This window comes from Streptomyces sp. NPDC059850 (genome assembly GCF_042731515.1).
GTDB lineage: Bacteria > Actinomycetota > Actinomycetes > Streptomycetales > Streptomycetaceae > Streptomyces.
The window spans coordinates 169,101-224,286 of record NZ_JBHWJI010000005.1 but is presented as its reverse complement, the minus strand read 5'-3'; the positions used below and the strand labels follow the sequence as shown (position 1 = coordinate 224,286).

Annotated in this window: 55 protein-coding genes and 1 pseudogene (1 of these 56 running past the window's edge); 32 read left to right on the top strand and 24 right to left on the bottom strand. The window is 69.9% G+C overall.

Features of this window, described 5'->3' with window-relative positions; genetic code table 11:
* Positions 1-59: 59 nt before the first annotated feature.
* Positions 60-653, bottom strand: a complete 594-nt coding sequence (locus tag ACFV9T_RS06470; RefSeq protein WP_385437082.1) for a choice-of-anchor C family protein — start codon at positions 651-653, stop codon at positions 60-62.
* Between the two features lie 315 nt (positions 654-968).
* Between ACFV9T_RS06470 and ACFV9T_RS06465 the strand changes: the two genes are divergently transcribed.
* From ACFV9T_RS06465 to ACFV9T_RS06435, 7 genes are all read left to right on the top strand, one after another.
* The gene (locus ACFV9T_RS06465; RefSeq protein WP_385437081.1) at positions 969-1,613 is read left to right on the top strand and encodes a hypothetical protein; all 645 of its coding nucleotides are present in this window, start codon (positions 969-971) and stop codon (positions 1,611-1,613) included.
* Between the two features lie 62 nt (positions 1,614-1,675).
* Complete coding sequence (locus tag ACFV9T_RS06460; RefSeq protein WP_385437080.1) at positions 1,676-2,404, top strand: hypothetical protein; 729 nt, start codon at positions 1,676-1,678, stop codon at positions 2,402-2,404.
* A 137-nt stretch (positions 2,405-2,541) separates the two neighbouring features.
* Positions 2,542-3,138 carry a DUF1326 domain-containing protein gene (locus ACFV9T_RS06455; RefSeq protein WP_385437079.1) on the top strand — a complete coding sequence of 199 codons (597 nt, stop codon included), beginning with the start codon at positions 2,542-2,544 and terminating at the stop codon, positions 3,136-3,138.
* Complete coding sequence (locus tag ACFV9T_RS06450) at positions 3,135-3,998, top strand: DUF2182 domain-containing protein (RefSeq protein WP_385437077.1); 864 nt, start codon at positions 3,135-3,137, stop codon at positions 3,996-3,998. The genes ACFV9T_RS06455 and ACFV9T_RS06450 overlap by 4 nt, the downstream gene beginning before the upstream one ends.
* 162 nt (positions 3,999-4,160) lie before the next feature.
* Positions 4,161-5,627 (top strand): PLP-dependent aminotransferase family protein, encoded by a 1,467-nt coding sequence (locus tag ACFV9T_RS06445; protein ID WP_385437075.1) that lies wholly within the window; start codon positions 4,161-4,163, stop codon positions 5,625-5,627.
* A 37-nt stretch (positions 5,628-5,664) separates the two neighbouring features.
* Positions 5,665-6,945 carry an aminotransferase class V-fold PLP-dependent enzyme gene (locus ACFV9T_RS06440; protein ID WP_385437140.1) on the top strand — a complete coding sequence of 427 codons (1,281 nt, stop codon included), beginning with the start codon at positions 5,665-5,667 and terminating at the stop codon, positions 6,943-6,945.
* A 178-nt stretch (positions 6,946-7,123) separates the two neighbouring features.
* Positions 7,124-7,687 carry a nitroreductase gene (locus ACFV9T_RS06435; protein ID WP_385437074.1) on the top strand — a complete coding sequence of 188 codons (564 nt, stop codon included), beginning with the start codon at positions 7,124-7,126 and terminating at the stop codon, positions 7,685-7,687.
* Between the two features lie 63 nt (positions 7,688-7,750).
* On the opposite strand, the gene ACFV9T_RS06430 is transcribed toward ACFV9T_RS06435, so the two are convergent.
* The 5 genes from ACFV9T_RS06430 to ACFV9T_RS06410 all read right to left on the bottom strand — a co-directional run bounded on the left by ACFV9T_RS06430 (position 7,751) and on the right by ACFV9T_RS06410 (position 14,239).
* Entirely contained in the window at positions 7,751-9,040 is a 1,290-nt protein-coding gene (locus ACFV9T_RS06430; protein ID WP_385437073.1) for an amidohydrolase, read from the bottom strand.
* 9 nt (positions 9,041-9,049) lie between these two features.
* A complete protein-coding gene (locus ACFV9T_RS06425) occupies positions 9,050-10,252 on the bottom strand; it encodes an aminotransferase class I/II-fold pyridoxal phosphate-dependent enzyme (protein WP_385437072.1) in 1,203 nt (400 codons plus the stop codon).
* 71 nt (positions 10,253-10,323) lie between these two features.
* Positions 10,324-11,241, bottom strand: coding sequence for a DMT family transporter (locus tag ACFV9T_RS06420; protein ID WP_385437070.1), 918 nt, complete (start codon positions 11,239-11,241; stop codon positions 10,324-10,326).
* A gap of 173 nt (positions 11,242-11,414) precedes the next feature.
* The gene (locus ACFV9T_RS06415; protein WP_385437068.1) at positions 11,415-12,707 is read right to left on the bottom strand and encodes a pyridoxal phosphate-dependent aminotransferase; all 1,293 of its coding nucleotides are present in this window, start codon (positions 12,705-12,707) and stop codon (positions 11,415-11,417) included.
* Between the two features lie 110 nt (positions 12,708-12,817).
* Positions 12,818-14,239 (bottom strand): FAD-dependent oxidoreductase, encoded by a 1,422-nt coding sequence (locus ACFV9T_RS06410; RefSeq protein WP_385437067.1) that lies wholly within the window; start codon positions 14,237-14,239, stop codon positions 12,818-12,820.
* 440 nt (positions 14,240-14,679) lie between these two features.
* Between ACFV9T_RS06410 and ACFV9T_RS06405 the strand changes: the two genes are divergently transcribed.
* Positions 14,680-15,822 carry a LuxR C-terminal-related transcriptional regulator gene (locus tag ACFV9T_RS06405; RefSeq protein ID WP_385437066.1) on the top strand — a complete coding sequence of 381 codons (1,143 nt, stop codon included), beginning with the start codon at positions 14,680-14,682 and terminating at the stop codon, positions 15,820-15,822.
* A 55-nt stretch (positions 15,823-15,877) separates the two neighbouring features.
* On the opposite strand, the gene ACFV9T_RS06400 is transcribed toward ACFV9T_RS06405, so the two are convergent.
* The gene (locus ACFV9T_RS06400; RefSeq protein WP_385437065.1) at positions 15,878-16,366 is read right to left on the bottom strand and encodes a universal stress protein; all 489 of its coding nucleotides are present in this window, start codon (positions 16,364-16,366) and stop codon (positions 15,878-15,880) included.
* A gap of 261 nt (positions 16,367-16,627) precedes the next feature.
* Complete coding sequence (locus tag ACFV9T_RS06395; protein ID WP_385437138.1) at positions 16,628-18,013, bottom strand: amino acid permease; 1,386 nt, start codon at positions 18,011-18,013, stop codon at positions 16,628-16,630.
* Between the two features lie 240 nt (positions 18,014-18,253).
* On the opposite strand from ACFV9T_RS06395, the gene ACFV9T_RS06390 reads away from it, so the two are divergent.
* From ACFV9T_RS06390 to ACFV9T_RS06370, 5 genes and pseudogenes are all read left to right on the top strand, one after another.
* Positions 18,254-18,982, top strand: coding sequence for a hypothetical protein (locus ACFV9T_RS06390; protein WP_385437064.1), 729 nt, complete (start codon positions 18,254-18,256; stop codon positions 18,980-18,982).
* Between the two features lie 68 nt (positions 18,983-19,050).
* Positions 19,051-19,320, top strand: coding sequence for a hypothetical protein (locus ACFV9T_RS06385; RefSeq protein WP_385437063.1), 270 nt, complete (start codon positions 19,051-19,053; stop codon positions 19,318-19,320).
* Positions 19,313-19,702, top strand: a complete 390-nt coding sequence (locus ACFV9T_RS06380; protein ID WP_385437062.1) for a DUF6879 family protein — start codon at positions 19,313-19,315, stop codon at positions 19,700-19,702. The genes ACFV9T_RS06385 and ACFV9T_RS06380 overlap by 8 nt, the downstream gene beginning before the upstream one ends.
* Positions 19,699-19,938 (top strand): DUF6879 family protein, encoded by a 240-nt coding sequence (locus ACFV9T_RS06375; RefSeq protein ID WP_385437061.1) that lies wholly within the window; start codon positions 19,699-19,701, stop codon positions 19,936-19,938. The genes ACFV9T_RS06380 and ACFV9T_RS06375 overlap by 4 nt, the downstream gene beginning before the upstream one ends.
* Positions 19,939-20,023: 85 nt before the next feature.
* Positions 20,024-20,821: pseudogene (locus tag ACFV9T_RS06370) on the top strand (tetratricopeptide repeat protein); the annotation flags it as partial.
* Positions 20,822-20,867: 46 nt separating this feature from the next.
* Here the strand turns inward: ACFV9T_RS06370 and ACFV9T_RS06365 are convergent.
* On the bottom strand, positions 20,868-21,272 hold the full coding sequence (locus tag ACFV9T_RS06365; RefSeq protein ID WP_385437060.1) for a VOC family protein: 405 nt from the start codon (positions 21,270-21,272) through the stop codon (positions 20,868-20,870).
* A gap of 146 nt (positions 21,273-21,418) precedes the next feature.
* Here ACFV9T_RS06365 and ACFV9T_RS06360 point away from each other — a divergent pair, with 146 nt between their 5' ends.
* On the top strand, positions 21,419-22,393 hold the full coding sequence (locus tag ACFV9T_RS06360) for a helix-turn-helix transcriptional regulator (RefSeq protein ID WP_385437058.1): 975 nt from the start codon (positions 21,419-21,421) through the stop codon (positions 22,391-22,393).
* A gap of 184 nt (positions 22,394-22,577) precedes the next feature.
* On the opposite strand, the gene ACFV9T_RS06355 is transcribed toward ACFV9T_RS06360, so the two are convergent.
* On the bottom strand, positions 22,578-22,817 hold the full coding sequence (locus ACFV9T_RS06355) for a hypothetical protein (protein WP_385437057.1): 240 nt from the start codon (positions 22,815-22,817) through the stop codon (positions 22,578-22,580).
* A gap of 133 nt (positions 22,818-22,950) precedes the next feature.
* On the opposite strand from ACFV9T_RS06355, the gene ACFV9T_RS06350 reads away from it, so the two are divergent.
* The 4 genes from ACFV9T_RS06350 (at position 22,951) to ACFV9T_RS06335 (ending at position 29,766) form a co-directional block, all read left to right on the top strand.
* On the top strand, positions 22,951-26,415 hold the full coding sequence (locus tag ACFV9T_RS06350) for an NACHT domain-containing protein (RefSeq protein WP_385437055.1): 3,465 nt from the start codon (positions 22,951-22,953) through the stop codon (positions 26,413-26,415).
* Positions 26,416-26,483: 68 nt separating this feature from the next.
* Positions 26,484-26,753 (top strand): hypothetical protein, encoded by a 270-nt coding sequence (locus ACFV9T_RS06345; protein ID WP_385437054.1) that lies wholly within the window; start codon positions 26,484-26,486, stop codon positions 26,751-26,753.
* The gene (locus ACFV9T_RS06340) at positions 26,746-27,366 is read left to right on the top strand and encodes a DUF6879 family protein (protein ID WP_385437052.1); all 621 of its coding nucleotides are present in this window, start codon (positions 26,746-26,748) and stop codon (positions 27,364-27,366) included. Before ACFV9T_RS06345 ends, ACFV9T_RS06340 begins: the two co-directional genes overlap by 8 nt.
* Positions 27,367-27,867: 501 nt before the next feature.
* Positions 27,868-29,766 carry a tetratricopeptide repeat protein gene (locus ACFV9T_RS06335; protein WP_385437050.1) on the top strand — a complete coding sequence of 633 codons (1,899 nt, stop codon included), beginning with the start codon at positions 27,868-27,870 and terminating at the stop codon, positions 29,764-29,766.
* Positions 29,767-29,771: 5 nt separating this feature from the next.
* On the opposite strand, the gene ACFV9T_RS06330 is transcribed toward ACFV9T_RS06335, so the two are convergent.
* Positions 29,772-30,521, bottom strand: a complete 750-nt coding sequence (locus ACFV9T_RS06330; RefSeq protein WP_385437049.1) for an SDR family NAD(P)-dependent oxidoreductase — start codon at positions 30,519-30,521, stop codon at positions 29,772-29,774.
* Positions 30,522-30,624: 103 nt separating this feature from the next.
* Between ACFV9T_RS06330 and ACFV9T_RS06325 the strand changes: the two genes are divergently transcribed.
* Complete coding sequence (locus tag ACFV9T_RS06325) at positions 30,625-31,233, top strand: TetR/AcrR family transcriptional regulator (protein ID WP_385437047.1); 609 nt, start codon at positions 30,625-30,627, stop codon at positions 31,231-31,233.
* Between the two features lie 22 nt (positions 31,234-31,255).
* Here ACFV9T_RS06325 and ACFV9T_RS06320 read toward each other — a convergent pair whose 3' ends face one another.
* The gene (locus ACFV9T_RS06320) at positions 31,256-31,729 is read right to left on the bottom strand and encodes a hypothetical protein (protein ID WP_385437046.1); all 474 of its coding nucleotides are present in this window, start codon (positions 31,727-31,729) and stop codon (positions 31,256-31,258) included.
* A 390-nt stretch (positions 31,730-32,119) separates the two neighbouring features.
* Here ACFV9T_RS06320 and ACFV9T_RS06315 point away from each other — a divergent pair, with 390 nt between their 5' ends.
* Positions 32,120-32,932, top strand: a complete 813-nt coding sequence (locus ACFV9T_RS06315) for a phytanoyl-CoA dioxygenase family protein (protein ID WP_385437136.1) — start codon at positions 32,120-32,122, stop codon at positions 32,930-32,932.
* Positions 32,917-33,786: a GyrI-like domain-containing protein gene (locus ACFV9T_RS06310; protein ID WP_385437045.1), complete on the top strand. Its 870-nt coding sequence runs from the start codon at positions 32,917-32,919 to the stop codon at positions 33,784-33,786. Before ACFV9T_RS06315 ends, ACFV9T_RS06310 begins: the two co-directional genes overlap by 16 nt.
* A gap of 4 nt (positions 33,787-33,790) precedes the next feature.
* On the opposite strand, the gene ACFV9T_RS06305 is transcribed toward ACFV9T_RS06310, so the two are convergent.
* The 4 genes from ACFV9T_RS06305 to ACFV9T_RS06290 all read right to left on the bottom strand — a co-directional run bounded on the left by ACFV9T_RS06305 (position 33,791) and on the right by ACFV9T_RS06290 (position 37,077).
* On the bottom strand, positions 33,791-35,269 hold the full coding sequence (locus ACFV9T_RS06305) for an alpha/beta hydrolase (RefSeq protein WP_385437044.1): 1,479 nt from the start codon (positions 35,267-35,269) through the stop codon (positions 33,791-33,793).
* Positions 35,270-35,369: 100 nt separating this feature from the next.
* Complete coding sequence (locus ACFV9T_RS06300; RefSeq protein ID WP_385437042.1) at positions 35,370-35,891, bottom strand: hypothetical protein; 522 nt, start codon at positions 35,889-35,891, stop codon at positions 35,370-35,372.
* 157 nt (positions 35,892-36,048) lie between these two features.
* Positions 36,049-36,588 (bottom strand): GNAT family N-acetyltransferase, encoded by a 540-nt coding sequence (locus ACFV9T_RS06295; RefSeq protein WP_385437041.1) that lies wholly within the window; start codon positions 36,586-36,588, stop codon positions 36,049-36,051.
* 63 nt (positions 36,589-36,651) lie between these two features.
* Positions 36,652-37,077 carry an ATP-binding protein gene (locus ACFV9T_RS06290; RefSeq protein ID WP_385437040.1) on the bottom strand — a complete coding sequence of 142 codons (426 nt, stop codon included), beginning with the start codon at positions 37,075-37,077 and terminating at the stop codon, positions 36,652-36,654.
* A gap of 115 nt (positions 37,078-37,192) precedes the next feature.
* Between ACFV9T_RS06290 and ACFV9T_RS06285 the strand changes: the two genes are divergently transcribed.
* From ACFV9T_RS06285 to ACFV9T_RS06265, 5 genes are all read left to right on the top strand, one after another.
* Positions 37,193-38,023, top strand: a complete 831-nt coding sequence (locus ACFV9T_RS06285; protein ID WP_385437039.1) for a helix-turn-helix domain-containing protein — start codon at positions 37,193-37,195, stop codon at positions 38,021-38,023.
* On the top strand, positions 38,020-38,355 hold the full coding sequence (locus ACFV9T_RS06280; RefSeq protein ID WP_385437038.1) for a DUF397 domain-containing protein: 336 nt from the start codon (positions 38,020-38,022) through the stop codon (positions 38,353-38,355). The genes ACFV9T_RS06285 and ACFV9T_RS06280 overlap by 4 nt, the downstream gene beginning before the upstream one ends.
* Positions 38,356-38,431: 76 nt before the next feature.
* Positions 38,432-39,112 (top strand): FadR/GntR family transcriptional regulator, encoded by a 681-nt coding sequence (locus ACFV9T_RS06275; protein WP_385437036.1) that lies wholly within the window; start codon positions 38,432-38,434, stop codon positions 39,110-39,112.
* A 338-nt stretch (positions 39,113-39,450) separates the two neighbouring features.
* The gene (locus ACFV9T_RS06270; RefSeq protein WP_385437034.1) at positions 39,451-41,271 is read left to right on the top strand and encodes a glycosyltransferase family 2 protein; all 1,821 of its coding nucleotides are present in this window, start codon (positions 39,451-39,453) and stop codon (positions 41,269-41,271) included.
* Positions 41,272-41,274: 3 nt separating this feature from the next.
* Complete coding sequence (locus tag ACFV9T_RS06265; RefSeq protein WP_385437033.1) at positions 41,275-43,239, top strand: galactose oxidase-like domain-containing protein; 1,965 nt, start codon at positions 41,275-41,277, stop codon at positions 43,237-43,239.
* Between the two features lies 1 nt (position 43,240).
* Here ACFV9T_RS06265 and ACFV9T_RS06260 read toward each other — a convergent pair whose 3' ends face one another.
* The 6 genes from ACFV9T_RS06260 to ACFV9T_RS06235 form a co-directional block, all read right to left on the bottom strand.
* Positions 43,241-44,317, bottom strand: a complete 1,077-nt coding sequence (locus tag ACFV9T_RS06260) for a glycoside hydrolase family 6 protein (RefSeq protein ID WP_385437032.1) — start codon at positions 44,315-44,317, stop codon at positions 43,241-43,243.
* A gap of 156 nt (positions 44,318-44,473) precedes the next feature.
* Positions 44,474-44,803 carry a hypothetical protein gene (locus ACFV9T_RS06255; protein WP_385437031.1) on the bottom strand — a complete coding sequence of 110 codons (330 nt, stop codon included), beginning with the start codon at positions 44,801-44,803 and terminating at the stop codon, positions 44,474-44,476.
* Positions 44,804-44,815: 12 nt separating this feature from the next.
* Positions 44,816-45,127: a hypothetical protein gene (locus ACFV9T_RS06250; protein ID WP_385437029.1), complete on the bottom strand. Its 312-nt coding sequence runs from the start codon at positions 45,125-45,127 to the stop codon at positions 44,816-44,818.
* A gap of 32 nt (positions 45,128-45,159) precedes the next feature.
* On the bottom strand, positions 45,160-45,858 hold the full coding sequence (locus tag ACFV9T_RS06245) for a class F sortase (protein ID WP_385437027.1): 699 nt from the start codon (positions 45,856-45,858) through the stop codon (positions 45,160-45,162).
* Positions 45,851-46,402: a hypothetical protein gene (locus ACFV9T_RS06240; RefSeq protein WP_385437025.1), complete on the bottom strand. Its 552-nt coding sequence runs from the start codon at positions 46,400-46,402 to the stop codon at positions 45,851-45,853. The genes ACFV9T_RS06245 and ACFV9T_RS06240 overlap by 8 nt, the downstream gene beginning before the upstream one ends.
* Before the next feature lie 93 nt (positions 46,403-46,495).
* Positions 46,496-47,278: an HAD-IIA family hydrolase gene (locus ACFV9T_RS06235; protein WP_385437024.1), complete on the bottom strand. Its 783-nt coding sequence runs from the start codon at positions 47,276-47,278 to the stop codon at positions 46,496-46,498.
* A gap of 156 nt (positions 47,279-47,434) precedes the next feature.
* Here ACFV9T_RS06235 and ACFV9T_RS06230 point away from each other — a divergent pair, with 156 nt between their 5' ends.
* Positions 47,435-47,629, top strand: a complete 195-nt coding sequence (locus ACFV9T_RS06230; RefSeq protein WP_385437022.1) for an antitoxin — start codon at positions 47,435-47,437, stop codon at positions 47,627-47,629.
* An 11-nt stretch (positions 47,630-47,640) separates the two neighbouring features.
* On the opposite strand, the gene ACFV9T_RS06225 is transcribed toward ACFV9T_RS06230, so the two are convergent.
* Together ACFV9T_RS06225 and ACFV9T_RS06220 are read right to left on the bottom strand one after the other, a co-directional pair.
* The gene (locus ACFV9T_RS06225; RefSeq protein ID WP_385437020.1) at positions 47,641-49,002 is read right to left on the bottom strand and encodes a hypothetical protein; all 1,362 of its coding nucleotides are present in this window, start codon (positions 49,000-49,002) and stop codon (positions 47,641-47,643) included.
* 117 nt (positions 49,003-49,119) lie between these two features.
* Positions 49,120-50,226, bottom strand: coding sequence for an ROK family protein (locus tag ACFV9T_RS06220; RefSeq protein ID WP_385437134.1), 1,107 nt, complete (start codon positions 50,224-50,226; stop codon positions 49,120-49,122).
* A gap of 47 nt (positions 50,227-50,273) precedes the next feature.
* On the opposite strand from ACFV9T_RS06220, the gene ACFV9T_RS06215 reads away from it, so the two are divergent.
* The 5 genes from ACFV9T_RS06215 to ACFV9T_RS06195 all read left to right on the top strand — a co-directional run.
* Entirely contained in the window at positions 50,274-51,377 is a 1,104-nt protein-coding gene (locus ACFV9T_RS06215) for a Gfo/Idh/MocA family oxidoreductase (protein ID WP_385437018.1), read from the top strand.
* Positions 51,374-51,859, top strand: a complete 486-nt coding sequence (locus tag ACFV9T_RS06210) for a heme-degrading domain-containing protein (RefSeq protein WP_385437016.1) — start codon at positions 51,374-51,376, stop codon at positions 51,857-51,859. Before ACFV9T_RS06215 ends, ACFV9T_RS06210 begins: the two co-directional genes overlap by 4 nt.
* A gap of 54 nt (positions 51,860-51,913) precedes the next feature.
* A complete protein-coding gene (locus tag ACFV9T_RS06205; protein WP_385437014.1) occupies positions 51,914-53,269 on the top strand; it encodes a DHA2 family efflux MFS transporter permease subunit in 1,356 nt (451 codons plus the stop codon).
* A 7-nt stretch (positions 53,270-53,276) separates the two neighbouring features.
* On the top strand, positions 53,277-53,783 hold the full coding sequence (locus ACFV9T_RS06200; RefSeq protein ID WP_385437013.1) for a GNAT family N-acetyltransferase: 507 nt from the start codon (positions 53,277-53,279) through the stop codon (positions 53,781-53,783).
* A 100-nt stretch (positions 53,784-53,883) separates the two neighbouring features.
* A protein-coding gene (locus ACFV9T_RS06195) for a sulfatase-like hydrolase/transferase (RefSeq protein ID WP_385437012.1) crosses the window boundary here: on the top strand, positions 53,884-55,186 show its 5' portion. 686 nt of this gene lie beyond the right edge of the window; the window shows 1,303 of its 1,989 coding nt (coding positions 1-1,303); it begins with the start codon at positions 53,884-53,886; the stop codon falls past the right edge of the window.

The window sequence follows — 55,186 nt, the reverse complement described above, 5'->3', positions numbered from 1 at the left end:
TGGCTATACGCACGAAAGCCCCGGCACGCATCGCGTGCCGGGGCTTTCGCGTTTCGCTGTCAGTCGCAGGACGGGCACGGGTCGCAGTGGCGGACCGTGACGTCGTCGATGACCGGGCCATAGGCGCCGGAGATGGTGCTGGCGAACGCCAGGGTCGTGGTGGGGCCGGTGGCCACGAAGCTCACCTCGCGGGTCACATAGCCCATGTTCGCCATGGTCTTGCCGGTGATGTCGAAGCTGAAGTTCTGGAAGTTCTGGCCGTTGACCAGGACCTTTCCGCCCTTCAGGGCCGGGCCCCCGGCGGGGTTACCGGCGAGGGAGTACGTCACCGTGTAGCGCTTCCCCGGCACCGTGGTGAAGTTCTGGCTCACCGTGCCCGCGTTGACACCGTTGAGGTCGACGGACTGGTCACCCTCGGCGGCCTGCCAGAACCCGGCCCCGATGTGGTCGACGTTCCCCCCGGTGACCCGCCATGGGCCGATGGTCTGCCCCGTCCCCAGGTTCACGAACGTATTGGCGGCGACCCGGGGCGTCTCGAAGCTGCCGTCGTCGAAGTGGCTGGCCGCGGGCGCGGCCAGCGCGGCGCCCGTACCGGCTCCCGCGAGGACACCGGCGACGATGACCGCGGCAGCGAAGGTGCGAATGGGCGACATGTTCCCCTCCTGAATGAAAGATGCGCGAGCGTCTGAATTGACCGCCCGGATGAATCTCCCGCATCGCCCGGCCGAGACCAAGGCCGAGTCACCGGCGCACGGAGGTGTGCGGGAGGACGAACTCCCCTGGTGCGCCGTCGAGTTGACCAACCCGCCCCCGGCAGCCAGGAATCCCTGGCCAACGCATTGTGCCGGGTGCTCGCATCAGGACATGTCCCGTTCAGGGCATTACTTTTCCCCGCCGACCGGGCTTGCGCTGACGCATACTCATGCTGATCGAACAAAAGGGGCTCTGACAGATTCGATTGGGGAGAAATGGACGACCTCTACAGGTTCTCGCTGGCAGAGAACATCGGGGACCTCGCAGAGGCCCATGCCTTGCGCCTCGTCCGGTACGAGCCTCGTTTCCCGGATAGCGATTTCTGGTGGCTCGACAAGGACCGCGATGTGCACGGCAAGGTATTCACGCTGCACAAAGGGGACCGCATTGGCGCCTCACTGCGGATAGTCCCGGTCACGGCCTGCGTCACGGAGATCGAGGAGCTGGGTCTGCTCCCGGAGGACCTCAAGGGCGACCCCTCGGTGTGGGAGCTGGGCCGACTGGTCTCGGTTCCGAGCCGGGGCCGGGACCTGCCGTACTCCCGCCTGCTCTTCGGGTGGGCGACCCAGTGGGCGAAGGTGAATCTGCCCATCCAGAAGGTCGTCTCGTACTGCCGGGGAGGAAAGGTCTCCGGGTTCGAGGCATCGGGCGCGAAGGTCGTCGCCGGTCCGTACTCGGTGCCCGAGCGGGGCGACGACTACTACACCATCGTGGCCGATCTGCAAGACGTGGTGGACCGCCTCTCCGGCTACGGCTTCGGAACGCTGCTGGAGGCGGCAGCGGCCGGAAAGACGGAATTCTCGACGGCGGAAATCCTCGGCAGCCCGCGCGTCCCGGCGTCCTCCGGGACGAACCCGTAACCCGTAACCCGTAACGCGCAAGAAGCAATCCACACACCGTTCCGTGAAGGAGTTCGACTGCCATGTCCGACACCGAGATCATTCGTCCGGAACTCCGCAAGCAGGTCGACGAAAGGCTCAACAACTACATCAAGAAGTTCTACAACGAGGTCCCGTACGCGACCCACTTCCTGAAGGCCTCGGACGTCGACATGCCGTACTACAAGCGGCACACCATCGAGACCATCCTGCGCATCCGCCGCAAGCGCACCATCGACGCCCACGCCATCCACTACTTCACGCTGCACAACCCGGTCGCGGCGAAGGAATGGGCCGAGTACACCGACGACGAGATGCTCCACGACAAGCTGTTCCTCGCCGACCTGGAGCGGCTCGGCGTCAAGCCCGACGAGGTGTACTCCACCGACCCGTTCCTGGCGACGAAGCTGCTGAACGGCTACTTCCTCTACTGCCAGGAGTTCGAGGGCACCCCCCTCGCCGCCATCGCCAGCAGCTACTTCCTGGAGTACACCACCCGGAAGACCCAGCCGGACTGGCTGGACAACCTGGAGAGCACGCTCGGCAAGGACGAGGTCCGGGGCGCGCGGACGCACGTCAACTACGACATCGACGAGGACCACACCGGCGACGTGTGGAACACCCTGATGTCGCTGGTGGAGTCGGACGCGGACGTCGAGCGCCTGCTGAAGCACTTCGACCACCTCTACAAGCTGTTCACCATGTACTTCACCGAGGCCTACGAGGCCACTCGCGCCAGTGAGGCCGCGCTCGCGGGTTCGACCGCCGCCTGACGGCACCGCACCAAGACGCACCGCACCAAGACGCACCGCACAGCCCGCTGGGTGCCGTGGGCCATTCCCACGGCACCCAGCCCCTCGTGGCATGCCCCAGGCGGACTGGGCGATATGGAAGGGCGTGGACACACGTTATGGAATGGTCGATCGAAGGGCGGCTGGCCGGGGCCTGCAACTGCGGCACCCCCTGTCCTTGCTGGTTCGCCGAGGCGCCGACACACGGCTCGTGCGATGCCATCGGCGTCGGCATCGTCGACAAGGGTTTCTACGGCGACGTCGACCTCACCGGCTGCAAGCTGGGCGTCGCGTACCGCACCGTCAAGCACGTCTGGGACGGCGGACTGAAGGTCGCCGTCTACATCGGCGAGGACACGCCCGAGGCCCAGTCGGCGGCCATGGAACAGATCCTCACGGGCAAGGCGGGCGGGCTGCTGGCCCTGCTCTTCACCCTCGTCGAGGACTTCAAGGGCATCCGCCGGGTCCCGATCGAGATGGACGACTCCGGTGAGAAGCCGTACTTCCAGCTGGGCCGGGCCAGCACGATCCCGCTCAAGCCGCTGCTCGGCAGGGACGGCGAGACACCGATCGCGGTGCACAACGCCCTGATGTCCTTCGGCGGGGAACGGCTGCTGGCGAAGACCGAGAGCCGCTTCTCCGATCCCGACCTGGGATGGGACTGGCCGCTGGTACACGCCGACTTCGGGCCCATGAAAATGGGGTCCGAGGAGTGACGGCGAGCCCGGCGCGGGTGATCCGGCGCCTGACCCTCACCACCGGTGTGTGGATGGTCGCCGTGTCGGGGCTCGCCTGGTGGTGGATGTACTCCGCGGGCCACATGCCGTCGGTGCCGGGGATGGGGCCGGGGACGGAGTCGGGAACGGCCCCGGGGATGACGCCGCCGATGGCCGGACACCACGGGATGGACCACGGGACCACCGCCACCCCGGTCATGTCGCTGGCCGAGGCGCTGATGTTCCTGGCCATGTGGGCCGGGATGGTGGTCGCCATGATGGTGCCGGTGGCGGTCCCCCTCGTCGCGGCGCACCGGTTCGTGACCCGCACCAAGGGGCGTAAGGGCGCGGTGGACACCGGCGTCTTCATCACCGGCTATCTGGTGGTGTGGGTGGTCTCCGGTCTGGTGCCGCTGCTGCTGGTGGCGCTGAAGCGGTGGCTCCTGCCGATCGGTGAGGACAGCACCTGGGCAGTGGCCGGGGCCGGGGCCGTGATCACCGTGGCGGGCGCCTTCCAGTTCACCGGCCTCAAGACCCGCTGCCTGACGGTGTGCCGCAGCCCGCTGTCCTTCGTCCTGACCCATGACTTCGCGGCGGGACGGCTCGGGACCCTGAAGGCGGGGGCGCTCAACGGCCTGTACTGCCTGGGCTGTTGCTGGGCCCTGATGCTGGTCCAGGTGGCGGTGGGGCTGCACAACGTGATCTGGATGGGGGCGCTGACGCTGCTGTTCCTCGCCGAACGCGTGCTCCGGGCCGGGCAGCGCGTCGCGATGGTCACGGGAGCGGCGATGCTGGCGCTGGGAGTGGCCCTGATTCTGGACCCCCTGCTCCCCACTCCACTCGCCGCCATGGTCACCTGATCGCCTATAGCGATTCGTCTTAAATGGGCTCCTTCCTGCTCGGGACACCGGTTCCCGAGCGGGAAGGAGCCGACCTTATTGGCCATTCGTCGCTCCGGGGTGAACGGCCAGCCGAGTGGTTAGGCTGTGCCCGTGACTCGAGCCCAACTGAGGGAAGATGGCATGCCTGACACTTCCATGGCCGACTCCGCGGGCAGGTCCGTCACCCCCCGTCAATTAGCGGCGCTCTTACCTGATCTGTCCAAGAGCCGACCTGCCTATCGGCATCTCGCCCAGGCCATCCGGTCACTGATCCTCGAAGGCCGGCTGGCCCTTCATGTACGGCTTCCCGCCGAGCGCGAACTCGCGGGGGTCCTCACCCTCAGCCGCCCGACCATCACGGCGGCCTACGATCTGCTGCGCGGCAGCGGATACGCCCGCAGCCGCCGGGGTTCCGGGACCTGGACCATGCTGCCGGACGGTCTGCGGCCGGCCGGTGCCCGGCAGCCGCTGTCCCCCGAGGATGAGAACATCGACCTGGCTGCGGCCGCCCTCGGGCTCCCCGAGACCATGCTGACTGAAGCGCTCGCCCAGTGCGGGCCCCTGCTCACGCAGCATGTGCACACTCCCGGCTACCACCCCTTCGGGCTGCTCGGGCTGCGGTCCGCCATCGCCGACCGGTACACCCAGCGCGGCGTCCCGACCCTGCCCGACCAGATCCTGGTGACCTCGGGCGCCCAGCAGGGGCTGGTGCTGACCCTGAGCCTGCTGGCCTCCCGTGGGGACCGGGTGCTGGTGGAGAACCCGACGTACCCGAACGCGCTGGACGCCATTCGCCGCGCCCGGCTGCGCACCACCCCCGTCCCCGTAGCCGAGTCCGGCTGGGACGAGGAGATACTGCAGGCCACGCTGCGCCAGACACTGCCACGGCTGGCGTACTTGATTCCCGACTTCCAGAACCCGGTCGGCTGCCTCATGCCCGACGAGCAGCGCGGCGAGGTGCTGCGGGCGACCAGCCGTACGGGCACCTGGCTCATCATCGACGAGACGCTCGCCGACATCGCCCTCGACGTGCCCGCGCCGCCGCCGTTCGTCGCCCACGCCGGGCCCGGCAAGGCCGAGCACGTGATCACCGTGGGGTCGATGAGCAAGAGCCACTGGGGTGGCCTGCGCATCGGCTGGCTGCGGGCGACCCCACGGCTGATCACCAAGCTGGCGCAGCTGCGCGTCAGCATGGACATGGCCGGTTCGGTGATGGACCAGCTGCTCGCGACCTCGCTGATCGTGCGGACGGACGAGATCCTGCTGCCCCGGCTCGCGCAGATCCGCCTCCAGCGCGCCGCGCTGCTGACCGCGATGGCCCGCCATCTTCCGCGGTGGCGCGCGCAGGTACCGCCCGGCGGCCTGTCCCTCTGGGTGGATCTGGGCGAGCCGATCGCCTCGTCGCTGGCGGACCGGGTGCTGGCCAAGGGCGTACGGATCGAGGGCGGCGCCCGGTTCGGCGCCGACCCGGGGACGCACGACAACCGTCTGCGCATCCCCTACACGCTTCCGCCCGAGACGCTGGAGGAGGCGGTGCGGCGCCTGGCATCCGTCCTGGCGGACGGGCCGCTGTGCTCCACCGTGGCCAGCCCCCACTGGGTCGCCTGACACCACACCTGACGCCACAATCGACAAGGAGAGTCAGATCAACGCGCATTCGGCCCCCACGGCCCGCTTAGACGTACAGAGCATCAAGAAGGATTTCCCGATCCTCGACCGGCGGGTCAGGGACGACAAACCACTCGTCTATCTCGATTCGGCCGCCACCTCGCAGAAGCCGCTCCAAGTCCTGGACGCGGAACGGGACTTCTATCTGCGGCACAACGCCGCCGCACACCGGGGTGCGCATCAATTGGCCGAAGAGGCCACCGAGGCGTACGAGTCCGCCCGGCAGTCCGTCGCCGCGTTCCTCGGCGCTCAGGAATCGGACATCGTCTTCACCCGCAATGCCACCGAGGCGATCAACCTGGTGGCCTACGCGCTGAGCAACGCGTCCGCGACGCGGCCGGGCGGCGCCCCGCTGACGCTCGGCCCCGGCGACGAGATCCTCGTCACCGAGATGGAGCACCACGCCAATCTGGTGCCCTGGCAGCAGCTGGCCGAGCGGACCGGGGCGACGCTGCGCTGGGCGACGATCACCACCGAGGGACGCCTGGACGAGGCGAGCTTCGACCGGGCGCTCGGCGAGCGGACCAAGCTGGTGGCGGTGACCCACCAGTCGAACGTCCTCGGCACGATCAACCCCGTCGCCTCGCTGGCCAGCCGGGCGCACGCCGCCGGAGCCCTGGTGCTGGTGGACGCGGCGCAGTCGGTGGCCCACCAGGCGCTGGACGTGACGGAGCTGGGCGCCGACTTCCTCGTCTTCTCCGCCCACAAGATGCTCGGCCCCAACGGGATCGGCGCGCTGTGGGGCCGCCAGGAGCTGCTGGCGGAGATGCCTCCGTTCATCACCGGTGGTTCGATGATCGAAACGGTGCGGATGGACCGGACCACCTTCCTGCCGCCGCCCCAGCGCTTCGAGGCGGGCGTTCCGCTGGCCCCTCAGGCGGTCGGCCTGGCCGCCGCGATCACGTATCTGAGCGACCTCGGCATGACGGCGGTGGAGGCGCACGAGGCGGAGCTGACGCGGCTGACCCTGGAGGGTCTTGCCGGGCTGAAGGGCATCTCGGTGGTGGGCCCGGTCACCACCGAGGACCGCGGAGCCACCGTGTCCTTCACGGTGGACGGGATCCATCCGCACGACGTGGGTCAGGTCCTGGACGACCAGGGTGTCGCCGTGCGCACCGGCCATCATTGCGCCCGGCCCATCTGTGACCGCTACTCCATTCCCGCCAGCACCCGCGCCAGCTTCTATGTGTATAACACCCCGGAGGATGTGACCGCTTTGATAGCCGGTATTGAATCAGCGCAGCGTTTCTTCGCGTAATTCTCGTTTGCGCCATCTCGCGCGCGGCGGCGGAACCGGTCATGGCCGCTTTGAGACAGGCGTCCCATCTCGCCAGCGGAAGGGTTTTCCACCGAGCATGGAAGCGTTCAACCGTCTCTCCCGGGGCGGTTGCTTTCGTGTAGGCGGTGAATCCGCCGGTGAGAATACGAGGTGGACGATGAATGTCGCGCAAGCCGTGATCACCCGGCGCAGCGGCGCCCGATTGCTGGGGCCGGCGCCGACGGACGCGGAACTGGCCGAGCTGGTATCGCTGGCCGGGACGGCGCCGGACCACGGACGGCTCTCACCCTGGCGGCTCATCAATCTTCGCGGCGAGGCCCGGCGCGCCCTCGGCGAGGCGATGGCCGACGCCGCGGAGGGCGGGACGCCGCGCGAGCGTACGGTCGACAAGGCGCTGCGGGCTCCGCTCCTCGTCACGATCGTCTTCCGGCCGGAGGACCGTCCGAGGATTCCGCGCTGGGAGCAGCTGGCGGCCACCGCCTGTGCGATCCAGACGCTGGTGTTGCTGCTGCACGACCGGGGCTGGAGCAGCAGTTGGCGTACCGGCCCGTCCACCGAGTACGCCGAGGTGCGCAAGGTGCTGGACATCGGTGCGGACGAGCAGTGCCTCGGCTGGCTGTATGTCGGTACGGAGGAGGAGACCGGGTCTTCCTTCGTGCGGCGGCCGATCGACGGCCACTCGAAGTTCTCGTCCATAGGCGCCCTGGTGCCGCAGGCCTAACGGCCCCCTCTTGCCGCCGCGACGTCGTCCCGCGCACCCCCCGGTGCGCGGGACGGTGTCGTATTACGCCGGGGAGCCGACCTGGGCCGCGGGGGCTTCGGCGGTCTGTGCCGCGAGGTAGGCCAGGGCCGCGCCGGTCATGGCCCGGACACCGGCGGCGATGGTCGGGCCGGGGACCGGGGCGAAGGTGGAGGAGTGGTTCTGCGGGATGTCCTCCGCGAGCCGGTCGTTGAGGAGGGCGGTGTGGAACTCCTCCGGGTCGTTGCCGCCGAAGAACCAGAACACCGAGGGCACCCCGGCGGCGGTGCCGAGCACCCCGAAGTCCTCGCTGGCGGTGTTCGGCCCCATGGCGATGACCGCGTCGGCGCCGAAGACGGCCTCGTGCGCGGCCGCGACGCGCTCGGTCGCGGCGGGTTCGTTGACGGTGGCGGGCAGCTGGTAGCGCGAGGTGATCTCCGGTTCCCGGGGGGCACCGGCCGCCAGCGCCTCCGCTTTCGCGAAACGGCTGATGGTGTCGACGACCTGCTGGCGCACGCCCGGGGAGAACGTACGGATGTTGACGCCGAGTCGCGCCTCGTCCGGGATGACGGAGGCGGTGAGTCCGGCCCGTAGATACCCCACGGTGACGACGACGGACTCCTGGGCGGGCACGGTGCGGGACACGATGGTCTGGAGTCGGCCGACCAGGGAGGCCGCCATCACCACCGGGTCCACCGCGGATTCCGGTTTGGAGCCGTGGCCGCCGCGGCCGAAGAGCCGGATGGTGAGGCTGTCGGCGGCGCCCATCACGGTGCCGGGGACCTTGGCCACCATCCCGGCCGGGCCGGGCCCGACGTGCTGGCCGAGGATGATGTCCGGCTTGGGGAAGCGGTCGAAGAGACCGTCGTCCACCATCGCGTGCGCGCCGAGCCCGCTCTCCTCGGCGGGCTGGAAGACGGCGAGGACGGTCCCCCGCCACGCGTCGCGGTGCGCGGCGAACAGCTCGCAGGCGCCGAGCAGGCAGGTCACATGGATGTCGTGTCCGCAGGCGTGCATGACGGGCACCTGGGTGCCGTCCTCGCCCGCAGCGGTGACCGTGGACGCGTACGGCAGTCCGGTCTGTTCACGTACCGGCAGCCCGTCCATGTCGGCGCGCAGCATGACCACCGGCCCCGGGCCGTTGTGCAGGACCGCGACCACCCCCGTCCGGCCGACGCCCGTGGTGACGTCCCATCCGGACCCCGTGAGCCGGTCGGCCACCACGGATGCCGTGCGCTGTTCCTGGAAGGCGAGTTCGGGGTGCGCGTGGAGGTCCCGGTACAGCTCCTCCAGGCGCGGCAGGGCGGCATCGATATGGGCGTATATGCCGGTCATGAATTCTCCCTACTGCCGGTACTCTTCGAGAAATCGGCTGGTACGGACGATGGCGTCGGTGAGCGTGTCGGAATCGGCCAGCGTCACGAACCGCAGCCGGTTCGGGGTGGGCCAGCCGAAATCACTGCCCGGGGCCACGAGGATGTTTTCCTGGTGCAGGAGGTCGAGCATCAGACGGCGGTCGTCCGTGATACGGGACATCGCCTTGCGGTGCCCGGCGAACACGTACAGCCCGCCGCGCGGTTTGACGCAGCGCATTCCCACGTCGTTGAGCACCCGCCAGGCGAATTCGCGCTGCTCCGCCAGGCGGCCGCCCGGTAGGGTCATCGCGGTGGCGTCGCGCCCGCCGAGCGCGGGGGCGATGGCGTGCTGCGCCGGTACGTTGGGGCAGCCGCGCAGAGCGGCGAGGGCGCCCAGGGCCTCGGCGAACGGCTTCGTACGGCGCGGCGGACCGGTGACCAGGAGCCAGCCCGCCCGGTAGCCGCCGACCCGATAGGCCTTGGAGAGGCTGTTGAAGGTGAGGCATACGAGGCCGTCGGCGAGCGTCGCGAGCGGGGTGTGCGTGGCGCCGTCGAACAGGATCTTGTCGTGGACCTCGTCCGTGAACAGGATCAGGCCGTGCCGTCGGGCCACCTCGGCCAGATCGCGCAGCACCGCCCGGCCGTAGACGGCACCGGTGGGGTTGTTGGGGTTGATGACCAGCAGGCCCTTGGTGCGCGCCGTGATCCGGCGCTCCAGGTCGGCCAGGTCCGGCTGCCAGCCCGCCTGCTCGTCGCACCGGTAGGGCACGGGCGTGGCCCCGGCCATGGTGACGGCTCCGGTCCACAGCGGGTGGCCGGGCAGCGGGACCAGCACCTCGTCGCCGTCCTCCAGTACGGCCTGGGCGGCCATGAGGATGAGTTCCGAGGCGCCGTTTCCGACGTGGACGTCGTCGATGTCGACGCGGGGCACCCCCGCGCTCACGTAGTGCTGGGCGATGGCCCGGCGGGCGGTGGCCAGGCCCTGGGGGTGGCCGTATCCGGAGGAGTCCGCCAGCGCGCGGTGCACATCCAGGACGAGGCTGCCCGGTGGCTGGAATCCGAAAGCCACCGGGTCCGCCTTGTGCAGCCGCAGGACGCGGTGGCCGCTGCGTTCGAGCCGGTCGGCGGCGGTCAGGGCGCCCGTGGCGGGTCTGAGCGTGTGCGTACGGCCGGCCGGGGGGCGCGGACCCACGCGCTCCCCCGGCCGTACCGGCGGCGATACCGGCACCGGTACCGGTCCCGCACGGACGTCTCCGAAGGAGGTCATGAGGTTTCTACGGTGACCGGTTTCTCCGCCACGACCGGCTCCGGCTTGGCCGATGGGGGCGTCAGGGACAGCCGTGCCCACTGGGCCAGGCCGACGCACGCCAGGACCAGGACCGCGGCGGCCAGCGTCCAGGCGCTGATCGACTCGTCCAGCAGCAGCGCCGCCCACCCGACGGTCAGCAGGGGCTGCAGCAGCTGGATCTGGCTGCCACGGGTGACGCCGACCCGGGCCAGACCGGGGTACCAGGCGCAGAACCCGAGGAACATCGAGAAGATCGAGACATAGGCGAGGCCGATGAGGGGCTCGACCGCGATGTCATGGGGCGGGGACACCGCGAGCGACACCGCCGTGATCGGCACGGTGAGCGGCAGGGAGAGGACCAGGCCCCAGGAGATGACCTGCCAGCCCGGCATCATCTTGGAGAGTCGGCCGCCCTCGGCGTAGCCCAGGCCGCCGGTGATGAGGGAGCCCAGGAGCAGCAGGTCGGCGAGGGCGAGTCCGTCGATTCCGTGCTGCAGGCTGTACGCCACGATCACGGCGGCGCCCGCGGCGGCGGCCCACCAGAAGAGCGCGCTGGGACGCTCCCCGCGCAGACGGCCGAAGACGGCGGTGGCCAGCGGCAGCAGCCCGGTGACGACCGCGGCGTGCCCGGAGCTGACGTGCTCCAGGGCGAGCGCGGTGAAGATGGGATATCCGGCGACGATGCCCACGCCGACGAGCAGAAGGGGGATCAGGTGTTCCCGGCTCGGCCGGGGGACGCCCTTGACCTTCAGCCAAATGGCCGCCGGGATGGCGGCGATGACGGCACGGCCGATGCCGATCGTCCAGGCATTGAAGGACGGCAGCGCCTTTTGCGTGGCAGGAAAGGTGAGGGAGAAGGTCACCACGCCCAGCACGGCCAGTAAGAGCCCCATGCCGTTCATGGTTGGCGACGTCGTCTTCGGGGATTTCATGCTCTTTCTGCCTCTTCTGGGGTGAGGGGGATGGGCCGGGCCTGTCCGGCCCGGCCCATCACGCTAGAGCGCTGCCGTCTCCTGGTCCCTGGCCAATCCTCAGGTCGTGGCTTGGTGCCGTATGAAAGCGCTGCTCAGGACTTCCGGTAGTCCGCGAGGAACGAGCCGATACGGGTGATGGCGTCCGCCAGCTGCTCGGTGTCGGGGAGGGTGACGAGCCGGAAGTGGTCGGGGGTGGGCAAATTGAATCCCCGGCCGTGGACCAGGAGAATTTTCTCCTGCCGCAGCAGATCCAGGACGAGCTGTTCGTCGTCGTCCACCGGATAGACCGACGGGTCCAATTTGGGAAAGGCGTAGAGGGCGCCCTTGGGCTTGGTGCAGCTCACGCCGGGGATGTCGTTGAGCATTCGCCAGGCCGTCTCGCGCTGGGCGTGCAGTCGGCCGCCGGGGAGCACGAGGTCGTTGATGGACTGGCGGCCGCCCAGGGCGGTGGCGACCGCGTGCTGGGAGGGGACATTGGGGCACAGGCGCATGTTGGCCAGGATGTTCAGCCCTTCCAGGTATTCCCTGGCGTGCGCCTTGGGGCCGCTGACGGCCAGCCATCCCGAGCGGTAGCCGCATACCCGATAGGACTTGGACAATCCATTGAACGTCAGGCAGAGAAGGTCCGGGGCTATCGAGGCCAGCGGAATGTGCTCGACGTCATCGTAGAGAATCTTGTCGTAGATCTCATCGGCGCACAGGAGAAGCTGGTGGCGTCCCGCGATCTCGGCGATGCCGCGCAGCAGGGCCTCGTCGTAGACCGCGCCCGTGGGGTTGTTCGGATTGATCAGGACGATGGCCTTGGTCCGGTCGGTTATCTTCGCCTCGATGTCGTTGAGGTCGGGATACCAGTCCGCTTTCTCATCGCAGATGTAATGGACCGGCTTTCCGCCCGCGAGGCTCACGGACGCCGTCCACAGGGGGTAGTCGGGTGACGGGATGAGGACTTCGTCCCCGTCGTCCAGGAGGCCCTGCATCGCCATCTGGATGAGTTCGGAGGCGCCGTTACCGAGGTAGACATCGTCGATATCGATGCCCTCGACGCCCTGGGTCTCGTAGTACTGGACGACGGCTCTGCGCGCGGCGACCAGCCCTTGTGAGTCGCCGTAGCCGTGTGATTCGGCGAGGGCTCGCTGCATGTCCAGCACGATGTCGGCGGGGGCTTCGAAGCCGAAGGCGGCGGGGTTTCCGGTGTTCAGCTTGAGAATCCGGTGCCCCTCGCGTTCGAGACGCTTCGCCTCCGTCGCGAGGGGGCCGCGGATGTCGTAGCAGACATCGGCTAATTTGGCCGACTGACCGAGCGTCGCCAACGGCCGGGACAGCGCGTCGGCTTCCCTTGCGTCATGCCGACGGCCACCGGGCGGAATTGAAATGATGCGCCCCATTTTCTCGCTCCCCATCGTGACACCCTTCGCGTGCGACCACGGAGGAGAGTTCTCCTCCGGTACGCCCTGAGGGTAGCGAAGCGGGCCTCCCGCCGCCCCGTGATTAGTGGTTACTCGGCCGCCGACCCGGCCGAGGCCAGCAACGCCTCGACCTTGGTGCGGCAAATGCCGCACCCCGTGGTCGCCTTGGTGCTGCGGGCGATCGCCGCGATGCTGCCCGCCCCCTGGGCCCAGGCCTCCAGAATCCTTTTCTGCGGGACGTTGTTGCAGTAACAGACGGCGATATCGGCCGCCTTCTGGGCGGATTCCTCCTCTCCTATGTCCTCCCGCCGCAACAAACGCATGACCTTGGCCTGCGTCAGCCGGGTACCGGCGTGGTAGTGCTCGATGAACGGCGCGGCATCCGACTCCTCGCCGCCGAGCACCAGGGCACCGCTGATACGCCCCTCACGCAGGACGATCCGCCGGTACGCGCCGCGATCGACCTCTTCGACGGCGTGCACATTCGGGCCGTCCGGAGCGTTGGACTCCCCCATCACGGTCAGTTCGATGCCCGGCGCCTTCAAACGCGTGACGGCCGGGGGAATCGTGGCGGGGGCGTTCTCGTCACGCACTCCGGTGATGGACTCCGCGGCGATTCGGGCGTGCTGCCAGGCCTCGCCGACCAGTCCGCTGACGACGCCCCGTAATTCGGCGCAGTCGCCGATGGCGTAAATGGCGGGATCGGCGGTGCGCATGTCCTCGTCCACGAGTACGCCTCTGCCGACGGGGAGTTCCGCCGCCGCGGCCAGTGCCGTATTCGCCTCGAATCCGCAGGAGAGGACGAGGAGATCACAGGGCACCCACGCGCCGTCCTCCATCCGCACCCGCCGCACCCGCCGGTCGCCCGCGACCTGGGTGATCGTGGAGCCGAGATGGACGGTCACACCGAGGGATGTCAGTTTCCGTACGACGAGATCCGATGCCGTCTGGTCGAGCTGGCGGTTCATCACGACCTTGTCGGCGTGCAGCACCTCCACATCGGCCCCCCGGCTGACGAGGGCGCGGGCCGTTTCCAGGCCCAGCACGCCACCGCCCACGACCACGGCGCGGGAGCCCGGTTCGGCGGCGCGCAGGATGCGGCGGCAGTCGTCGAGGGTGTGAAAGCAAGCGGCGCCTTCCAGTAATTCCCCGGTGTCACCGAAAAGGCCCGCGATCCCCGCCGGTACGCGCGGGGTTCCCCCAGTGGCCACGACGAGCGCGTCGTACGGATGCTCAATACCGTTGCTGTCCGTGACCGTTCGGCGTTTCCGGTTGATCGCCACGGCCCGTACACCCGTTTTCACGGTAGCCGTTCCCTGATCCTCCGAGAGAGGAATCTCGCCCTCGTTCACCATCCCCGACAGAACTTCGGTCAGCATGGTGCGGTTGTAGGCGGCGTGCTCTTCCGCGGCAAGGACGGTGATGCGTGATTCCGGGTCCCGGTGGACCAGTTCCGCCACCGTCCGCGTACCGGCCATGCCATTCCCGATGATGACAATACGCTTCTTCATGTCCGTCCCTGTTGACCGCCGAATGGATCGCCAATGGATCGCGTATCGATCGCGAACTCGGATATGTGAGCATCGTGATCTCATCAGCATGGCGCACGACCACGGCTCAGGGTCGGTGGCCCATCGGCCTGATCAGGGCATGCCCGGAAGCGGAAGTCGCCGGATGTCGCCCCGGGCGTTGGCCTGAAGAGCCTCAACGACCACGGTCGACGCCGGACACAAGCGGGAAACGATCCTCCAAACCACATGTGCCGGACATGGCCCCCTCAGGACGTTTGTCCCGCTATGGTCGCGTTGCTTTGGTGACATGCACATATCTAGCTTGGGTGCGTCGGGAAACGAACGGGGTCGGTGCGTCACCCGATTCCGATGGTGTGGGACGGACATCGACAGAATCCGTCTGCTCGATTACTGCTTCTCGGACGAAGGTGGGGCTTGACATGCGCGAGAATTACGCTGCGTCAACACTCGGGACTACCGCACAGGGAACGCATCGAGAGCAGGCCCAGGCACTCTACGAACTGGCGCTCGAAGACGTCGGCTGGACGCCACATGGCGCGATGCGACGACTCGGCTGGCCGGAACTGGCACTTGAAGACAGCATCCGATTGCTCAATCGACTGGGTCTCTTCGCCGAAAGCGGCAGCACGCCAAGTGGCTGGATAGCGCTGCCGCCACAGAATGCGCTGGGGGATTTGCTGGGCGAGGCGAAAACCCGGGTGGCCGACTTCTGCGCCGACATGACCGCCGCCTGGGACAGCGCCTTTGACACGCTGACCGTGTTCAAGACCTCCTACATGAGCCACATGGACCGCAGCCGCGTCATGGTGGTCGAGGACCCGGCCGACATCGAGGCCACGCTCGAAAGGGAGATCCATGGCGCCGCCAGCGAGGTGACGCTGCTGGGATCCGGAAAGTTACTGGCCAACTCGTTGAAACCGGTGTGCGCGTCCACTCTGGACCGGGGCATCATGCTGCGCTGCGTCGTCAGGTCGTCCACGGCGGGCGTTCCGCAGCCGGTGAATATCGTTCGCGAGCTGCTGGGCAAGGGGGCGGAGTTCCGCACGTACCCCACTCTTCCCCTGAGCTTCGCCCTCATCGACCGTTCCACCGCGCTGTTCGGCGCTCCGCCTCATCCGCTCGCCGACGGCGCCCACCACCGGCGCATGATCGTGATGCAGAGCCCGCTGGTCAATGAGGTCCTGCGGTCCGTATTCGACCACTACTGGTACCAGTCGTCTCCGTTCATCACGGAGATATCCAAAGGAGCCGGGGATAAGGGCGCCGCGGATCAGGAACGAAAACCCGTCGTCATGCACGCCCCCACCAGCATTCGCCAGACCTCGCAGCCCGACAACGTCCAGCAGGCCACCCTGCTGCGCATGCTGGCCGGTGGCATGACCGACCAGGCCATATCGCGGCGGCTCGGTGTGCACGAGCGGACCGTGCGCCGAAAGGTCGCCGAGATCACCGCGAGCCTCCAGGCCAGCAGCCGCTTCCAGGCCGGGGTGAACGCGGCCAAGGCCGGATGGCTGGACGACGAGGTCTTCGAGCTGCCGCCCGAGGGCAGCCGGACCGCCTAGGGGGTTGCGAGGGTGGTCGGGGAAGCCGCACGGTCGGCAAGCACCGTCATATCCGTCATATCCGGATGAAGTCCTCGGCCGCCACCCGGCGCAGTTCCCGTACCACCCGCTTCGGAGACACCAGGCCGGGCACCGTCAGCACCGGGCACTGGACGTGCCCTCGTACGTAGCGGCGTACCGGTGCCCATCGCGCCTCCGCGCGCGCCCCCACCACCAGCACATGCCCCTCTTTGGCGGCCACGGCGCTCAGCACCCTGCCGGGTTTGCCGCGCACCGCCAGCTTGCGCACCGGTACATCGGCCGGGGTGCCGCCCAGAGCCTCGTCGAAGGCCTGTTCCAGGCGCCCCCGAGCTTCCTCCCGCCAGCGCCCGATCCACTCCTGGTTGCAGTTGCGAGCGGAGAGCGCGCGCCCTTCCGGGGTTTCCCAGGCGATCACGGCGGTGAGTTCCCGTCCGCTCTCGCGTGCCTCGGCCACAGCCGCACGCAGGGCCGCCAAGCTCGCCAGCGAGCCACTGACCCCCACCACTACGCGCTGTCCGGTCATCTGGGCTGCTGTCTCCTCGCCGTCGGCCTGCACGGGGCTTCGAAGGTGGCATGAACAGCGGCCAGGTTGGATGGCCACTGTCCAGGCACTGCTGGCAGTGCGGTCACCAATCTTCTGACAGGCGGGGCGCGGGTGGCATAGCCAATCGCAAAGTAGTGGTATGGAATCGGGGCCCACGGACTTACGGGCCTACGGACTTACGGGCGGGCCTACGGGCCGCGCGAGCGGTCAGCCGATCCGATCGCTCGCGCGGCACGGCAGCTACGCGGAGTCCTGCACGGACACCGAGGCATTGGCGTCCTCGGCGTCCTCGGCGTCCTCAACGGCCTCCGTACGCCCGCCTCCCCAGCGGGATCGCACCACCGGGTAGCCCACCGCCAGGAGGACGAACCACACCGCGATGACGTAGAGCGCCACACGGGTGTCGGAGTTCCAGGCGATCAGCACGACGATGAAGGCGAAGAACGCCAGGACCAGCCAGTTCGTGTACGGCGCCCCGGGCATCCGGTACGACGACCGCGGGGTCGTCTCGCTCCGTACCGCCCGGCGGTAGAACATGTGCGTCACCAGGATGACGCTCCACACCATGATGGCCCCGCCGGTGGACACCGCCGTGATGTAGACGAAGGCATGCTCCGGGTCGACGGCGTTGACCCACACCCCGGTCGCCATGACCACGGCGGAGGCCAGCACCGCCGCGACCGGCACGCCCCGCTTGCTGAGCCGCGCGAGCGCCTGCGGGCCGTGCCGGTTCAGGCTCGCGGTGCGCAGCATGCGGGCCGTCGCGTACAGGCCTCCCGCGTTGCAGGAGGACAGCGCGGAGGTGAGGACGACGAAGTTGACGATGCTGGCGGCCCCGGGAATCCCGATCTTGTCGAAGGCGGCGACGAAGGGGCTGGTCCCGGGCTGGAACTCCTGCCAGCTGACGACGGAGAGGATCACCAGCAGCGAGCCGAGGTAGAACAGGCCGAAGCGGAGCGGCAGGCTGTTGATGGCGCGCGGGATGTTCTTGTCCGGATCCTTGGTCTCGGCGGCCGTGACACCCACCAGCTCCACGCCGAGGTAGGCGAAGAGCACGATCTGCAGCGTGAGCAGCGAGTCCCCGATGCCGCGCGGCACGACGCCGCCGTCCGCCCACAGATGGGTGACCGAGGCCGTGGGACCGGCGTCGCTGAAGCCGATGAGGAGCACGCCGAGGCCGATCATGATCATGCCGACGATGGCGGCGACCTTGATGATGGCGAACCAGAACTCCAGCTCCGCGAAGATCTTGACGGAGATGAGGTTCACGCAGGCCAGCACCGCCAGCGAGATCAGGGCGGTCTTCCACTGCGCGAACTCGGGGTACCAGTACGTCATGTACTGCCCGGCCGCGGTGATCTCCGCCATCCCGGTGGTGACCCACATGATCCAGTACGTCCAGGCGGTGGCGTACCCCCAGAACGGCCCCAGGTACTCCCGCGCGTGGTCGGCGAACCCGCCGGGGCTCGACCGCGCCGTCAGCAGCTCCCCCAGCGCCCGCATGACGAGATAGAGCAGGACTCCGGCCACCGCGTACCAGATGATCAGGCTGGGCCCGGCCTGCGAAATCGCGGTCCCGGCACCGAGGAAGAGCCCCGTACCGATGGTGCCCCCGATAGCCATCATCTGCAGCTGTCGTGAGCCCACGGCCCGTCTGTACTCGGTGGGGCCTTCGCTTAACTTGTCCAACTTTCCGTGCCCTTCTCTTGGTGTGGCTGGTCCGGCGCGGAGTATGGCACTCCGCTCTTCCCGGAGCACCTGGATTCCGCTGGTCGCCGACGCGGGCGGGCCTGCTGAACGTCTCACCTCCGTCACGGAGTCGGGGCAAGAGGCATGCATCCATCCCGCTACGGCGATCATGCACAAGTGGAAATCGCCGAACTCGTCCTGAAGTACATAGAGGCGCTCGTCTGGCCCGCCGTGACCGTGGGCCTGGTCTGGGGCCTGCGCAGCCACCTCCGCGAGGCGTTCGCGCGGATGTCCCGCCTGGAGACTCCGGCGGGCGCGATCGAGTTCGAGACGCAGGCGCGGGACGTACTGAACCAGGCGGAAGCGGCGACCATCGCGCCCCCGCCGCCGGTGACCCCCACTCCGCCTCCCTACCCCTGGCCACCGACCCCCTCCCCGGCCGGGGAGGCGCCGCCCGCGTACGACGCCGTACAAGAAGGCCTCGGCCCGTCCCCCCGCGAGACCCCCACGCCCACGCCCCCGACCGCACAGCCACAGCCACAGCCACAGGGTCCGCAGATCCCGACGCAGCAAGCACCCCCGCCGTCCGTAGGCCCGTGGGCTTCTCCCCCGTACACGCCACAGGCGGACGCGCCCGAGCCACCGCCCTGGCGCGAACAGCTCAGCGAAGCCCGCACCATGGTCGACGCGTCGCCCGTGGGTGCCATCGTCGCGGCATGGAACGCGTTGCTGAGCGCACCACAGGGCGTCCTGCCGCCCGACATCGTCGATGTCCTCAACCGGCTACGCACCCTCCGCAACCAGGCCGTGCACCATGCCGACACCGTCACCCCCGCCGCCGCCCGGGACTACATCGAAACCTGCCTCCGCGTCGCCCGGCTGGTCACCCATGCAAGGCACCCATAGCTCCAGCGTCCCGACGCGGATACCCTGAGTGACGACCACGCTCGTGGCCACATCAAGCGGAGGCAGACATGACTCGTGCCTGGGAAGCCGACCCGTCCGCGTTATTCGAGCGGCGGCTCGGAAAGTCCGCCAAAGAGCTGGGCCATACCGATGGCCGTGACGACTGCCCGGACATCTGGCAGCTCGACAACGGCGACATCGCCGTGATCGGACGGGACCTCACGGCCGTCTACGGTGCTCAGTTGCCGGACGGCGTGACCATCGGCCGCGACGAGCGACTGGTCGTCATCCCCGGGAACATGCTCAGCGCGGCGAAGGCGGACATCCCCGATGCTTGATCCGCAGGCCCCCACGCTCCCGCCCGAGCAGGGCGAACGGCTCGACCGAGACGCCTACAAGAGCGAGTTCCGGGAACGTGAGGCCACGATCCGTGACGCCGTCTCCTGGAAGCTGGAGCGCCGTCAGCACTTCGAGGAGCAGGGCAGCCCCAGCCGGGACGCACTGCGCCAGGGGCAGTGGAAAGAGGCGTTGAGGCTTCTCGAAGTCCGGCGTGACGGCCTGCGCGCCACCGCCGAAGCGGACGCGGAGCACGGGCACACCTTTCACCGGGTGCGGATGGTCGAAACACCGCTGACCCCGTACATCCAGTGGGAACTCCACTCCCACCGGCAGCGCGCCGAGTACGGGGAGCGGATCCGGGTCCTGGACGCCCGCACGTGACCCCCGCCGAAACCGAGGGCCTGCTGCCGGAAATCGTGGTGCTCGGCGGCAGCGTCCTCTTCCAAGTGCTCTACGACGAGACCGGGTTCTGCGTCGGCGCGGTCCGCCACACCGGCCAGGACACCGTCGGCGACTGGGCAGGCTATCTGGAGAAGCTCTACGCGGCAGGCGAGGACGTCGCGTCGTACTTCGCCCGCGAAGTGGCCCCGCTTCCGCCTCCCCGACTCCCCGCTTGAGGAAGGACGAGACAGATCACCGACTCCAGCTCAGACGACGGGCACGCCAACAACAGCCACCACCCCACGGCAGCTACCGGCCAACGTGCCCGGCTTCGTCAACCGCACCGACGAGTTGGACCAGTTGAACGCCGTCCTGGTCGGCGAGGACGGCGATCCGCTGGTCGTCTCGGTGTACGTGATAGCCGGAATCGCCGGTGCGGGAAAGACGTCGCTCGCGCTGCGCTGGGCGCACCACGTGCGGGACCGCTTCCCGGACGGGCAGCTCTACGTCAACCTGCGCGGTTACGACCCCGGGGAGCCGGTCGCCGCGCACACAGCCCTGAACCGTTTCCTCCCCGCGCTCGGAGTGCCCGCCTCCTCCGTACCGCGCGATCCCGACGCCGCCGCCGCGCTCTACCGCTCGCTGCTGGCCGACCGCCGCGTGCTGATCGTCCTGGACAACGCGGCCACGGTGGGCCAGGTGCGTCCGCTGCTGCCCGGGAGCGCCGGGAGTCTGGCCGTCGTCACGAGCCGCAGCCGCCTCGCCGGGCTCGCCGTCCGTGACGGGGCGCGTCGGCTGACACTGAGCGTCCTGCCCGAGCCGGAGGCAGTCGCCCTGCGGCTGGACGACCTGATCGCCGACCTGCGGGACGAAAGCGCCCTCTGGGACGCCCTCAGCACAGGGGACGACGAGGAAGCCGAAGCCGTGCGCACCGTGTTCGCGTGGTCGTACCGGGCACTTCCCGACCAGGCCGCCCGGCTGTTCCGGCTGCTGGGGCTGCACCCCGGCCCCGAGTTCGGCCTGCACGCGGCCGCCGCGCTCGCCCGCCTGACCACCAGCCGGACCCGTCAGCTGCTGGACTCTCTGACCAGCGCGCATCTGCTGGAGCAAACCGGCCCCTGACCCACGAGCGAGCGCACTGACGCGGAACTGAACACGATGACGTCTACCGCTGGGTGATGTTGACCATCCAGGTGATCCCGAACCGGTCCACGAGCGAGCCCGCCTCGTCACCCCAGGCCTGCTTCTCCAGCGGCATCGTCACGGTGCCGTCGGCGGACAACTTCTCGAAGCAGTGGCGGAGTTCGCTGTCGTCGCCGCCGAGGTACACCGCGACATTGTTGCCCGGGTGGCAGGGCACGCCCTCCGGCACGTCCCATGCCATCAGCGTGTATCCGCCGGGGGTGTCGAGCCGGGCGTGCATGATCTTGTCGGCGTTGGGCGCGTCCGGTGAGCCGGAGTCCGCGAACGCGGCCATCTCCAACTCGCCGCCGAACACCTGCTGGTAGAACTCCATCGCCTGCCGCGCGTTCCCGTCGTAGCTGATGTACGGGTTGAGGCGAGACGCCATCTCATGCTCCTTCGCGTGAGGACCGTGGGAGTGAACTGTGGGAGTGACCACTCGGGTTGTCCGAGGGACACGGCAGGAGCCTCGCAGCAATTCACGACACCGTATGTCACGTATTCCTTCCGGGTTTTCGCCTTTAAGGTTTTCGCATGCGTGCCGACCGGTTGGTCTCACTGGTTCTACTGCTGCGCCAGCGCGGTCGGCTGTCCGCGACGACGCTCGCCCGCGAGCTGGAGGTATCCACCCGCACCGTGCTGCGCGACATCGAGGCGCTGTCCGCGGCCGGTGTCCCGGTCCACGCCGAGCGCGGACGGCACGGCGGTTTCGCGTTGCTGCCCGGTTTCCGAACCGAGCTGACCGGGCTGAACCACGACGAGGCCCTTGCCCTGCTGGTCGCCGGATCGCGGCGCGGCGCACAGGCGTTCGGCCTCGGCTCGGCGCTCGCATCGGCCATGCTCAAGGTGGTCGACGCGCTGCCCGAAAGCCATCGGGACACCGCGGCGGGCGTGGCCGAGCGATTGCTCATCGACCCCGAGACCGACCTCCTCTCACGTCGGCTGGTCGCCGAGGACATACCCGACCCCATCGCGGCCGAGGTCCGGCGCGCGGTGTTCGCCGGGCACAAGCTGCGCATCCGCTACGCGGCGGTGGACCAGGCCCCGAAGTGGCGCACGGTGGACCCGATCGGCCTGGTCACCGTGCGCGACCAGGGCTACTTGCTGGCCACGAGATCCGGCGCGGACCGCACCTACCGGCTGTCCCGGATCGTGGCCGCCGAGGAACTCGCCGAACCCGCGCAGCGACCGGACCGGGTCGACCTGGACCGGGCCTGGCAGGAACGCGGCACACGGTTCCGCACCGGCGGCGACCACGTCACCGTGCTGGTCCGAGTGGCCCCGACGCGACGGGAGGACCTGGTGGGCACCGCGCTGGCCGTCCTCGCCGAAGAAGCCGACGCGGACGGCTGGCTGCGACTGGAGGCGGCCTTCCAGGACGCGCGACACGCCGAATGGGCGCTGTGGCAGCTCGCCACGGACGCGGAAGCCCTGGCCCCACAGTGGCTGCGCACGGCCCTCCACGCCCGTGCCACCGAGGTCGCCACCCGCTACGCCGCGCCCTCCTGAGCGCCACGGCGGTGGCCAGCCCGACCCGCCCCACTGGGCACCTCCTGCCGACGTACGTCCTTCCCCCCGCAGTGTGCTGCCTGCTCGAGGAGCCGCTGCTCGACGCGTACTTCTACGAGGGCGACCTGCTGCCCGCCGCCGTCAATACCCCTGCTTCGGCATGGGGCCCGGGGCCTGGGGCCCGTCAGCGTCGGGCGTCGGGCGTGAGACGGGCGCACGCGGCCACCACCTCCGCTCGGTGGCAGGATTCCGTACCCTCCAGGGCCGCCTCCACTCGCCGGGTGAACTCCCGCTCGCGCTCTCGCTCCCGCCGCTCCTCCGCCCGGTGGCGAACCCACCACCGCGCCACCCCGGCGAGCACCACCACGACCGCCAGCAGCCACGCATGCTCCCCGGCCGCCGCCACATCCACCGCACCGAACACCGCAGCCCCTCTCCCTTGCTCGTCCTTGAGCCCGGCAGGCCTGCCGGTGCGGTCAACTCTGCGTGTCGTCCGGAGTTTCCCTCTAGCGTGAGGAAACAGGGGGGAAACCCCTCACAGTACGAAGGGGGAGGACATGGCGGGCGGAAGACCCCGTACCAGCGGGAGCAAGCCGCTGCCCGAACTCCAGGAGCTGGCGGACTGGTTCAAGGAGACCAGACGAGCCGCCGGGTACGAGACCACACACGCCTTCCTCGCCGCCCACGGTTCGGACCACCGGGTCCCCCACAGGAAAGCCGTCTACGAGATCGTTGGTGCCCAACGGCTGCACGAGCTGGCGACGTATGAGCGGTTCGCCCAGGCTCTGGGCCAGCCCCCACAGGCCGTCGCCGAAGTCTTTGGCCGGGCCCGGAGCGCGCTGGAGCACCGGGAGCTGGCCGCCCGGCGGGCCGGAGCCCCCGGCCGCGCTCCCACCCCGTGGTCGGGTATCCCGCTGCCCGAGGCCTGGCTGCAAGACCTGCTGTCCGGGCAGGCGGCCGCAGCCGAACGGTTCCCGTACGACCTGCTCGGCGTGCGGAAGCCCCCGCTGTCCCACATCCACATCGAGCAGGACCTCCAGCCACTCTCGGAAAACACAGCAGAGCAAGCCCCACGCGCCACCGGCCCCGTCCCCACCCTCGCCGCCGCGCTCTCCGCACACGACCACCTGTTCATCACGGGCGGTCCTGGCGCGGGGAAGACCACCCTCGGCCGCCATCTGGTCCGGCAGATCGCCCGGTTCTGGCTGCGCGAGAAGGGAGCGGAGGAGCCGTGGTGCCGGGAGGCCGTGGTCGCCGTACGGGTCACAGCGACGGACCTACGGACCCGTCGCGCCTTCCACCGCCAGCTCAGCGACGCCGCCGACCGCGCCGGAACCCTGCGCAGCGCCGTGCCGCCCGACCGCTTCGCCGTACGGCCGCACGGCGTGCGGTGGCTGGTGGTCGTCGACGGGCTGGACGAGGTCGTCTCACCGGACGAACGGAAGCTGATCCTGGAGAACCTGGCCCGGGAAGTCCGGCCGCACGGCATGTTCCGGCTGGTCATCACGTCCCGGCCGCTCCCCCAGGACGAGCTGCGGCCCTTCCAGTCCATGCCGTCCATCGGTTTCTACACGCTCAAGGGTTTCGACCCGGCGCAGCAACTCGCCTTCGCCGAGCGCTGGTTCGCCGCCCAGGAAGTCCCCGACGCGGACGCCGAGGCCCGTTCCTTCCTGGAGGAAGTCGGCCACGCCGGTCTGGGGGAGGTGCTCCAGGTGCCGTTGCTGTCCACCATCGCCGCCGCCCACCGCAGCCGGAACCCGGGAGCGCCGCTGCCCCGGGGGCGGGTCGCGCTGTACGAACAGTTCCTCGCCGACGTCGCCACGGCCCGCGAGGGCGCCGACGAGGTCGACAAGGCCTTCCGGGCCCGCTGGGAGCGGCGCGGGCAGGGCCGTCTCGCCGAGTGGATGCTGATCAACCGGGACGACCTGATTACCCACCTGGCCTGGCTCCGCACCAGGGGCGGGACCACCCTCCTGGACACGGCCGTAGCCTGGCTCGGCACGAACCTCCCGGCCGACCTGACATGGCCGGACGGAGTACGGGACGAACTCGGCCAGTTCCTCGCCCAGAGCGGCGCCCTGGTCCACGACCACGGCGAGGTCTCCTTCCTCCACCTGTCGTTCGCGGAGTTCCTGGCCGCACGGGACGAGGCAGCACGCATCCCGGCGGACTTCCCGGACCTCGACGATTGGGCGGATGAGATCCGCGCCCCATCCTCCCGGAACCGGGTCCTGTTCACCTTCGCTCTGTGGGCCCGTCGCCCCGGCCACGACGTGACCGTGGTCGTGCGCCATCTGCTGGCCGGTGACCTCGACCACCGGATCATGGCGGCGCGGTTGATCACCTCCGGGGTGCGGCTCGGGGATGCTCTGGAGGACGCGGTGATCGACCGTGTCGTGGATTTCGGTCAGAAATCGACCCCCGATGAGCGCAGGGGTGGTGAGGTACTGCGAGAGCTGTCCCAGCTCAAGGGGAACCGACGGCTGGCGGCCGCCTTGCGGCGGATCGCGGAGGCCACAGGGCTTTCCGCTTCCCTGCGGATTGGTGCGGCTTCCGCGTACGCACAGGTCGCTTCGCTTTCCGAAGGGGTGGCCCTGCTCAAGGAGATGTCTCAGCAAGTCCCGCCGGAGGGCGTACTGGACTGCTGCCGGGAGCTGGCAGCACTCGATCCGGCCGACGCCGGGTTCCGCGCGCGACTGCTCTCGGATCTGCTCGCCTCACCCACGTCATCTTCCTGGGCCCGTCTCATAGCCGCGGAGGAGCTGTCTCTGCTAGGCCGTACTGAGGGTCTGGCAGAGTTCGCCTGCTCGTTCTTGGCCGGTACCGAGGAGAACGGCGGACACCTGAGGCAAGCGGGGCATCTCTGGTTCACGTTGGAAGGGCCATCGGCAGCGCCGCGTGTAGCGGCAGCAGTGGCCGGGCGGTCCAACACCCGGGAGTGGGCCAAAGCTGCCTTGGCGGAGGTGCTGTTCCGCTTCGGCCTCGTCGACGAGGCACTTCCACTGTTGGAGTACACCATCCAGACCTCGGCGGACTCAGATTCGATCACCGAGATGGTGCGTGCGTGGCTCGACCAGCAGGGAGAGAAGGCTGCCAATGCTCTGGTCGATCTGCTGCGTGGATACGAGGTCTGGAACTCGGACGAGCGCCCGAACATCGCACTCGACCTCGTACGAGCCGGATACCCGCGACAGGCGGTGGAAGTGGTCCGGTTCAGCCTCAACGATCCTGACCCGGACGCCCGGCACCACCTCGGGCTGGAAGCGATGGCACTCACCCGAGCATTGGGCCCACAAAGTGCGGAGGAGGTCCTGACTTGGCTGGACCGCCACGCGGCGACAGCGGACTCCTACGCCATCGCGATACGGATTCTGACTGAGGCGGATGCTGATGCATCGGGCCTACTTCCCCTGTCGCGACGACTGCTTCGCCATCCGGGCAGCGGAAACGACGAGTTCACCTCGGCCGCCCGCACGATCCTCAGGTTCGCCCCCGTCGATGCCTGCGCCGAAGTGCTCGCCGCGCTACGCGACCGCCCGTACGGCGGTCCTTCCCTGCGGGCTGCGCTGCTGCCGTTGCTCGCCGAATACGGAGAGGCAACGGCCGTACGCACCCTGAGCCAGGAGTTGCTGGCGGACCCCGGGCTGGTCAGCCATGAGTTGCGGGCCGTGGTCGCCGCCTGGCTGGCCCTGGAGGGCCGGGAGGCTGCGGCCCTCATCCTGGACCGGGTCCGGGCATCGGTACGGCTGACGACTCAGCAGAGCGCGGACCTTGCCAAGTTCCTGGACTCCGAAGACTTGGCCCATGTGGCCGTCCCGCTGTGGTGCCAGATGGCCGCGACGCCCGGTACCAGTATCGAGACCCGCTGGCGGGCTGTGCAGCAGCTACTCGCCGTTGACGCCGTCCCGCAGGTCGAACAGTGCTTGCGCACCGCCCTGCTGGCTCCGCACACCCCGGACGAGGCCCTGCTGCTGAGCCGTCTGCTGGCCTGGGTGCGGCCACCGACACCTGGCGCCGGGTGACGATGGATTGCGGAGAGTAGTCGCCCTCTCTACGCTGGAGCCCGAATTAGCTGCAAGCGGAGGCAGACATGACACGTCGCTGGGAAGCCGACCCGTCCGCGTTATTCGCCCGGCGGTTGGGCAAGACCGCGCAGGAGCTGAACACGTCGGATGATGACGAGGACTGCCCTGACATCTGGCAGCTGGACAATGGCGACGTCGCCGTCATCGGACGGGACCTGACATCCGTCTACGCCGATCACCTGCCGTCCGATGTCAGGATCGGCCAGGACGAGCGCTTGGTGGTCATCCCCGGCGTCATGCTGTCCGCCGCGAAGCGGGACATCCCGGATGCCTAGCCCCGCACCAGCACTCGACCGCACCCAGGGCGTGCGGCTCGATCTGGACGCATACCACCGCGATTTCGCGGAGGTCAGGGCCCGCTCACTCGGCCAGGACTCATGGAAGCTTGAGCGTCGGCAGCACTTCGAGGAGCAGAACCACCCCGGGCGGGAGGCCCTGCGGCGCGGGGACTGGGACGAGGTGATGCGCCAGCTCGAAAAGAAACGTCCTCGGTTCCTGGAGAGCGTTCAGAAGGACCGCGAACGCGGTAGCACCTTCCACCGCGTCCGGATCGTGGAGCAGCCCTTCACCCCCTACGTGCGCTGGGAACTGCTCTCCCTGCGCGTCCAGGCCGAGTGCGGCAAGCCGGTCCGGGTTGTGAAGGTCGACCGCGTGCGGGAGTTCGAGCAGCGGACGATCCTGCCGGAAGTCGTCGTGCTGGGGACGCAGGTGCTGTACGAGGTGGTCTACACCGACGAAGGGGTGCCGGACGGCGCCGTACGGCATGGCGAACCGGAACTTGCAGCCCGCTGGGCGTCGTTCATCTCCGGCCTGTACGCCGAGGGCGAGGACATCGGCGCGTATGTGGAGCGCCACGCAGACCTTCACCCAACGCTGAGTCGGGAGTGAGCCATCGACGGCGGAGCTGACCGGGAAGAGAACCCCGGCACGCACTCGGAGCTGTCCGGCACCGCACACGACGTCGTACAGGCCCGCGATGTCAGCGGCGGCATCCACTTCCACGCCCCATCGATAGAACCCGTCGCGCCCCGCCAACTCCCCGGGGACATCCGCCACTTCGTCGACCGCACCGACGCGCTTGAGCGCCTGAACGCGATCCTCCCGGGTGACGAGGCCGACACCCCACTCCTCGTCTCCGTCTGCGTCATCGCCGGGACCGCCGGGGCGGGCAAGACATCCCTCGCACTGCGCTGGGCGCACCACGCCAAGGGCCGGTTCCCCGACGGGCAGCTCTACGTCAACCTGCGCGGCTACGATCCCGGCGAGCCGGTCGCCCCGCACGAAGCGCTGCACCGCTTCCTGACCGCGCTCGGTACGCCCACCCCGGCGATCCCGGCCGATACGGACGCGGCGGCGGCGCTCTACCGTTCGACACTCGCGAGCCGCCAGATGCTCGTAGTCCTCGACAACGCGGCCACCATCGCGCAGGTCCGGCCGCTGCTCCCGGGCAACTCCCGCTGTCTGGTCGTGGTGACCAGCCGTGGCCGTCTCTCCGGGCTTTCCATACGCGACGGGGCCGAGCGGATCACCCTCGGCACGCTGCCGGAGGCGGAGGCGGTCGCGCTGCTGCGTGCGGTGACCACGGGATACCGCCCGGCGGACGACGGCCAAAAGCTCGCCGAACTCGCCCGCCTCTGCGCCCGCCTTCCGCTCGCACTGCGGATCGCTGCCGAGCGGGCGGCCAATCACCCGCACATGGGCATCGACGAACTGATCACGGACCTCCGTGACGAGTCCGCGCTGTGGGACGCGCTGAGCACGGGCGACGAGGCGGAGGCGGAGGCGGTCCGGACCGTCTTCGCCTGGTCCTACCGGGCCCTCTCCCCCGACGCGGCACGCCTGTTCCGGCTGCTCGGGCTGCACCCCGGCCCGGACTTCGGGCTGGCGGCGGCCACGGCCCTGGCGACGCTCCCGGCCCGGCGTACGCGCCAGCTGCTCGACGTCCTCGTCGGCGCCCACCTGCTCGATCAGACGGCCCCCGACCGCTACGAGTTCCACGACCTGCTCCGCGCGTACGCCGCCGACCAGGCCAAACACGAGGAACCAGCGCCCGCCCGGCTGGCCGCCCTCCGCCGCCTCCTCGACTGGTACGCGCACACCGCCAACGCGGCGATGGGCTTCCTGTGGCCCCACCGCAAGCCACTGCCACTCGAACAGCCAGCTGTCACACCGGCGTTCGCCGACTACGACCAGGCAGCGGACTGGGCGGAGCGGGAGCAGGCCAACCTCGTGGCGGCGGTGCGCGTCGCCGAGCGGGAGAAGCTGGACGTCCACGTCACCTACCTGGCCGACCTGGTCTGGTCGGCGCGGGCGCCGTCCGCCGCGATCCCGGACCTCCTCCCCGTCATGGAGCAGGGGCTCCGCGCGGCGCGGCGGTCAGGTGACCGCGCGATGGAGGCGCGGCTGCTGGAAGCGCTCGGGCTGGGCAGCCGGATGGCGAACCGGCCCACGGCGAGCCGGGAGTTCCTGGACGCCGCCCTGGCCCTGCGGCGGGAACTGGGCGACCGGAGAGGAGAGGCGGCAGCGCTCAACGCGCTCGGGCTGCTGGCCCTCCGGGCCCGGCATCTCGACACGGCCGACGGGCATTTTCTCCAGGCAGTGGCCCTCAGCCGCGACCTGAGCGACAGCCGGATGGAGATCGTGGCCCGCTCGAACCTGGCCACGTCCCGCCTCCAGGCCGGGCGCCTCGATGAAGCGGAGCACGACGCGCGGCGGGCGCTCGATTTCCACCGCGAGGCGGGCAACAAGCGCAGCATCGGCAACGCGCTCCGCATCCTCAGCGCCGTCCACCTCGACCGGGGCGAACCGCAGGAGGCCCTACGCGCGGCGGACGAGGCCGTCGACATCGCGCTCGAACTGCGCAACACCACCCTCGAAGCGTATTGGCTGCTCACCCAGGCCGACGCGCTGCGCGGACTGAGACGGTTCGGGGACGCGCTGGAAGCGGGGCAGCGGTCGGTGGCGTTGCACGGCAGGCTGGGAGACGCGTCGCGGCAGGCGATGGGGTGGCACGGGGTGGGCGAGACGTACCAGGCGATGGGGCGACGCGCGGACGCCGCGCCGTTTCACCGGATGGCGGCGGAGGCGCACCGCGCGCTCGCCGAGCCGTGGCACGCCGCCCTCGCGCTGGACGGGCTCGCCCGTGCGATGCGAGACGACGACCCGGAGGCGGCGCGTCGGCACTGGGCGGAGGCGCTGAGCCTCCTCGCCGACTACGCCGACCCCCGGGCGACGACCGTACGTAGCGGCATCGAACGCCGGTTGGCGGCGCCGGGCGACACGGGCTAGGCGCGTCAGATCTGGTTCTCGCCGCCGTCGACGTACACGTTGGCTCCGAGCATGAAGGTGCTCTGGTCGGAGGCGAGGAACGCCACGAGCCCGGCGACTTCCTCCGGGCGCCCCATCCGGCCTATCGCCAGACCCGCGGCGAGGTTCGCCCTGCCCTCGGTCGCGTTCTCCTCGCCGAAGACGTTCGTGATGCCGGGGGTGTCGATCGGGCCCGGCGAGACGGCGTTGACCCGGATGCCGCGGTCCTTGAGTTCGTTGGCCCAGGTCCGCGCGTAGGAGCGGACGGCGGCCTTGGAGGCGGCGTACGTGCCGAACGCGTGCGTGCCGTTGTCGGCGGCGGTGGAGGCGTTGAGGATCACCGAGGCGCCCTCGTTGAGCAACGGCAGCGCCTTCTGGACGGTGAACAGCGTGCCCCGCACGTTGACGCCGAAGGTCTGGTCGAAGTGCTCCTCGGTGACCTCCTCCAGCGTGGCGAACGTCGCGGCGGCGGCGTTGGCGAACAGCACGTCCAGCCCCCGGCCCCGGGCGCGGACCGCGTCGTACAGGCGGTCCAGGTCGGCCAGGTTCGAGATGTCGCCCGCCACCGCGGTGGCCCGCTCCGCGCCGATCGTCTCGACGGCCGCGTCCAGCTCGGTCTTGCGCCGACCGGTGATGAAGACGTACGCGCCCTCGTCCGCCAGCCGTACGGCGCTGGCCAGGCCGATCCCGGTGCTGCCGCCGGTGACGACGGCGGTCTTGCCTTCGAGCTGTCCCATGGGAATGACCTCCACAAAGTTCCGCAAAGTTCAGTACCGAGCGGTACAGAACTAGACCGTAGCACCTTCTGCATCGATCGGTACAGAAAGGTAGGCTGGTCTCATGGAGAGCAGTCGGAAGGCGCCGGTCGGTCGGCCCAGAGGCTTCGACGCCGACGCGGCCCTCGAACAGGCCATGCGGGTCTTCTGGGAGCAGGGCTACGACGGCGCCAGCCTCACCGACCTCACCAGCGCCATGGGCATCACCCGCACCAGCATGTACGCGGCCTTCGGCAACAAGGAGGACCTGTTCCGCAAGGCCCTGGAGCGCTACGAGGAAGGCCCCGCCTCGCACACGACCCGGTCCCTGGGCGAGCCGACCGCCCGGCAGGTGGCCACCGCCTTTCTGAACGGCTCCGTACGGGCCACCACCCGCCCCGACTGCCCCGCCGGGTGCTTCGGCATCCAAGGCTCCCTCGCCGCGGGTGAATCCGGAAGCAACGCCCGCGACACCCTCACCGCCTGGCGCAACGAGGGCACCGACCTCTTCCGCGACCGGTTCCAGCGAGCCGTCGACGAGGGCGACCTGCCGCCCGACACCGACCCCGCACTGCTCGCGCGCTACCTCATGACCGTCGCCAACGGCATCGGCGTCCAGGCCGCCAGCGGCACCTGTCGCGAGGACCTGCAGCGGGTGGCCGACATGGCCCTGCGGAACTGGCCGCCCGCCTGAGCCCAGCCGGGGTGTACGGCAATCACACCGGCGCACCCGGCCCGCTGGGGAGATCGGCGTCACCGATCTTCGCGACCGCCGGTTGCGGAAGTGGCTCGACGATAGCCGCGTCGCGCCCGTCAGCGGTCCTCAGCAAGAAGGGATGCCCGACAAAAGTGCTCAGCACCCGATGCTGGCCTGGCTGAATCGCCCCAAAGGATTGCAGCTGCCCCTCCCAGTCGACCCAGTGCAAATCAAGCGGGACCGCGGCGTTGTTGACGATACGGATCGAGGTCTGGCGTGTGCTGTTCTGCGACCTGAGCTGCCGCCAATCCACTCCGCGTGTCACGGTGATGGCTGGAATGCAGGGAGGGATGGCTGGCACCAGATACCTCACGGCCCAGGCAAAGCCCGCCTGCGCATACACGGTGAGTGCCAGCAGGAGGAGATCCATGCCGCTCGCGTCAAAGGCGAGGCGCGCCGCGCCGACCAAGGCGCCGACCACGATCAGAATCACGAGGGAACTCATACGAACAGCCATGGTCCACCTGCGTGCTTGCCGTCGCTCACCCTCTCCCAATGAGTCCCTGAACCTCGTCACGTAATCATCGGTCCTGGGAATCAGCAGTGAGCTGACGAATCCGGCGAAGGTGATGAGTCCCCAGAGTGACGCGAGTACAGATTCCATATGTCCCCTCGGATGGACTCCGCTCAGCCCGCGGTGAGGCAAGCAGGCAAGCCCCTGCCGTAACCCTGCCCATCGCAACACCGTGGGCAACGGGCAACGGGCAACGGGCAACTCCGCGGCCGCTGGGCGAACTGGCGATCACCCGACAAAAGCGGTGCGGGGAATGTCGGGCGATCGGGGCCGGGGCCGCCGCACGGTGGGGGCATGGATGACACGACCATGGATGACACGACCCTGGTATCCCGCTTCCTCCGCGACGGCTTCGTGAAGCTGGAGGGCGCCGTCGCGCCGCGCGTGGCCGCCGACTGCGCGCGGCTGCTGTGGCGGGAGACGGGCTGCGCCCCGGACGACCCGTCGACGTGGACGCGGCCCGTGCACTGGGTGGGCGGCATGGCGCAGGGGCCGTTCGCCGCCGCACCCAACTCCCCGTCGCTGCACCGCGCGTACGACCTGCTCGTCGGCGCGGGACGCTGGGAGCCGCGCTACTCGCTGGGCACGTTCCCGCTGCGCTTCCCGCACGAGGAGGAGCCCGACGACGCGGGCTGGCACATCGAGGGGAGCTATCTACCGGAAGGCGAGAGCTGGTACTTCACGAATCTGCGCTCCCGGGGCCGGGCGCTGCTGATGCTGTTCCTGTTCAGCGAGGTCGGTGAGGAGGACGCCCCGACCCGCATCAGGGTCGGCTCACACCTCGACGTGCCGAAGGTGCTGGAGAAGTACGGGGAGGACGGGGCGAGCGGGCTGACCCTCGCCCCCGATCTGGTGGCGGCGTCCGACCACCGGCCACTCGCCCTTGCCACCGGGTCCCCGGGCGACGTCTTCCTGTGCCACCCCTTCCTCGTGCACGCGGCTCAACCGCACCATGGGGCGCGGCCGCGCTTCATGGCGCAGCCGCCGCTGATGCCCGCCGCACCGTACGAACTGGAACGGGCCGACGGCGCGTACTCACCCGTCGAGATCGCGATCCGCCGGGGCCTGGGGAAAGAGGGGAAAGAGAAAGAGAAGGGAAGCCGGGCATGCTGGAGCGGCTGAACCAGGCCATGGAGCACATCGAGGGCCGCCTCGACCAGGACCTCGACGCGCAGGAACTGGCCCGCATCGCGGCCACCTCGGAGCACCACCTGCGCCGGATGTTCTCCGCGCTCGCGGGAATGCCGCTGTCGGAGTACGTCCGGCGCCGTCGCCTCACCCTCGCGGGCGCCGAAGTGCTCGCGGGACGTGAATCGCTGCTGGCGATCGCGGTGCGTTACGGCTACGGCTCCGGCGAGGCGTTCGCGCGGGCGTTCCGTGCCATGCACGGCATCGGGCCGGGCGAGGCCAGGCGCACCGGCGCCGCACTCACCTCCCAGTCCCGGATGGCCTTCCGCCTCACCATCGAGGGGAGCAGCAGGATGCGATACCGCGTGGTGGACAAGGCGGACTTCACCGTGGTCGGGCTCAAGACCCGGGTACCGCTGGTGCATGCGGGGCCGAACCAGGCGATCATGGATTTTGTCCGTGGGATCGATCCGCAGACCCTGGAGCGCTTGGAGAAGCTGTCGGATCAGGATCAGGAGCCGCACGGCATCGTCGCGGTCTGCGACGGCATGGACCCCAGCCGCGCCGAGGGCACCGAACTCGACTACCACCACGGCGTGATCACCTCCGCGCCCGCCCCGGAGGGCACGACCACGCTGGCCGTCCCATCCGGCACCTGGGCGGTCTTCACCACCTCCGGCCCGGTGCCCCAGGCCATCCAGGAGCTGTGGCGTGACGTGTTCACCGAGTGGTTCCCGTCGAACCCGTACCGCACCCGCACCGGCCCCGAGATCCTGCGCACCCGCCTGTCGCCGGAGATGACCGAGGCCGACGCCGAACTGTGGCTGGCCGTGGAGCCCGAGCGCTGATGCGCTAGTCGCAGACGACATCCCGTGACGGGCGCTCGCCCGTCGCGAGGAAGTGGGAGACGGTCCGGTCCCCGCAGGCGTTGCCGTTGGCGAGGTAGGCCTCGTGGCCGGTGGAGTTCACGGTCACCATGACGGCTCGCCGACCGAGGGCGGTACGGAGTTCAAGCGCCCCGCCGAGCGGCGTAGCGGCGTCACGCCGGTTCTGGACCATGAGGACCGTGGACGGGCCACGGTCGGTGATCCGTACGGCGGGCTCCCCCGGCTCGTACGGCCAGGCGGCACACACCGCCGCGCCCCTCGGCATCCCCCCGGTCAGCGGGTACGCGGCGCGGCTCTCGGCGACCCCCTTCTCGTACGCGGCCGCCGACCTCGGCCAGGCGGCGTCGTTGCAGAAGGTGGCGACGCCGACCGCGGTGGCGTTCTGCTGGTCCGCGGCGGACGGCTCCTCCGGCACGGGCGGCACGTCACCCTTCCGTACGGACAGGATCAGCCGGGCCAGGGCGCGGTAGTCGGGGTCGTAGAAGCTGTCCAGCACCAGCTGGCGGAACACGTTCCCGTTCAGCTCCTCCGGGTTGGCGCCGGGCCACGGCAGGGGCTCACGGTCGAGGCGCGCGGCGAGGCGCAGGACGAGGCGGAGCACCCCGGCCGGGGTCCCGGCCACCCGGTCGGGGTTGCCCGGCCGGGACGCCCACGCGGCGAACTCGGCGAAGGTGTCCTCGGCACCCTCCTCGAACCCGGCGAACCAGGCCCGCGCCACGCGCACATGGTCGGGGTCGAGGTTGCTGTCCAGTACGAAGCGGTCGGCGCGGTGCGGGAACAGCTCGTTGTAGACGGCGCCGACGTACGTCCCGTACGAGACGCCCCACGCGGAGATCTTCGCCTCCCCGAGCGCCGCCCGGATACGGTCCAGGTCGCGGGCCTCGTTGGCGGAGCTGATGTGCCGCAGCAGCGGGCCGCCGTCGCGCGCGCAGGCCTGCGACATCCGCCGCGCGGTGGCCATGCTCTCCGTGACGGACCCGTCGGCGGCGGGCCAGGGGAAGAACGTCGTCCGGGCGAGGTCACCTCGTTCCACGTCGCAGCTGACCGGGGTGGAGCGGCCGTACCCCCGGGGATCGAACCCGATCAGGTCGTACGTGTCCCGTACGTTCTGCGGCAGCTTCTGCCCCTTGCCCGAGGGCTCGTCGAGGCTGCCGCCACCGGGTCCGCCGGGGATCATGAACAGGGCGCCCCGGCGTGCCTCCGGTTTCTCGGCCGGGATACGGGAGAACGAGACGGTGATCTTCTTGCCGTGCGGGTCGGCGTAGTCCATCGGCACCTCGATGCTCGCGCACCGCTGCCGTGGATCGAGGCCTGTCCCCTGGCACGTCGTCCAGTCGAGGCGCGGGGACTCGGCGGAGGCGGACGCCGTGGCGACGGGTACGGCGAGGCTCAGGACGGCGGCGGAAGCGGCGAACAGAGCTGCGTTTCGCTTGATGCTCGTCATACGGATGAGCTTCGCCCGGCCCGTCCATCACCGACATCCTGTTAACAGGCCCTTGCGCGCTGGGGTTTACCCCACAGGGTTGTGTAGGCGCGATCAGGCTTCAGCCGAATGCGATGTCGCCGTCCGTGCTGTGCAGGGTGATCTGTCCTGCACGAGCTCCCGCCTGCTGCTCAGGGGACAGAGTGGCCCACCATCTCCGTGCCCCGTCCAGCATGTCGAGGGCGAACTGGTCGACCATGAGATTGAGGGCTCTGCCGCTCTTGTTCATGTGGACGGTGTTCCCTAGATCGCCGGGAGTGCAGAAATAGAACTCATCGAGCGCGTCGCGAGCCGACCTTGTCGTGTCGTCGCTTCCTTCGTGCAGCAAGGCGCAGCGGAGCCCGTAACAGTCCGCGCCGGACAAGTACTTGATCTCTTCCCTGTGGCCCGGAGACCCGGCGTATCTCGTGTAGGCGGGGGCCACGAAGGTTTCGAACCATGCGACGTAGGGTCGCCTCGTGCCCGTGCGGTCCGGGTCGCTGGCCTTCGTGCAGATATCCGGCAGCGTCAGGGCCAGCACGAGCGCCGCATGCCAATTCCGTTTCCGCACAGCCTGCTCAAGCCCGTCGAAGAAGCCTTCCACTCGCGCCCCTTTCCTCGTATGGCGCCTCGTGCGCCGCAGAGCCAAGGATGCCGGTACCGCGGAGCCCCCATGGCGGCGCGAGGGCTCCGCGGTCGCCTACTTCGGGCAGTTACCGCGAGGTCCTGGCCGCCGAACGCAAGCGACCCAGCTCAGAACGTCAGATCCTCGAACTACGGGCGATGCGGTACAGCACATTCGGACGCAGCGGCCCCGGGGGCGCGGTGGGGTCGTCAAAATCGTCGGTCACGTCCCGGGTCATGCCGATCCGGCGCATCACCGCCTGCGAACGCAGGTTGGCAGCCGTTGTCACAGCAAGGATCTCGGAAAGCCCAAGAGTGTCGAAGCCGTGGGCCAAGGCCTTCAGCGCGGCCTCGGTAGCGTAGCCGTGGCCCCAGGCCGAGCGGGCGAGCCTCCAGCCGATCTCCACTCCCGTAAACGGCATGCCGTCATCCACCTCGTCCAAACCCGCGAAGCCGATGAACTCGCCCGTGGCCTGCACCTCAACCGCCCACCACCCGTAGCCCCGCTGGTCGAACTCGGCCTGGAATCGCGCCACAGAAGCATCGCTCTGTTCGCGTGTAAGCAAGTCGCCCAAGTGCTCCCGAACTTCGGGATCAGCATTCATCGTCGCCCACGGTGCAAGGTCGGAGTCCCGCCATCGACGGAGGGTGAGACGATCGGTACCCAGGTCATCCATGCTGCCCAGCCAACGTGAGCTCTGGCCTCAGGGCAATCCCTTTTCCCTCCGGGCCACACCGCGTTAGTCGCGTCGTGAGGTGACGTGCGCCCAGACGGTTTTGCCGGGGCCTTGGCGTTCCTTGACGCCCCAGTGGTCGGCCAGGGCCTCGACCAGGAGCAGGCCACGGCCCTGTTCGTCGACGGAGGTGGCGGTCTTGGGGGTGGGCTGGCGGTCGTGGGTGTCGGATACCTCGATCTCCAGGCGGCCGGTCTCGTGGTCGTACCGCAGGAGCAGGGCGAAGTCCCGGCCCGGGACGCGGCCGTGGAGGACCGCGTTGGCGGCCAGTTCGGCGACGACGAGCACGGCGGCGTCGCTGGGGCCGAGGCCCCAGGAGGCGAGCTGGTTGGCGGTCAGCAGACGGGCGAGCCGGGCCCCGCGACGGGTGGCGGAGAATCGCTGTGCGAACGTACGTACGGTGACGGGGACTTGGCCCTGTGGTGCGGTCATGGGCGGAAGCGTTGCGGTGTGGGGGCGGCCCCAGCCAGGTATGACACCCACCCAGTTTCGTCTGTACCAGTTGACTCGCTGGACTGGGGCGGTCACGTGCGGTGACGATAGACGTATGGCAACAGACAAGAGCGAACCCGAAGTCTCGGACAGCCTCAAGACCTTTGGCGCCGTACTGAAGGTGCTGCGGGACGAAGGCGGCCTGACGCAAGAGCAGTTCGCCCCGAAGGTGCGGTACTCGGTGACATACGTCGCCAAGATCGAGCAGGGCAGGCGCTTCCCACCGAGGGAACTCGTCCCGCGCACGGAGGAGGTTCTCGGCTCCCTGGCTGGGCGGGTTCTGGGTGCGGCGTACCGCAGCCTGACACGGAAGGTGGGCCTCGCGTCATGGGTCCAGCACTGGGCGGGCATCGAAGAGGAGGCGGTTACTCTCCTCGCGTACGACTGCGCGGTTGTACCGGGTCTGCTGCAGCCCGAGCCGTACATCCGCGCAATCTCCGATCGATACATCCCGCACACTCCTGCGGAGGAGTACGAGCACCAGGTGATCGCCCGCCTGGCAAGGCAGCAGTTGTTCGCGGACTTGCCGAACACCTCGTTCAGCTTCGTCATCGAACAGGCTCTGCTGGACAGGTGTTTCGGTGGCATCGAGGTCACCAGGGCCCTTCTTGACCACCTCCTTGAGCAGCAGGCCCGCCAGAACGTGGAAATCCAGGTCATGCCGCTGCGACAGGAGGACCACTTCGGCTACGAAGGGTCGATGCGCCTCGCCGAAACGGCCGACCACCGGTGGTTGGGGTACATCGAAGCGCACGGCACCAGTGCACTGATCACCGAGCCCAAAGCCGTCAGTGCAATGCATCAGCGCTATGGCAAACTGCGCTCACAGGCTCTGAGCCCTCAGGCCACCACGAGCCTGCTGGAGCAGATGCGAGGAGCGCTATGAGCAGCACCACCGAACTCAACTGGTTCAAAAGCAGCTACAGCGGCGGCGGGGGCGGCGAGTGCGTCGAGGTTGCGGTGAGCCCCGGCGCCGTGCACGTCCGCGACTCCAAGGACACTCAACTCGGCCAGCTGACCGTCTCACGACAGGCATGGTCGACCTTCACCGCCGAACTCGACTGGCACAAGAGCAGCTACAGCGGCGGAGGCGGCGGCGACTGCGTCGAGGTGGCGGTCCGCCCCGACGCCGTGCACGTCCGCGACTCCAAGGACACCCAACTCGACCGGCTCACCGTCTCGCGCGAGGCCTGGGCCACATTCACCGCGCAGCTCTGAGGAACACCCCGCGCCGCTGCCGCTAAGCTGACCGGAATCGGAGGTGGCGGTGGCGGCGGCGCAGGCGCGTGGTGGGATGGCTGGGGACATCCAGGAGCGCATCAAACGGCTCATCATCGACCGGCGGCTCCCCTCCGGCGCTCCGCTGCCCACCGAGACGGAGCTGATGGAGCTGCTCGGCGTCAGCCGCAACTCCGTACGCGAAGCACAGAAGGCACTCCAGGCCATGGGGATCGTCGAGATCCGGCACGGCTTCGGGACCTACGTCGGACCCATGTCGATGGCGCCGATGATCGAGGGGCTGATCTTCCGGACCGTCGCCGGTCACTATCGCGGCGAGGACAGCCTGCTGCAGCTGCTGGAGCTGCGCGAGGCCGTCGAAACCGGGCTGATCGCACGGCTCGCCGGGCGGATACCGGCGAAGGACCTCACCACGCTGGACGCCATCGTGCAACGCATGACGGCCGAGGCCGCCGAGGGGGCCGTACGGAGCGAGACGGATCGGGCGTTTCACGCCGCGCTGTACGGGAGCCTGGACAACACGCTGCTCAGCGAGGTGCTGGAGGCGTTCTGGGACGCGTTCCACCGCGTACGCACCGATCTGGTCGACGTGCCGACCGACCCACAGGTGACCCTCGCCCAGCACCGCCACATCCTCGAAGCGGTGCGGTCCGGCGACGCCCTACGCGCCGAAGAGGCGATTCGCGACCACTTCTGCAACATCCGCAACAGACTGCGTTCGCCGCATCACGAATAAGCCGTTTTCGCGACCGGTCGCGACGACCCCTCCTTGCGCACCTTTGTCCGAATAAGGGCGCGTTTCGCATTGCGATCACACGGACCCGTTCGAGACCCTGACCTGGGTGCACCACACACCAACATGCCCTGCACCACGGGGTGTTGGGGTGCCCCGGGGGGAAACCGGACGGGAGGGGTCCGGCACACTTCGTACACAAGCAGAACGCGGCTATTCCATATTCGATTCCATTCGATGGGTCCGGCCGCTCCACTATCGTGCCCGTACGGCCGTGGGGGGCCGTGTTGGCCAGGAGAACGTGACGACACGCAGCCAGCCCGCGTGCGGGGGGAATGATCATGACGTCGACGCCGACAGGCGCCCGGCAGCATTCGCATGACCAGGATTCGTACGACTCGTCCACCACGACTCGCTTACGCATCCCGCGTCAGCAACGGCCTCACCGGCGGCGGCCGCTGCCGAAGTACGACTACGAGCACTACAGCAGACTCGCGGGACCACTCACCCAGCCCGATCCGACCCAGCCGTACCGCGTGCGCTACCGCAGCCTGCTGGCGGACGAGCCGCACCGCATCCGCGCCGCGCTGCTGCTGGGCGCGGCGCCGCTGGTGTCGCTGGGGCTGCTGTTATGGCTGATCCAGCCCGCGCACTGGACGGAGCGCGACGGCCAGAGCCCGACCATGGCGGTCCTGGACACCATCATGCTGGTCTCGATCGGGCTGATCGAGCTGTTCCGCACGATGAACGTCGCGTCCAACGCGCACGCGACGCTCGTGGCCCGCGACCCGGTCCCGGTCGTACCCGAGAAGGGGACGAAGGTCGCCTTCATCACCACGTTCGTGCCCGGCAAAGAGCCGATCGAGATGGTGACGAAGACGCTGCAGGCGGCGGTCAGGGTACGGCACCGGGGGGAGCTGGACGTCTGGCTGCTGGACGAGGGGGACGACCTTGAAGTGAAGGAAGTGTGCGCGCGCCTGGGCGTGCGCCACTTCAGCCGCAAGGGCGTCGAGAAGTGGAACCAGGCCAAGGGGCCGTACCGGGCGAAGACCAAGCACGGCAACTACAACGCCTGGCTGGACGCCCACGGCGACGCGTACGACTTCTTCGCGTCGGTCGACACCGATCACGTTCCGCTGCCGAACTACCTGGAGCGGATGCTCGGTTACTTCCGCGACCCGGACATCGCGTTCGTCGTCGGCCCGCAGGTGTACGGGAATTACGACGCGGCGGTGACGAAGGCCGCCGAGAGCCAGCAGTTCCTGTTCCACGCCCTGATCCAGCGCGCCGGGAACGCGTACCGCGCGCCGATGTTCGTCGGCACGAACAACGCGGTGCGGATCAGCGCCATCAAGAGCATCGGCGGGTTGTACGACTCGATCACCGAGGACATGGCGACCGGCTTCGAGCTGCACCGCCACCGCAACCCCGCCACCGGGCGGAAGTGGGGCTCGGTCTATACGCCGGACGTGCTCGCGGTGGGCGAGGGGCCGAACGCCTGGACGGACTTCTTCACGCAGCAGCTGCGCTGGTCGCGCGGTACGTACGAGACGATCCTCGGGCAGTTCTGGAAGGCGCCGTTCTCGCTGCCTGCGGGCAAGCTCTTCAACTACACCCTGATGGTGATCTTCTATCCGATGTCGGCGCTGAACTGGATCCTCGCCGGGATCAGCTGCGCGCTGTTCCTCGGGTTCGGGGCGTCCGGTATCCAGATCGATCCCGCCATCTGGATGATGCTCTACGGCAACGCGTCCGCGCTCCAGATCGGCCTGTACATCTGGAACCGGCGGCACAACGTCTCGCCGCATGAGCCGGAGGGGTCGGGCGGCGTCGCCGGAATGGTGATGTCGGCGATGTCCGCGCCGATTTACGCACGCTCCCTGATGGATGCGGTACTGCGCCGCAAGAGCCGGTTCGTCGTCACCCCGAAGGGCGACTCGTCGAGCCCCGACACCCTCTTCGGGACGTTCCGGATCCACCTTTTCTTCCTGGTGGTCTTCGGCGGGTCGCTCGCCTCTTCCTTCTACTTCGGCCACAGTCATCCAGCGATGACCGTTTGGGCATCACTCGCCCTGGCTATCACAGCCGCTCCGATCATCGCCTGGCGGTGGACCGTCCGCCAGGAGAAACGGACAACGCAGCCCGCTCTTGGGGGACGATAAGACGTGAAGTACCGACCGAGTCGCCGCACCCGCCGCTTCGGAATCGGTGCGGCGGCCGTGACCGTGCTGGCCGGGATGAACGGACCGGCGCTCTACCGATTCAGCTCCGAGCAGTATCACGATTACAAGATCAACCAACCGGAGTACAAGGCCGAGAACGGCCATTGGGGCGTGGTGAACGTCCCGGAGGAATATCGGATCAATACGATCCACGCCGCGCTGCTCCACACCGGCAAGGTGCTGCTGGTCGCCGGTTCCGGGAACAACGCCAAGAACTTCGACGCCAAGTCCTTCCGTACGGTCCTGTGGGACCCGGAGAAGAACACGTACCGGAACATCCCCACGCCCAAGGACCTCTTCTGCTCCGGGCACACCCAGCTGCCGGACGGCAAGCTGCTGGTGGCGGGCGGCACCCAGCGGTACGAGAAGCTCAAGGGCGACGTCGAGAAGGCGGGCGGACTGATGTTCGTCCACAACGAGGACCCGGACAAGCCGAAGACCTTCCCGTCCGGGACGCGCTTCACGGGCAAGGAGAACGGCAAGACCTTCGAGTCCAAGGACCCGGTCCTCGTCCCGCGCGCGAAGAAGAAGACGAACGCGAAGACGGGAAAGGTGACCGTCACCGCCAGCACGGCGCGGGTCTATGTCGAGGCGCGGCAGAAGGGCAAGAAGCACCAGACCGGGACCGAGGACAATTACCGGATCGCCGGGCTGAAGGGCAAGGACAAGCAGAACTACTACGGCATCGCGCAGAAGCTGTCGTTCGACAAGAAGGACTTCCAGGGCATCAAGCAGGCCTACGAATTCGACCCGGAGTCGGAGCGGTACATCACGGTCGACCCGATGAACGAGGCCCGCTGGTATCCGACCCTGACGACCCTCCAGGACGGCCGGGTGCTGTCGGTGTCCGGGCTCGATGAAATCGGCCAGGTCGTGCCGGGCAAGAACGAGATCTACAACCCGAAGACGAAGAAGTGGAAGTACCTGCCGAAGCAGCGCTTCTTCCCCACCTACCCGGCGCTCTTCCTCACCGAAAAGGGCCGCGTGTTCTACACCGGGTCGAATGCCGGATACGGGCCGGACGACAAGGGCCGCACCCCGGGGATCTGGGATCTGAAGAGCAATAAGTTCCAGGTGGTGCCGGGCATCAGCGACCCGAAGCTGCTGGAGACGTCGATGTCGGTCATGCTGCCCCCGGCGCAGGACCAGCGGTTCATGGTGCTCGGCGGCGGTGGCGTCGGCGAGTCCGCCGAGGCCACGGCCGGGACCCGGATCGTCGACCTCAAGGACGATCAGCCGCGGTTCAAGGACGGACCGGATCTGTACGAGAAGGCGCGCTATCCGAGCAGCGTCATCCTGCCGGACGACCAGATCCTGACCACCAACGGCTCCGGCGACTACCGGGGCCGCAGCGACACCAATGTGCTGAAGGCCGAGCTGTACGACCCGGAGACCAACCGCACGCGCGGGGTCGCCGATCCGCTGGTCGGCCGCAACTACCACTCGGGCGCGCTGCTGCTGCCGGATGGGCGGGTCATGACCTTCGGTTCCGACTCGCTGTTCCAGGACAAGGCGAACACCAAGCCGGGCGAGTTCCAGCAGCAGATCGACCTCTACCGGCCGCCGTATCTGTACCGGGACTCGCGGCCCAAGCTGGACGCCGAGGGCGGGCCGAGGACGGTCAAGCTGGGCGGGACGACCGCGTACAAGACCGCGCACGCCTCGGCGATCAAAAAGATGCGGCTGATCCGGCCCAGCTCCTTCACCCATGTGACCAACGTCGAGCAGCGGTCGATCGCACTCGACTTCAAGCGGACGAAGGACGGCGTTTCGGTGACCCTGCCGAAGGACCCGTCGCTGGTGCCGCCGGGCTACTACATGCTGAACGCGGTCGACGACCAGGGGACGCCGTCCAAGTCGGTGTGGGTGAAGGTGCCCGCGGCGGCCTCGAAGGCCGCCGCACGCTGAGCTATGTGGCGTTCCGGGCGAGGTCCAGTGCGTAGCGCGGCCACCACTGGCCCGCCTGGGGGCCGCCCTTGCAGGGGCCGTCCGACTCGCCCGGGCGCTTGATCCACAGGTAGGCGTCGACCTTCTGGTCGCCGGTCTCGGTGGTCGGCGGGTCGCCGAGCGCCCGGCCCTTCGGATTGCACCAGGCCTCCGGGTCGTCCTTGCCCGGAGCCGGGCCGTTCCCGTTGCGGCCGGTGTCGATCACGAACGGCTTGCCGCCGACCATCGCGGACAGCTTCCGGCCGTAGGCCTTGTTCTCGGCGGTGCTCTGGAAGTTGGAGATGTTGAGCGCGAAGCCGTCCGCCTTGGCGATCCCGGCCCGCTTGAGCGGCCCGGCCATCGCCTTCGGGTCCTTGATCCAGTGCGGGTTTCCGGCGTCCAGATAGACCTTGGTGCGGGGCAGGCCCTTGAGCTTGTCGACGGCGCCGGTGAGCAGGTCGTACCGCTCCTCGTGGAACTTCTTCGGCGTACAGCCGTCCGCCACGTGGGGCAGCGCGTCGGGCTCCAGGATCACCGTGGCCGGGCGGTTGCCGATGCCCCGGACGGCCTTGTCGAGCCACGCCCGGTAGGCGGCACCGTCCGCCGCGCCGCCCTTGGAGTACTGGCCGCAGTCGCGGTGCGGGATGTTGTAGAAGACCAATAACGCGTCGCGGTCCTCATGCGCGGCGGCCTGGGTGAAGCCGCGCGCTTGGCCCTCCGGGTTGTCCACCCCCAACCACTCCGCGACCGGCTGCTCGGCGATCTTCTGTATCAGCCGGGCGTCGTCGTCCTTCTTCGCCTTGCGGTACGCGGCGACCTGTTTGGCGGCGCTGCCGTCGGGGTTGACCCAGTACGGCACGGTGGCCTTCGGGCGCTGCTTCTGACGGTCCGGCGGGGCCGCGTTGTTCTTCTTGGGGCTCTCGGAGGCGCCGAAGCAGCCGGTGAGCGTCGCGAGCGACAGCAGCGCTCCGGCGGCCGCCACGCCATTGCGCCGGAGATTCCGCTTACGGTTGTGGTGGCGGGCAACAGTGTGCCGACGGCCGGTGTAACTGCCGTACATCCACTCCCCCTTGGGTGCACGCTCCGGGGGAGGAAAGTGAGCCCCCGGGTGGGACAAGCCGGTCGAATCCATCCTTGCACAGGGCCCCTGCCGCCCGGGCCCGCATCCTCAATGGGCGGCGGGTTTTCGCCCGTCCGGCGCGATTCGCACGGCGTTCTACCGGCGGAAGCGGCGCCGCAGGCCCCGGCGGAGGCGGCCGCGGCGCGGACCACGGGCCGCCGAACGGGGCGAACCGAGACCGCGGCTGGCCGGATGCCAGGGAGGGGCGGGGGACTCGATCGGTGCCTTGCGTTCCGCTTGCGCCCTGACCTCCAGGTGGGACTGATACCCCGACACCTGCCACGCCTGGTCATGCGCCGCCACGGCCGCGCGGATCGCCGACCCCGCGACGCCCCGGCGGCGGGCCACGACGGCCAGCCAGGCGAAGCAGCCCATAACGGCGGCCAGCGCGCCGATGAAGACCAGATACGGAAGCCATCCGCCCATACCGCCACGCCCCTACGAATCGTGCCCGTCGCGTCCGTCGCGTCCCGTACGGCGGAAACGCACCACCCCTGTGTCCAGATCCAGCTGAACCGGAGGCGGCCCCTCCGCCGGCCTCACGTTCTTGCGCACCCGCTCCTGTTCCATGCCCTGCCGCAGCACCCGCGCGCCGGGGTCGACCTCCTGGACGAAGTCGGAGCCGATCGACAGCAACGTCTTGCGCTTGCACCAGTAGATCCAGCCCCGGCGCTCCATCCATAACAGCACGCGATCCGCGAGGAACGCGGCGACTCCGAGCGCCGCGACGCCCCCCACTACGAGCAGCACGGTGGTCACCATGACCGGAGAACGGGCGGGCGTCAGCCCGCGTTCCCGGGGGTGGCGGGGGGCGGCGAGGTCTTCGTCAGGTAGGCGGAGACGACCACGTTCGCCGAGTACGTCCGGGTCTCGCGGTCGAAGCGGCCGCCGCAGGTGATCAGGCGCAGCTCCGCGCGGCCGCCGGTTCGGGGGCCGTACACGCGGCGCGCGTCGAAGCGTTTGGCGGTCACCATCGCCACGTCCTCCACCGTGAACTCCGCCGTCGAACCGTCCGACCGCGCGACCCGGACCGTCTCGCCGCGCCGGAGGTCGCGCAGCCGGTAGAAGACGGCGGGCTTGGAGCGGGTGTCGACATGGCCGACCAGCAGCGCCGCCCCCGGCGTGCCCGGTTCTGGCCCGCCCCGGTACCAGGCGACGGAGTCCGCGCGGCTGAAGGACGGCGGCTTCACCGCGCCCTTGCGGTCCAGGCCCGCGCCGATGACCGGGGCGTGCACCCCGGCCGCCGCGATGTCCACGCGCTGCGGCCGGGCGGCCGGAAGCGGGGCGTGCGCGGCGGGCAGCGGATGGGCCGGGGGGCGGCCGACGGCGGCCGCGTCCCCCGTCATGGGCGCCGGGGCGCCCGTACCGTCGGTGATGTCCCGGCCCCACATCCACAGCCCGAGCAGCAGCGCCACCCAGGCCAGGCCCATGGCCAGCCGTCCGGCTCCGGCGCCGGTCCCGGGAAAGCGCGTCTCAGACATCGCCGCCCACCCGCTGCCGCTGCCGTCGCCGCCGTACCGCGAGCCCGGCGACGGCCACCGCCGTACCGCCGGACAGGACCAGGCCGTACGTCTCCGCGCCGCCGAGGCCGCCCCGCACCCGGCCGCCGGTATCGGTGGGCCGAGGGGCACCGCCGCCGCCCGCGTGCACGGGCGCGACGGGCGAGGGCGGGCGCTCCACGGCCACGGACACCTTCCCGGTGCCGGTGCCCGGGTCCGCGCCGCCGCCGCAGTCGACGGCGACCCGGTGCGCGCCCTTGGTCGCCGTCGAGCGGATCGTCGCCTCGCTGAACAGCCCGTCGCCGTCGGGGGTCAGCTCCGCGTCGCTGACGAACACCGGCGAGGTGGCCGTCGCCACCCGGCCCTGGCATCCGAAGGCCCGCACCTCCACCTCGGCGCCGGGCGCGATGGCGAGCGGGCTGACCCGGATCGTGGCGGTGCCGTCGTGGCGGTGGTCGGCGAGTGCGGGGCCCGAGGCGATGAGGCAGAGAGTCGCCGTACAGAGTGTGAGGGTGCCGATGCGCATCGTGAACCTCCCACTTCGAGGCTCACGCGCCGGGCCGGGCCCCGCATCCGCTGCGGCCCCGGCCCTGCGCCGAACGGGTGCGTCAGACGACGCTCAGACGACGCGGTCCACGAGGTCCGCGATCGAGTCGACGACGGTCGACGGCCGGTACGGGAAGCGGTCGACCTGGTCGGCCTGGGTCACCCCGGTGAGCACGAGGAACGTCTCCATGCCCGCCTCCAGCCCGGCCCGTACGTCCGTGTCCATGCGGTCGCCGATCATCGCGCTGCTCTCGGAGTGCGCCCCGATCGCGTTCAGCCCGGCCCGCATCATCAGCGGGTTCGGCTTGCCGACGAAGTACGGCTCCTGGCCCGTCGCCTTGGTGATCAGCGCCGCGACCGAGCCGGTGGCGGGCAGCGCGCCCTCGGCCGAGGGGCCGGTCTCGTCCGGGTTGGTCGCGATGAACCGGGCCCCGTCGTTGATCAGGCGGATGGCCTTGGTCAGCGCCTCGAAGCTGTACGTACGCGTCTCGCCGAGCACGACGTAGTCCGGCTCGACGTCGGTCAGTACGTAGCCGATGTCGTGCAGGGCGGTCGTCAGCCCCGCCTCCCCGATGACGTACGCGGTGCCGCCGGGGCGCTGCTCGTCCAGGAACTGGCCGGTGGCCAGCGCAGACGTCCAGATGTTCTCCACGGGGACATCGAGGCCGATACGGGACAGCCGGGCGTGCAGATCGCGCGGGGTGTAGATCGAATTGTTCGTGAGCACGAGGAACGGCCTGCCGGACTCGCGCAGCCGCTTGATGAAGGCATCGGCCCCGGGCACCGGTATGCCCTCGTGCATCAGCACCCCGTCCATGTCGGTGAGCCATGACTCGATCGGCTTGCGCTCTGCCACTGGTTGCTCTCCGCTCGGCTTGACCGTTTGACCGTTCGACCGTCTGGGCGACGTCAACAGCCTAACCGGGGGCTCCGGAGGCTCGGCGCGACAGACCCGCACAGGTGTCCGATCCTGAGGGGAGGGGGAACGCGAGCCGACGGTTAGGAGACCGCCATGGGCATCATGGACAAGCTGAAGGACGCGATCGCCAAGAACCCGGACAAGAGCCGCCAGGCCGCACGCAAGGGGGCGGACGCCGCAGACAAGAAGACCGGCGGCAAGCACTCGGACCAGATCCAGCGGGGCTCGGACAAGGTCGACGACGAACTCCGCCGCCGGGGCGAGGGGCCCCGGGGCGGTGAGCGGTAGCGGTAGCGTCCTCAGCGCCTAGCGCGCCGGGACTTCACGACGAGGGCGACGCCCCCTGCGAGGAGCCCGACACTGACGACGCCGAGCCCTGCGAGCCGGACGTTCTGCCCGGTCGCGGCCAGCTCGGGCTTCCAGTGCCGGGGGCGGTGGGCGTCGTCCTCGTCGTCGTGCGCGCCCTTGTCGGTGCCGTCGTCCTCGTCGGGGGCGGTCGTGTCGGATCCGGGGTCTTCGGAGGCGGGCGGGGTTTCGGTTCCGGGTTCGGTTCCGGTGTCGTAGCCGGGGTCAGTGCCGGTCTCGCTACCCGTATCGGTGCCGGGATCGGTTTCGGTCTCGGTTCCCGGGTCGGTTTCGGTCTCGGTGCCGGTCTCCGTGCCCGTCTCGGCGTCTGCGCCGGTGTCGGAGGAGTCCGCCTCGGCGCCCGTGTCCGTGTCCGCGTCCGCGTCCGTCTCCGTACCGAGATCCGTCTCGACGTCCAGATCCTCATCGGTACCGGAATCCGCCAGATCCTCGGTGCCCTGATCCGTCTCGCTGTCGGCGCTCGGAGGTACCGCCACCGGGCTCCGGTCCAGGCGGCGGGTGGGGCTCGGCGCGACGCTCGGCTCAGCGGGCTCGGCGCTCGGCTCGGCGCTCGGCTTCGTCTCCGGTACGGCCGGTACGGGCGGTGCATCCGGTACGGGCGATACGGGCGCGCTGTCCGCCCCCGACGTACCGTCGTCCGCGTCGGCGTCCGTCCCCGCCCCCGCCCCCGCGTCGATCCGGAACGCGTAGTCGTTCGACTGCCCGACCCACCCCCCGTCGTCCGCGCGCCGCTGTACGGCGATGGCGTTGGCCGTGACCGGGCCCAGGGGCGCGTCGGAGGTGAAGCGGGAACGTATGTCTACGTCGACGGTCTTCCCCGCCGGGACCGTGAACCCCTTGAAGTCCTTCTCGAACACCCCGATGTTCTCGTCCTCATCGGTCGTCTGGAACGAAACGTCCCGCCAGGTGCCGCCGTCCGCATACGGGTCCAGGAACTCCAGCTGGATCTGACGCGGCCGCAGCGCGTGCCCCTGGTCGACCAGGACCGTGACGGGGTGGACCGCCCGGCATCCGGTGTCCGTGGTGTTGCGCAGTTCGAGGTGCCACTGCTGCCACCGCCCACCACGTGCGAAGTGGTCCGGCCCACCGCGCAGCCGGGTCTCTATCGGGAAGTCGTCGGCGGTCTCGTCGCCGCAGGTCGGGGCGGGTTCGGGCGCGGCGGCGTGCGCGGGCGCTCCGACCCCGTACAGGGCCGGGGCGAGCGCGAGCGCGGCCGCAGGGAGCGCGGTACGAAGAGACAGGGCCGTACGAAGGGACAGGGCGGCGCGGAAGGACAGGGCGGTAGGCAGGCGCATGGGTGACCTCTGCTGGCAGCGGCGTATCCCCGAGCACTCCGCCACATTCCGCGTGCGCACGCCGACACACCGCCGGGGCGGCCGATTGACCCCGGCTGGCCGTCAACAAACCCTCGATCAGCCCAATGCGAAGAGCGGCGCGAGCACCAGCTGTGCCGCCCCCTCGACCACCGCCCGCGCCCCACCCCGTACGACGTCGACCGGGACCGTGGGGCGGTTGGTGCGGGCGGCGTCCTCGGCGAGCACGGCGGCCACGCCGCGTACATAAGACTGAGAGGCGGCCAGCACCACCCGGCCGCCGAGCAGCACCCGGTCGATGTCGAGGAGCCGTACGAGGTTGGCCGCGCCGACGCCGAGCAGCCGGGCCGCGCGCTCCTGCGCGCCCCGGGCCACGGCGGCCAGGCACAGGGCCTCCAGACAGCCGTAGTTGCCGCAGCCGCAGCGCGGGCCGTCGAGCTGCACCACCTGGTGCCCGAACTCCCCCGCGTCCGTCCGCGCCCCCCGGTACACCCCGCCGTCGAGCACGAGCCCAGCGCCGAGACCGGTCCCGAGGTGCAGATACGCGAAGGAACCTGTGGCCGGGGCCGCGAGGCCGATGGCGGCGGCGTTGGTGTCCTTGTCGAGGACGACGGGCAGACCGAGCCGCCGGGCGAGCGCGTCGCGCAGCGGGAGCCCGTCCCACTGCGGGAAGCCGGTGACCCGGTGCAGTACGCCGGAGCCGTGGTCGAGCGGGCCGGGCGCGGCGACGCCGACCCCGAGCAGCCCGCCCGCCGCCGCCGTATCGCCGATCAGCGCCTCGACCTCCGACGCCGCCGCCGACAGGGCCCGGTCCGCCTCGGCGCCGAAGTCGAAGCGTGCCGTACGGAGGGCCACCGGCGTGCCCGCGAGGTCGACCAGGACCGCCGTCAGCTCGTCGCGGTCCAGGTGGAGGCCGATCGCGTGGCGGGCGTCCGGGACCAGGCGGAGCACGGTGCGCGGCTTGCCGCCGGTCGAGGCGCGGCGGCCCGCCTCGGCGGCCAGGCCCTCGTCCCGCAGCCGGGCGGTGATCTTGCTGACGGCCTGCGGAGTGAGGCCGGTGCGGTCGGCCAGCTCCAGCCTGCTGACGCCGTCCTCGCCCGCGTCGCGCAGCAGGCGCAGGACGAGGGCGGCGTTATGGCTGCGCAGGGCGGACAGATTGGCTCCGGGCCCGGCCGCCCCCGACATCGTGCTGTTCACACCACCCATTGTGGTCATCGCTTGCGCTTTAGCAACACTGTTGTCAAAGTGGCGCCATGGATGCCAACAGCAGGGATGACAGCAGTGCCCTTCGCGCAGGACTGATCGGTTACGGCCTCGCGGGCTCCGTCTTCCACGCCCCCCTGATCGCCGCCGCCGAAGGCCTCGCCCTCGACACCGTCGTCACCGCCAGCCCCGAGCGGCAGCAGCAGGCCCGCGACGAGCACCCGGGGGTGCGGATCGCCGCGTCCGCCGACGAGCTGTGGGCCCGCGCCGGTGAGCTGGACTTGATCGTCATCGCCTCCCCCAACCGCACCCACGTCCCGCTCGCACGCGCGGCGCTCCAGGCCGGGCTGCCGGTCGTCGTGGACAAGCCGCTGGCCGCGACCGCCGCCGAGGCGGAGGAGCTGGCCGCGCTCGCCGAGGCGCGCGGGCTGCTGCTGAGCGTCTTCCAGAACCGCCGCTGGGACAACGACTTCCTCACCCTGCGCTCGCTGCTCGCCGACGGCGCGCTCGGCGAGGTGCTGCGCTTCGAGTCGCGCTTCGAGCGGTGGCGGCCGCAGCTCAAGGGCGGCTGGCGGGAGTCCGGCGACCCGGCCGAGATCGGCGGGCTGCTGTACGACCTGGGCAGCCATGTGGTCGACCAGGCGCTCACCCTCTTCGGCCCGGCCGCCTCCGTCTACGCCGAGGTCGACGTACGCCGTAGCGGGGCGGAGGCCGACGACGACACGTTCATCGCCATCACCCACACGAACGGCGTCCGCTCGCAGCTGTGGATGAGCGCGATCACCGCCCAGCTCGGCCCGCGCTTCCGGGTGCTGGGCAGCAAGGCGGGCTACGTCAAGTACGGCCTGGACCCGCAGGAAGCGGCACTCCGCGAGGGCCTGCGCCCGGCCGAATCTGCGGCGTGGGGCGCCGAGCCCGAGACCGCGTGGGGCCGCCTCGGCGCGGGCGAGTCGCCGCTGACCGGCGGCGGACGGCCCGTCCCCACCGCCCCCGGCGACTACCCCGCGTACTACGCCGCCATCGCCACCGCCCTCCGCGACGGCACCCCGCCCCCGGTCACCGCGGCCGAGGCGGCGGCGGCGCTGCGGGTGCTGGAGGCGGCCCGGGTGTCGGCGACGGAAGGCCGTACGGTCCACATCGGAGGCACCGCATGAGCACCCCTGCGTCCGAACTCACCGACCTCATCGCCCAACTGGAGGAGCAGGAGCGCCGACTGCGCTTCTCGTCCTTCTCCAACGACGACGCCTGGCTCCTCGGCTGCCTGATCGCCGACATAGCGGGGACGCGCGGCGCGGCCATCACCATCGGCATACGCCGCAACGGCCAGCGCCTGTTCCACCGCGCCCTGTCCGGCACCTCGGCCGACAACGACGCCTGGCTGGAGCGCAAGTGCCGGGTCGTCGACCGGTACGCCGCCTCCTCCTATCTCGTCGGCACCCGCTTCCGGGCGAAGGGCACGACCTTCGAGGAGGCCTCCCGGCTCGACCCCGACCGCTACGCCGCGCACGGCGGCGCCTTCCCGCTCCATGTGACCGGTGCGGGCGTCGTCGGCACGATCGCCGTCTCCGGGCTGCCGCAGGCGGAGGACCACGCGCTGGTGGTGGAGGCCCTGGAACGGTTCCTCGACCTGCGCTGACCTGCGCCATCGCTTCGCCGGGTGCCGAAGCTTTCCGCACCTACGGTGACGTGCATGCCGACGAAAACCCCTGCCGTTCTGTCGTGCGCGCTGGTCGCGGTGTGCACGGGCTACTTCATGGTCATCCTGGACAGCACGATCGTGAACGTGGCCCTGCCCGCCCTGCGGACCGATCTGCGGGCGGGCGTGAACGGCCTTCAGTGGGTGGTCGACGGCTATCTGCTGGTGCTGGCGGCCGGGCTGCTGTCCGGCGGGGCGCTCGCGGACCGCTTCGGCGCCCGGCGGGTGTTCCAGGCCGGGCTCGGGGTGTTCGTCGCGGCGTCGCTCGGCTGCGGGCTGGCCCCCGACGTCACGGTGCTGGTGCTCGCGCGGGTGGCGCAGGGAGCGGGCGCGGCGCTCTCGGTACCGGCCTCGCTGGCGCTGCTGCGGGCCGCGTACACCGACCGGACGGCGCGCGCCCGCGCGGTCGGGGTGTGGGGCGGCATCGCCGGGGTGGCCGCGGCGGGCGGCCCGCTGCTCGGCGGGGTGCTGGTGGCCGCGACGGGCTGGCGGTGGGTGTTCTTCGTCAACGTGCCCATCGGGCTGGCCGCGATGGCGCTGACCGCGCGGTACGTTCCGGCGCCGCGCGCGCGGCCCGGCCACGGGCTGGACCCGGCCGGGCAGCTCACCGGCGTCGTGGCGCTGACCGCGCTGGCGCTCACCATGATCGAGGGCGGGCGTTCGGGGGTGAACGCGCTGGTGGCCCTCAGCGCCCTGGTGTTCGTCCTGGCGGGCGCCGCGTTCGTCGCCGTCGAACGGGCGGTGCGCGCGCCGATGCTGCCGCTCGGGCTGTTCCGTACGCCCACCTTCGCCGGGGGCACGGCGGTCGGGCTGCTGATCAACCTCGGCTTCTACGGCGAACTCTTCGTCGTCAACCTCTCCTTCCAGCAGACCCTGCACTACTCCGCGCTGCTCGCCGGGCTCGCGCTGCTGCCGCAGATGGGCGTGGTGGCGGCCGGTTCATGGCTGTCCGGACGCTTCACCGCCCGGGTCGGCAGCCCACGGCCCACGCTGCTCATCGGCCTGATCACGGGCGGGGTGGGGCTGCTCGGCATGGCCGCTTCGGCCTCTCAGGCTCCGTATGCGCTGCTGGTGCTGCCGCTGATGGCCACCGGCTTCGGGATGTCGTTCTCCATGCCCGCCGTGACGACGGCCGTCACGGACGGCGTGCCCGGTGAGCGGGCCGGGCTCGCCTCCGGCGTGATCAACGCGGCCCGCCAGACCGGTGGCGTCGTCGGCGTCGCCCTGCTCGGCGCCCTGGCCGGTGGGGGCGCGGTCGCCGGGCTGCGGACGGCGCTGGCCGTCGCGGGGCTGGCGTTCCTCGCCGGGGCCCTGATAACCCTGCGCACCGTCGACCGCGCCATGCCATGATCCTGCGGTGCCCGCCGCCCAGATACGCCCCCGCACCGCCCAGGACCTGGCGTCCTGCGTCAGCGCCCTCGCGACCGTCCAGCGGGCCGACCGCTACCCGGTCCACTGGCCCGAGGACCCGGAGGGCTGGCTGACCCCGCACGACATGCTCGGCGCCTGGGTCGCGGCCGAAGGCCCCGCCGTACTCGGCCATGTGGCGCTCACCCGGACCGATCCCGCGCTCGCGAACGCCATCGGCGCACCGGCCGAGGAACTGGCCGCTGTGGCCCGGCTGTTCGTCAGCACCACCGCGCGCCGCCGCGGCCTGGCCGCCGAACTGCTCGGCCACGCGGCCCGGTCGGCGGAGGCGGACGGGCTGCGGCCCGTACTGGAGGTCGACTCGGGCGCCACTGCGGCCATCGGCCTGTACGAGCGCGCCGGGTGGCGCTTCGTCAGCGCCATGACCGCCGACTGGCACACCGCGAACGGACAGCTGGCCGTGGTCCACGCGTACAGCGGACCTGCTGGTCATTGAACACTTCCGGCCTCCGGACCGTACGGGGTGACGGCGGCCCTTGACCCCCGAGCCTGGTCCGCCGTGCCACCACCGGGCCCCGCACGGAAGGACCTTCGGGATGCGTCAGCTGCCGGACAAGGACGACGCCGACAAGGCTGCCCCGAAGGAGGGCGAAACCCCGGAGGACCGCTCACCGGAGCGGGACCCGGACGCCCCTGCCGAGGGCCAGGGCAGAGACCCCGGCCCCGAGAGCGACGGCGAGGCCGAGGACAAGGACAAGGACAAGGCCGAGCCCGAAGCCGCCGACGACAAAGCGGCCGAGGACGAGGCCACCGAGGCCGACGACACGGCACCCGCCGAGCTGCTCGGTGCCGCCACCCCCGGTGACGGCGCCGACGACGACGGCCCGGACCCGGCCGCGACCGGCGGACGCGGTGGCTGGCGGGGGCGGTATCCCGTCGCGGCGCGGGCCCTGTCGTGGACGGTCACCGGGCTGTCCCTCGCGCTGGTCTTCGTCGCGCTGCTGCTGCCGCAGAAGCTGGAACTCCTCACCACCGAGCACTTCGCCCGCATCCCGGTGGAGCTGATCTTCGGGGCCGGTCTGCTGCTGCTCCTGCCGACCGTCGCGCGGCGGGTGGTGGCGGTGCTGGCGGGGCTGTTCCTGGGGGCGCTGGCCATCCTGAACATGCTCGACATGGGCTTCAACGAGTTCCTGGGCCGCGGCTTCAACGTCGTACTCGACTGGATCCTGTTCGACGACGCCCAGGCGTACCTGGAGGACTCGGTCGGCCAGACGGCCGCCGCGGCCGCCGTGGTCGGGGTCGCGGTGCTCGTCCTCGCCGTGCTCACCCTGATGGCGCTCGCGGTCCTCCGTATCGGCAACGTCATGGCCCGCAACAGCGTCGTGGCGACCCGCACCACCCTCGTGGCCGGGACCGTCTGGGTCGCCTGCGCGTCGGTCGGCGCGCAGGTCGCGGGGTTGCCGGTGGCGTCCCGGAGCACGTCCGCGCTGGTGCAGGACCGGGCGGAGCGGGTGGAGAAGACCATCAAGGACGAGGAGGAGTTCAAGAAGATCGCCGCCTTCGACACGTACGGGGACACCCCGGGCGACCAGCTGCTGACCGGGCTGCGCGGCAAGGACATGATCTTCACCTTCATCGAGAGCTACGGCCGCAGCGCGATCGAGGACCCGGCGATCGCGCCCGGCGTCGACGCGACGCTCACGAAGGCGACCAAGCGTCTGGACAAGGCCGGATACGCCGCCAAGAGCGGCTGGCTCACCTCGGCGACGTACGGCGGCAACAGCTGGCTGGGCCACTCCACGTTCCTGACCGGGCTGTGGATCGACAACCAGAACCGCTACCGGACCGTCACCGCGGGCGATCACCTGTCCATCCCCCGCGCCTTCCAGCGCACCGGCG

Excerpts from the sequence above, each read along its gene's own strand:
- ACFV9T_RS06290 (WP_385437040.1), bottom strand. The coding sequence starts at position 37,077 with ATGACCGCACCACAGGGCCAAGTCCCCGTCACCGTACGTACGTTCGCA.
- ACFV9T_RS06315 (WP_385437136.1), top strand. The coding sequence starts at position 32,120 with ATGGATGACACGACCCTGGTATCCCGCTTCCTCCGCGACGGCTTCGTG.
- ACFV9T_RS06365 (WP_385437060.1), bottom strand. The coding sequence starts at position 21,272 with ATGGCGTCTCGCCTCAACCCGTACATCAGCTACGACGGGAACGCGCGG.
- ACFV9T_RS06405 (WP_385437066.1), top strand. The coding sequence starts at position 14,680 with ATGCGCGAGAATTACGCTGCGTCAACACTCGGGACTACCGCACAGGGA.
- ACFV9T_RS06325 (WP_385437047.1), top strand. The coding sequence starts at position 30,625 with ATGGAGAGCAGTCGGAAGGCGCCGGTCGGTCGGCCCAGAGGCTTCGAC.
- ACFV9T_RS06410 (WP_385437067.1), bottom strand. The coding sequence starts at position 14,239 with ATGAAGAAGCGTATTGTCATCATCGGGAATGGCATGGCCGGTACGCGG.
- ACFV9T_RS06345 (WP_385437054.1), top strand. The coding sequence starts at position 26,484 with ATGACACGTCGCTGGGAAGCCGACCCGTCCGCGTTATTCGCCCGGCGG.
- ACFV9T_RS06215 (WP_385437018.1), top strand. The coding sequence starts at position 50,274 with ATGGATGCCAACAGCAGGGATGACAGCAGTGCCCTTCGCGCAGGACTG.
- ACFV9T_RS06420 (WP_385437070.1), bottom strand. The coding sequence starts at position 11,241 with ATGGGGCTCTTACTGGCCGTGCTGGGCGTGGTGACCTTCTCCCTCACC.
- ACFV9T_RS06225 (WP_385437020.1), bottom strand. The coding sequence starts at position 49,002 with ATGCGCCTGCCTACCGCCCTGTCCTTCCGCGCCGCCCTGTCCCTTCGT.
- ACFV9T_RS06430 (WP_385437073.1), bottom strand. The coding sequence starts at position 9,040 with ATGACCGGCATATACGCCCATATCGATGCCGCCCTGCCGCGCCTGGAG.
- ACFV9T_RS06270 (WP_385437034.1), top strand. The coding sequence starts at position 39,451 with ATGACGTCGACGCCGACAGGCGCCCGGCAGCATTCGCATGACCAGGAT.
- ACFV9T_RS06285 (WP_385437039.1), top strand. The coding sequence starts at position 37,193 with ATGGCAACAGACAAGAGCGAACCCGAAGTCTCGGACAGCCTCAAGACC.
- ACFV9T_RS06255 (WP_385437031.1), bottom strand. The coding sequence starts at position 44,803 with ATGGGCGGATGGCTTCCGTATCTGGTCTTCATCGGCGCGCTGGCCGCC.
- ACFV9T_RS06310 (WP_385437045.1), top strand. The coding sequence starts at position 32,917 with ATGCTGGAGCGGCTGAACCAGGCCATGGAGCACATCGAGGGCCGCCTC.
- ACFV9T_RS06380 (WP_385437062.1), top strand. The coding sequence starts at position 19,313 with ATGCTTGATCCGCAGGCCCCCACGCTCCCGCCCGAGCAGGGCGAACGG.
- ACFV9T_RS06335 (WP_385437050.1), top strand. The coding sequence starts at position 27,868 with ATGCTCGTAGTCCTCGACAACGCGGCCACCATCGCGCAGGTCCGGCCG.
- ACFV9T_RS06210 (WP_385437016.1), top strand. The coding sequence starts at position 51,374 with ATGAGCACCCCTGCGTCCGAACTCACCGACCTCATCGCCCAACTGGAG.
- ACFV9T_RS06230 (WP_385437022.1), top strand. The coding sequence starts at position 47,435 with ATGGGCATCATGGACAAGCTGAAGGACGCGATCGCCAAGAACCCGGAC.
- ACFV9T_RS06340 (WP_385437052.1), top strand. The coding sequence starts at position 26,746 with ATGCCTAGCCCCGCACCAGCACTCGACCGCACCCAGGGCGTGCGGCTC.
- ACFV9T_RS06460 (WP_385437080.1), top strand. The coding sequence starts at position 1,676 with ATGTCCGACACCGAGATCATTCGTCCGGAACTCCGCAAGCAGGTCGAC.
- ACFV9T_RS06220 (WP_385437134.1), bottom strand. The coding sequence starts at position 50,226 with ATGGGTGGTGTGAACAGCACGATGTCGGGGGCGGCCGGGCCCGGAGCC.
- ACFV9T_RS06350 (WP_385437055.1), top strand. The coding sequence starts at position 22,951 with ATGGCGGGCGGAAGACCCCGTACCAGCGGGAGCAAGCCGCTGCCCGAA.
- ACFV9T_RS06360 (WP_385437058.1), top strand. The coding sequence starts at position 21,419 with ATGCGTGCCGACCGGTTGGTCTCACTGGTTCTACTGCTGCGCCAGCGC.
- ACFV9T_RS06395 (WP_385437138.1), bottom strand. The coding sequence starts at position 18,013 with ATGATGGCTATCGGGGGCACCATCGGTACGGGGCTCTTCCTCGGTGCC.
- ACFV9T_RS06205 (WP_385437014.1), top strand. The coding sequence starts at position 51,914 with ATGCCGACGAAAACCCCTGCCGTTCTGTCGTGCGCGCTGGTCGCGGTG.
- ACFV9T_RS06415 (WP_385437068.1), bottom strand. The coding sequence starts at position 12,707 with ATGGGGCGCATCATTTCAATTCCGCCCGGTGGCCGTCGGCATGACGCA.
- ACFV9T_RS06385 (WP_385437063.1), top strand. The coding sequence starts at position 19,051 with ATGACTCGTGCCTGGGAAGCCGACCCGTCCGCGTTATTCGAGCGGCGG.
- ACFV9T_RS06465 (WP_385437081.1), top strand. The coding sequence starts at position 969 with ATGGACGACCTCTACAGGTTCTCGCTGGCAGAGAACATCGGGGACCTC.
- ACFV9T_RS06435 (WP_385437074.1), top strand. The coding sequence starts at position 7,124 with ATGAATGTCGCGCAAGCCGTGATCACCCGGCGCAGCGGCGCCCGATTG.
- ACFV9T_RS06260 (WP_385437032.1), bottom strand. The coding sequence starts at position 44,317 with ATGTACGGCAGTTACACCGGCCGTCGGCACACTGTTGCCCGCCACCAC.
- ACFV9T_RS06330 (WP_385437049.1), bottom strand. The coding sequence starts at position 30,521 with ATGGGACAGCTCGAAGGCAAGACCGCCGTCGTCACCGGCGGCAGCACC.
- ACFV9T_RS06305 (WP_385437044.1), bottom strand. The coding sequence starts at position 35,269 with ATGACGAGCATCAAGCGAAACGCAGCTCTGTTCGCCGCTTCCGCCGCC.
- ACFV9T_RS06455 (WP_385437079.1), top strand. The coding sequence starts at position 2,542 with ATGGAATGGTCGATCGAAGGGCGGCTGGCCGGGGCCTGCAACTGCGGC.
- ACFV9T_RS06240 (WP_385437025.1), bottom strand. The coding sequence starts at position 46,402 with ATGCGCATCGGCACCCTCACACTCTGTACGGCGACTCTCTGCCTCATC.
- ACFV9T_RS06470 (WP_385437082.1), bottom strand. The coding sequence starts at position 653 with ATGTCGCCCATTCGCACCTTCGCTGCCGCGGTCATCGTCGCCGGTGTC.
- ACFV9T_RS06275 (WP_385437036.1), top strand. The coding sequence starts at position 38,432 with ATGGCTGGGGACATCCAGGAGCGCATCAAACGGCTCATCATCGACCGG.
- ACFV9T_RS06245 (WP_385437027.1), bottom strand. The coding sequence starts at position 45,858 with ATGTCTGAGACGCGCTTTCCCGGGACCGGCGCCGGAGCCGGACGGCTG.
- ACFV9T_RS06400 (WP_385437065.1), bottom strand. The coding sequence starts at position 16,366 with ATGACCGGACAGCGCGTAGTGGTGGGGGTCAGTGGCTCGCTGGCGAGC.
- ACFV9T_RS06280 (WP_385437038.1), top strand. The coding sequence starts at position 38,020 with ATGAGCAGCACCACCGAACTCAACTGGTTCAAAAGCAGCTACAGCGGC.
- ACFV9T_RS06445 (WP_385437075.1), top strand. The coding sequence starts at position 4,161 with ATGCCTGACACTTCCATGGCCGACTCCGCGGGCAGGTCCGTCACCCCC.
- ACFV9T_RS06295 (WP_385437041.1), bottom strand. The coding sequence starts at position 36,588 with ATGGATGACCTGGGTACCGATCGTCTCACCCTCCGTCGATGGCGGGAC.